At 72.3% G+C, this 55,936-nt stretch carries 50 protein-coding genes (2 of these 50 only partly in view); 24 read left to right on the top strand and 26 right to left on the bottom strand.

Annotated elements, in window-relative coordinates; translation table 11 throughout:
• The 3 genes from ACGFS9_RS16325 to ACGFS9_RS16315 form a co-directional block, all read left to right on the top strand.
• Nucleotides 1-1,313, top strand: partial view of an ATP-binding protein gene (locus tag ACGFS9_RS16325; protein ID WP_393253762.1) — the 3' portion only. The gene continues 439 nt to the left of window position 1, outside the view; the window shows 1,313 of its 1,752 coding nt (coding positions 440-1,752); its start codon lies beyond the left edge, outside the window; its stop codon occupies nt 1,311-1,313.
• The gene (locus tag ACGFS9_RS16320) at nt 1,310-1,987 is read left to right on the top strand and encodes a response regulator (RefSeq protein WP_393253760.1); all 678 of its coding nucleotides are present in this window, start codon (nt 1,310-1,312) and stop codon (nt 1,985-1,987) included. Before ACGFS9_RS16325 ends, ACGFS9_RS16320 begins: the two co-directional genes overlap by 4 nt.
• A gap of 469 nt (nt 1,988-2,456) precedes the next feature.
• Nucleotides 2,457-3,170: a helix-turn-helix domain-containing protein gene (locus tag ACGFS9_RS16315; RefSeq protein WP_393253759.1), complete on the top strand. Its 714-nt coding sequence runs from the start codon at nt 2,457-2,459 to the stop codon at nt 3,168-3,170.
• Between the two features lie 140 nt (nt 3,171-3,310).
• Here ACGFS9_RS16315 and ACGFS9_RS16310 read toward each other — a convergent pair whose 3' ends face one another.
• Nucleotides 3,311-4,336, bottom strand: a complete 1,026-nt coding sequence (locus ACGFS9_RS16310) for an ATP-dependent 6-phosphofructokinase (RefSeq protein WP_393253758.1) — start codon at nt 4,334-4,336, stop codon at nt 3,311-3,313.
• A 250-nt stretch (nt 4,337-4,586) separates the two neighbouring features.
• Here ACGFS9_RS16310 and pta point away from each other — a divergent pair, with 250 nt between their 5' ends.
• The 3 genes from pta to pyk all read left to right on the top strand — a co-directional run bounded on the left by pta (nt 4,587) and on the right by pyk (nt 9,466).
• Complete coding sequence (gene pta / locus ACGFS9_RS16305; RefSeq protein WP_393253757.1) at nt 4,587-6,677, top strand: phosphate acetyltransferase; 2,091 nt, start codon at nt 4,587-4,589, stop codon at nt 6,675-6,677.
• Nucleotides 6,674-7,939 (top strand): acetate kinase, encoded by a 1,266-nt coding sequence (locus ACGFS9_RS16300; protein WP_393253755.1) that lies wholly within the window; start codon nt 6,674-6,676, stop codon nt 7,937-7,939. The genes pta and ACGFS9_RS16300 overlap by 4 nt, the downstream gene beginning before the upstream one ends.
• A 96-nt stretch (nt 7,940-8,035) precedes the next feature.
• Complete coding sequence (gene pyk, locus ACGFS9_RS16295; protein WP_393253753.1) at nt 8,036-9,466, top strand: pyruvate kinase; 1,431 nt, start codon at nt 8,036-8,038, stop codon at nt 9,464-9,466.
• 97 nt (nt 9,467-9,563) lie between these two features.
• Here the strand turns inward: pyk and ACGFS9_RS16290 are convergent, their stop codons facing one another.
• From ACGFS9_RS16290 to ACGFS9_RS16275, 4 genes are all read right to left on the bottom strand, one after another.
• Complete coding sequence (locus ACGFS9_RS16290) at nt 9,564-10,922, bottom strand: hypothetical protein (RefSeq protein ID WP_393253751.1); 1,359 nt, start codon at nt 10,920-10,922, stop codon at nt 9,564-9,566.
• Nucleotides 10,912-11,490, bottom strand: coding sequence for a DUF6114 domain-containing protein (locus ACGFS9_RS16285; RefSeq protein ID WP_393253750.1), 579 nt, complete (start codon nt 11,488-11,490; stop codon nt 10,912-10,914). The genes ACGFS9_RS16290 and ACGFS9_RS16285 overlap by 11 nt, the downstream gene beginning before the upstream one ends.
• A 116-nt stretch (nt 11,491-11,606) precedes the next feature.
• Nucleotides 11,607-12,239: a DUF6230 family protein gene (locus ACGFS9_RS16280; RefSeq protein ID WP_393253749.1), complete on the bottom strand. Its 633-nt coding sequence runs from the start codon at nt 12,237-12,239 to the stop codon at nt 11,607-11,609.
• 618 nt (nt 12,240-12,857) lie between these two features.
• Nucleotides 12,858-13,835 carry a tetratricopeptide repeat protein gene (locus tag ACGFS9_RS16275; protein WP_393253748.1) on the bottom strand — a complete coding sequence of 326 codons (978 nt, stop codon included), beginning with the start codon at nt 13,833-13,835 and terminating at the stop codon, nt 12,858-12,860.
• A 258-nt stretch (nt 13,836-14,093) separates the two neighbouring features.
• On the opposite strand from ACGFS9_RS16275, the gene ACGFS9_RS16270 reads away from it, so the two are divergent.
• Nucleotides 14,094-14,717, top strand: coding sequence for a TetR/AcrR family transcriptional regulator (locus ACGFS9_RS16270; protein WP_393253746.1), 624 nt, complete (start codon nt 14,094-14,096; stop codon nt 14,715-14,717).
• Nucleotides 14,718-14,901: 184 nt separating this feature from the next.
• On the opposite strand, the gene ACGFS9_RS16265 is transcribed toward ACGFS9_RS16270, so the two are convergent.
• The 5 genes from ACGFS9_RS16265 to ACGFS9_RS16245 all read right to left on the bottom strand — a co-directional run bounded on the left by ACGFS9_RS16265 (nt 14,902) and on the right by ACGFS9_RS16245 (nt 18,565).
• Nucleotides 14,902-16,602: a methylmalonyl-CoA mutase gene (locus ACGFS9_RS16265; RefSeq protein WP_393253744.1), complete on the bottom strand. Its 1,701-nt coding sequence runs from the start codon at nt 16,600-16,602 to the stop codon at nt 14,902-14,904.
• Nucleotides 16,603-16,697: 95 nt separating this feature from the next.
• Nucleotides 16,698-17,036 carry a DUF3817 domain-containing protein gene (locus ACGFS9_RS16260; RefSeq protein WP_393253743.1) on the bottom strand — a complete coding sequence of 113 codons (339 nt, stop codon included), beginning with the start codon at nt 17,034-17,036 and terminating at the stop codon, nt 16,698-16,700.
• A gap of 96 nt (nt 17,037-17,132) precedes the next feature.
• Complete coding sequence (locus ACGFS9_RS16255) at nt 17,133-17,642, bottom strand: MarR family winged helix-turn-helix transcriptional regulator (protein WP_393253742.1); 510 nt, start codon at nt 17,640-17,642, stop codon at nt 17,133-17,135.
• A gap of 288 nt (nt 17,643-17,930) precedes the next feature.
• Nucleotides 17,931-18,224, bottom strand: coding sequence for an MTH1187 family thiamine-binding protein (locus ACGFS9_RS16250; RefSeq protein ID WP_393253740.1), 294 nt, complete (start codon nt 18,222-18,224; stop codon nt 17,931-17,933).
• On the bottom strand, nt 18,221-18,565 hold the full coding sequence (locus ACGFS9_RS16245; RefSeq protein ID WP_393253739.1) for a DUF3817 domain-containing protein: 345 nt from the start codon (nt 18,563-18,565) through the stop codon (nt 18,221-18,223). Before ACGFS9_RS16245 ends, ACGFS9_RS16250 begins: the two co-directional genes overlap by 4 nt.
• 223 nt (nt 18,566-18,788) lie before the next feature.
• Between ACGFS9_RS16245 and ACGFS9_RS16240 the strand changes: the two genes are divergently transcribed.
• From ACGFS9_RS16240 to ACGFS9_RS16225, 4 genes are all read left to right on the top strand, one after another.
• The gene (locus ACGFS9_RS16240) at nt 18,789-19,421 is read left to right on the top strand and encodes an AIM24 family protein (RefSeq protein WP_393253794.1); all 633 of its coding nucleotides are present in this window, start codon (nt 18,789-18,791) and stop codon (nt 19,419-19,421) included.
• Entirely contained in the window at nt 19,421-20,071 is a 651-nt protein-coding gene (locus ACGFS9_RS16235; protein WP_393253738.1) for an AIM24 family protein, read from the top strand. Before ACGFS9_RS16240 ends, ACGFS9_RS16235 begins: the two co-directional genes overlap by 1 nt.
• Nucleotides 20,068-20,868, top strand: a complete 801-nt coding sequence (locus ACGFS9_RS16230) for an AIM24 family protein (RefSeq protein WP_393253736.1) — start codon at nt 20,068-20,070, stop codon at nt 20,866-20,868. Before ACGFS9_RS16235 ends, ACGFS9_RS16230 begins: the two co-directional genes overlap by 4 nt.
• A 92-nt stretch (nt 20,869-20,960) precedes the next feature.
• Nucleotides 20,961-21,437, top strand: a complete 477-nt coding sequence (locus ACGFS9_RS16225) for a MarR family winged helix-turn-helix transcriptional regulator (protein WP_393253735.1) — start codon at nt 20,961-20,963, stop codon at nt 21,435-21,437.
• A gap of 102 nt (nt 21,438-21,539) precedes the next feature.
• Here ACGFS9_RS16225 and ACGFS9_RS16220 read toward each other — a convergent pair whose 3' ends face one another.
• The 3 genes from ACGFS9_RS16220 to ACGFS9_RS16210 form a co-directional block, all read right to left on the bottom strand.
• Complete coding sequence (locus tag ACGFS9_RS16220; protein ID WP_393253734.1) at nt 21,540-22,844, bottom strand: MFS transporter; 1,305 nt, start codon at nt 22,842-22,844, stop codon at nt 21,540-21,542.
• 554 nt (nt 22,845-23,398) lie between these two features.
• The gene (gene meaB, locus ACGFS9_RS16215; protein ID WP_393253733.1) at nt 23,399-24,355 is read right to left on the bottom strand and encodes a methylmalonyl Co-A mutase-associated GTPase MeaB; all 957 of its coding nucleotides are present in this window, start codon (nt 24,353-24,355) and stop codon (nt 23,399-23,401) included.
• 37 nt (nt 24,356-24,392) lie between these two features.
• Nucleotides 24,393-25,595 (bottom strand): acetyl-CoA C-acetyltransferase, encoded by a 1,203-nt coding sequence (locus tag ACGFS9_RS16210; protein WP_393253731.1) that lies wholly within the window; start codon nt 25,593-25,595, stop codon nt 24,393-24,395.
• A 148-nt stretch (nt 25,596-25,743) separates the two neighbouring features.
• Between ACGFS9_RS16210 and mce the strand changes: the two genes are divergently transcribed.
• The 5 genes from mce (at nt 25,744) to ACGFS9_RS16185 (ending at nt 33,409) form a co-directional block, all read left to right on the top strand.
• Entirely contained in the window at nt 25,744-26,184 is a 441-nt protein-coding gene (gene mce, locus ACGFS9_RS16205; RefSeq protein ID WP_393253730.1) for a methylmalonyl-CoA epimerase, read from the top strand.
• Between the two features lie 243 nt (nt 26,185-26,427).
• On the top strand, nt 26,428-30,273 hold the full coding sequence (gene scy, locus ACGFS9_RS16200) for a polarized growth protein Scy (protein ID WP_393253729.1): 3,846 nt from the start codon (nt 26,428-26,430) through the stop codon (nt 30,271-30,273).
• Between the two features lie 183 nt (nt 30,274-30,456).
• Nucleotides 30,457-31,392, top strand: a complete 936-nt coding sequence (locus ACGFS9_RS16195; protein ID WP_393253727.1) for a cellulose-binding protein — start codon at nt 30,457-30,459, stop codon at nt 31,390-31,392.
• A gap of 219 nt (nt 31,393-31,611) precedes the next feature.
• On the top strand, nt 31,612-32,640 hold the full coding sequence (locus ACGFS9_RS16190; protein ID WP_393253725.1) for an ABC transporter ATP-binding protein: 1,029 nt from the start codon (nt 31,612-31,614) through the stop codon (nt 32,638-32,640).
• 1 nt (nt 32,641) lies between these two features.
• Nucleotides 32,642-33,409, top strand: a complete 768-nt coding sequence (locus ACGFS9_RS16185) for an ABC transporter permease (RefSeq protein WP_393253723.1) — start codon at nt 32,642-32,644, stop codon at nt 33,407-33,409.
• 64 nt (nt 33,410-33,473) lie between these two features.
• Here ACGFS9_RS16185 and ACGFS9_RS16180 read toward each other — a convergent pair whose 3' ends face one another.
• The gene (locus ACGFS9_RS16180) at nt 33,474-34,529 is read right to left on the bottom strand and encodes a hypothetical protein (RefSeq protein WP_393253722.1); all 1,056 of its coding nucleotides are present in this window, start codon (nt 34,527-34,529) and stop codon (nt 33,474-33,476) included.
• Nucleotides 34,530-34,710: 181 nt separating this feature from the next.
• On the opposite strand from ACGFS9_RS16180, the gene ACGFS9_RS16175 reads away from it, so the two are divergent.
• The 3 genes from ACGFS9_RS16175 to ACGFS9_RS16165 all read left to right on the top strand — a co-directional run bounded on the left by ACGFS9_RS16175 (nt 34,711) and on the right by ACGFS9_RS16165 (nt 37,895).
• The gene (locus tag ACGFS9_RS16175) at nt 34,711-35,601 is read left to right on the top strand and encodes a hypothetical protein (protein WP_393253721.1); all 891 of its coding nucleotides are present in this window, start codon (nt 34,711-34,713) and stop codon (nt 35,599-35,601) included.
• Nucleotides 35,602-35,817: 216 nt separating this feature from the next.
• Entirely contained in the window at nt 35,818-37,053 is a 1,236-nt protein-coding gene (locus ACGFS9_RS16170) for an ABC transporter ATP-binding protein (RefSeq protein WP_393253720.1), read from the top strand.
• Complete coding sequence (locus ACGFS9_RS16165; protein ID WP_393253718.1) at nt 37,050-37,895, top strand: ABC transporter permease; 846 nt, start codon at nt 37,050-37,052, stop codon at nt 37,893-37,895. Before ACGFS9_RS16170 ends, ACGFS9_RS16165 begins: the two co-directional genes overlap by 4 nt.
• A gap of 76 nt (nt 37,896-37,971) precedes the next feature.
• Here the strand turns inward: ACGFS9_RS16165 and ACGFS9_RS16160 are convergent, their stop codons facing one another.
• Nucleotides 37,972-38,304 carry an ATP/GTP-binding protein gene (locus ACGFS9_RS16160; protein ID WP_393253716.1) on the bottom strand — a complete coding sequence of 111 codons (333 nt, stop codon included), beginning with the start codon at nt 38,302-38,304 and terminating at the stop codon, nt 37,972-37,974.
• A gap of 222 nt (nt 38,305-38,526) precedes the next feature.
• On the opposite strand from ACGFS9_RS16160, the gene ACGFS9_RS16155 reads away from it, so the two are divergent.
• Complete coding sequence (locus ACGFS9_RS16155) at nt 38,527-39,555, top strand: LLM class flavin-dependent oxidoreductase (RefSeq protein ID WP_393253714.1); 1,029 nt, start codon at nt 38,527-38,529, stop codon at nt 39,553-39,555.
• Nucleotides 39,556-39,675: 120 nt separating this feature from the next.
• Here the strand turns inward: ACGFS9_RS16155 and ACGFS9_RS16150 are convergent, their stop codons facing one another.
• Complete coding sequence (locus ACGFS9_RS16150) at nt 39,676-40,068, bottom strand: SCO5389 family protein (protein ID WP_081219465.1); 393 nt, start codon at nt 40,066-40,068, stop codon at nt 39,676-39,678.
• A gap of 351 nt (nt 40,069-40,419) precedes the next feature.
• Here ACGFS9_RS16150 and nucS point away from each other — a divergent pair, with 351 nt between their 5' ends.
• On the top strand, nt 40,420-41,091 hold the full coding sequence (gene nucS / locus ACGFS9_RS16145) for an endonuclease NucS (protein WP_393253713.1): 672 nt from the start codon (nt 40,420-40,422) through the stop codon (nt 41,089-41,091).
• A 109-nt stretch (nt 41,092-41,200) separates the two neighbouring features.
• On the opposite strand, the gene ACGFS9_RS16140 is transcribed toward nucS, so the two are convergent.
• The 3 genes from ACGFS9_RS16140 to ACGFS9_RS16130 form a co-directional block, all read right to left on the bottom strand.
• Nucleotides 41,201-43,729 (bottom strand): ATP-binding protein, encoded by a 2,529-nt coding sequence (locus tag ACGFS9_RS16140; protein WP_393253711.1) that lies wholly within the window; start codon nt 43,727-43,729, stop codon nt 41,201-41,203.
• A gap of 270 nt (nt 43,730-43,999) precedes the next feature.
• The gene (locus ACGFS9_RS16135; protein ID WP_393253709.1) at nt 44,000-44,323 is read right to left on the bottom strand and encodes an STAS domain-containing protein; all 324 of its coding nucleotides are present in this window, start codon (nt 44,321-44,323) and stop codon (nt 44,000-44,002) included.
• 217 nt (nt 44,324-44,540) lie between these two features.
• Nucleotides 44,541-45,389 carry a 3-hydroxyacyl-CoA dehydrogenase family protein gene (locus ACGFS9_RS16130; protein ID WP_393253708.1) on the bottom strand — a complete coding sequence of 283 codons (849 nt, stop codon included), beginning with the start codon at nt 45,387-45,389 and terminating at the stop codon, nt 44,541-44,543.
• Between the two features lie 633 nt (nt 45,390-46,022).
• Between ACGFS9_RS16130 and ACGFS9_RS16125 the strand changes: the two genes are divergently transcribed.
• From ACGFS9_RS16125 to ACGFS9_RS16115, 3 genes are all read left to right on the top strand, one after another.
• Entirely contained in the window at nt 46,023-46,595 is a 573-nt protein-coding gene (locus tag ACGFS9_RS16125) for a cob(I)yrinic acid a,c-diamide adenosyltransferase (protein ID WP_393253707.1), read from the top strand.
• Between the two features lie 288 nt (nt 46,596-46,883).
• The gene (locus ACGFS9_RS16120; RefSeq protein ID WP_393253705.1) at nt 46,884-47,033 is read left to right on the top strand and encodes a hypothetical protein; all 150 of its coding nucleotides are present in this window, start codon (nt 46,884-46,886) and stop codon (nt 47,031-47,033) included.
• A gap of 183 nt (nt 47,034-47,216) precedes the next feature.
• Nucleotides 47,217-49,055: a glycosyl hydrolase family 18 protein gene (locus ACGFS9_RS16115; protein WP_393253703.1), complete on the top strand. Its 1,839-nt coding sequence runs from the start codon at nt 47,217-47,219 to the stop codon at nt 49,053-49,055.
• Nucleotides 49,056-49,472: 417 nt separating this feature from the next.
• Here the strand turns inward: ACGFS9_RS16115 and ACGFS9_RS16110 are convergent, their stop codons facing one another.
• The 7 genes from ACGFS9_RS16110 to ACGFS9_RS16080 all read right to left on the bottom strand — a co-directional run.
• The gene (locus tag ACGFS9_RS16110; RefSeq protein ID WP_393253701.1) at nt 49,473-49,919 is read right to left on the bottom strand and encodes a DUF2550 domain-containing protein; all 447 of its coding nucleotides are present in this window, start codon (nt 49,917-49,919) and stop codon (nt 49,473-49,475) included.
• A gap of 159 nt (nt 49,920-50,078) precedes the next feature.
• Nucleotides 50,079-50,453 (bottom strand): F0F1 ATP synthase subunit epsilon, encoded by a 375-nt coding sequence (locus ACGFS9_RS16105; protein ID WP_393253700.1) that lies wholly within the window; start codon nt 50,451-50,453, stop codon nt 50,079-50,081.
• Between the two features lie 128 nt (nt 50,454-50,581).
• The gene (gene atpD / locus ACGFS9_RS16100) at nt 50,582-52,018 is read right to left on the bottom strand and encodes a F0F1 ATP synthase subunit beta (protein WP_393253699.1); all 1,437 of its coding nucleotides are present in this window, start codon (nt 52,016-52,018) and stop codon (nt 50,582-50,584) included.
• Nucleotides 52,018-52,932, bottom strand: a complete 915-nt coding sequence (locus tag ACGFS9_RS16095; protein WP_393253697.1) for a F0F1 ATP synthase subunit gamma — start codon at nt 52,930-52,932, stop codon at nt 52,018-52,020. Before ACGFS9_RS16095 ends, atpD begins: the two co-directional genes overlap by 1 nt.
• A gap of 21 nt (nt 52,933-52,953) precedes the next feature.
• Nucleotides 52,954-54,543 (bottom strand): F0F1 ATP synthase subunit alpha, encoded by a 1,590-nt coding sequence (gene atpA / locus ACGFS9_RS16090; RefSeq protein WP_393253696.1) that lies wholly within the window; start codon nt 54,541-54,543, stop codon nt 52,954-52,956.
• Between the two features lie 126 nt (nt 54,544-54,669).
• On the bottom strand, nt 54,670-55,491 hold the full coding sequence (locus ACGFS9_RS16085) for a F0F1 ATP synthase subunit delta (RefSeq protein WP_393253694.1): 822 nt from the start codon (nt 55,489-55,491) through the stop codon (nt 54,670-54,672).
• Nucleotides 55,488-55,936, bottom strand: the 3' portion of a protein-coding gene (locus tag ACGFS9_RS16080; RefSeq protein ID WP_393253692.1) for a F0F1 ATP synthase subunit B. It continues 97 nt past the right edge of the window; the window shows 449 of its 546 coding nt (coding positions 98-546); its start codon lies off the right edge, out of view; its stop codon occupies nt 55,488-55,490. The genes ACGFS9_RS16085 and ACGFS9_RS16080 overlap by 4 nt, the downstream gene beginning before the upstream one ends.

Raw genomic sequence — 55,936 nt, 5'->3', positions numbered from 1 at the left:
GGGCCGGCGGCGAGACCGTCGGGCTGGTCAGCGCGGGCATCAGGGTCCAGGCGATCACCGAGCGCATCCAGGACCAGGTCACCGCCCTGGTCGGGGTCGCGGGAGGAGCGCTGCTGATCGGCGGCATCGGCACGTACGTCATCAACGCACGGCTCCGCCGCTCCACCCACGGGATGAACGCGGCCGAACTGAGCCGCATGCACGACTACCACCAGGCGGCGCTGCACGCGGTGCGCGAGGGGCTGCTGATGCTGGACGGTCAGTTCCGGGTGGCGCTGATGAACGACGGCGGCCGGGAGCTGCTCGGCGTCCCGGGCGAGGTGGTCGGCCGCTCGGTCGCCGACCTCGGCCTGCCGGCGCCGCTCACCGGCGCGCTGCTGTCGGCGGGGTCGCGGGTGGACGAGGTCCACCTCACGGACACCCGGGTCCTGGTGGTGAACACCTCCCCGGTGTCCGGCGGCGAGCGCCGGGGCACCGTCGTCACCCTCCGCGACGTCACCGAACTCCAGTCGCTGACGGGCGAGCTGGACTCGGAGCGGGGTTTCACCGAGGCGCTGCGCTCGCAGGCCCACGAGGCGGCGAACCGGCTGCACACCGTGGTCTCGCTGATCGAGCTGGGCCGCGCCGAGGAGGCCGTCGACTTCGCCACGGCGGAGCTGGAGCTGGCGCAGGCCCTCACCGACGAGGTGGTCTCCGCGGTCAGCGAGCCGGTGCTCGCCGCGCTGCTGCTGGGCAAGGCGGCCCAGGCGAACGAGCGGGGCGTGGAGCTGGTGGTCTCCGCCGACAGCGGCATCGACGACGGGCTGCTGCCGGCCTCCCTCCCGGCCCGCGACCTGGTCACCGTCCTCGGCAACCTGATCGACAACGCCGTGGACGCCGCGCAGGGGACGCCCCGGGCACGGGTCACGGTGACGGCGTGCACCGGCGACGGGGTGCTGGTGCTGCGGGTGGCCGACACCGGTCCCGGAGTGGACCCCGCCCACGCCGAGCAGGTCTTCGAACGGGGCTGGTCCACGAAACCGGCGGGCCCCGCGGGCCGGGGTCTGGGCCTGGCCCTGGTCCGCCGGACGGTGAACCGCCACGGCGGCACCCTGGCCGTCGCGGAGGCACCCGGCGGCGGAGCGGAGTTCGAGGCGCGCCTGCCGCTCCCGGCGACGGGACCGGCACCGGCCCCGGGGGCGCGCGCGCAGGAGGGCCCGGCCGGCGATCCGGCCGCCGGCGCCGACACCCTCCCGGGCACCGTCCCGGCTCCGCGCCGCGCCGTTCCCGCCGATCGGCCGGTCCGGCCCGTTCCGCACGGAGGCGACGCATGACCGATCCGATCAGAGTGCTGGTGGTCGAGGACGACCCCGTAGCCGCCGACGCGCACGTCATGTACGTGGGGCGGGTCCCCGGGTTCAGCGCCGTCGGCGCGGCCCGCACCGGCGCCGAGGCGCGCCGCGTGCTGGACCGGACACCGGTGGACCTGCTGCTGCTCGATCTGCACCTGCCGGACGTGCACGGACTGCGGCTGGCCCGTTCGCTGCGGGCGGCCGGGTACCACGCGGACGTGATAGCGGTGACCTCCGCGCGGGACCTGGCCGTCGTGCGCGAGGGCGTCTCGCTCGGGGTCGTGCAGTACGTGCTGAAGCCGTTCACCTTCGCGACCCTGCGCGACCGGCTCGTCCGGTACGCCGAGTTCCGCGCGGCGGCCGGTGAGGCCAGCGGCCAGGCCGAGGTGGACCGGGCGCTGGCGGCCCTGCGGGCCCCCGGGCCGGCTGCGCTCCCCAAGGGTCTGAGCGCGCCCACCCTGGAACGGGTGACCGTGACCCTGCGGGACTGCGCCGACGGCCTGACGGCGGCCGGGGTCGCGGAGGCGGTCGGCATCTCCCGGATCACGGCCCGGCGCTACCTGGAGCATCTGGTGGACGCCGGCCGGGCCGCCCGCGCCCCCCAGTACGGGACGGTCGGGCGGCCGGAACTGCAGTACCGGTGGGTGCGGGGCTGACGGGGCCCCGGCGGGCGAGCGGCCTGCCGCAGACGGGGCGCGCCCGGCGGGCGGGCCCCGGCGGCCCCGGGCGACGGGCCCGGCCGGGCGCCGGCGGACCCCGGCGCAGGACGGGGCCGGGGGCGGCCGGCGACCGGTGGGCCGATCCGGGTGCCGCCGCCGGCGCTGGTGCCGTAGCCGGAACGGGTCGCCGGACGGCTCGCGGCGTCCGGTGCGGTGCACCGCACCGCGGAGCATCGCCCGGGTACGGGAAATACCCGGCTGCTACGACAACGCGGCGAGGTGCCGTGCCGGGCGTCGCGAGCCGGTGAACCCTTCCGGTCAGGGCGCTGGAAGGGCGCCCGGCCAGGCGTCGAGCGCGTTCTCGTCGGAGGGCCGTACCGGGCGCCGGGGCCGCAGCCGTAGGTTCCTACGATCCGTGATTGTGGCCGAACAGCCCGTAGTCAGCGCGGCCCGGGGCCCATACCTTGTGCGCGTGCACCGACCGCAAGCCGAACAGCCCACCCCGCCCTTCAACGCCCTCGCCGCCCGCAGGCTGCGGGCGGCGCTCGGCATGGGGCCCGAACACGTCGCCTACGGACTGCGCGCCTCCTACGGCCTGCCGTACGCGACCCCCGATCTGATCACCGCGTGGGAGCGCGGAACGACGGCGCCGAGCAGCCCGGAACTCACCGCCCTCGCCGGGGTGTTGTGGTGTTCACCGGGCGAACTCATCGGCGCCCCGCGCACCCTGCGCGAACACCGTGTGGCCCGCGACCTCGCCCAGGAGGACGTGGCGCGGGCCGTGGGGCTCGAACTCCTCGCCTACCAGCGGATGGAGGAGACCGGGAGCTGGCGCGGCACCGAGCGCCAGTCGGCCGCGCTCGCCGACGTCCTCGACCTGTCACTGCCGGACTTCGTCACCGTGACCGGGCGCGACGGCAGACTCGCCGACCTGCTGCGCAGCGCCGTCACCACCCGCTGGCAGGCGTACGTCCGGCCGGTCGCCAAGACCGTGCCGCTGGACCGGCAGCTTCTGGAGGACGCCCTCCAGGAGATGCACGCGGACTACCAGGGGCAGATGGCCGCCACGCTCAGCTGGGGTCCGGGGCCGGCCGCCGCCGGCTCCGGCGCGTCGGGACGGGAGTACCTGGAACGGGTCGTCGACCACTTCTGGTCGACGATCCGGGCCCACACCCACTGACCCGCGGCCGGGGACCGTCCGCACGCCGGAGGTTCACCCGCCGCCGGACGTCCGGCGGCGGGACCGGGCCGGCGCCGGGTCCCGGCCGGCGCACCGGGTGACGTCCCGGGGCACGGCCGCCCGGGCCCCGGCGGGGGGGGCTAGAACACCGACTCGGCCTCGTCCATGCGGTCCTTGGGGACGGTCTTCAGCTCGGTCGTCGCGTCCGCGAGCGGCACCATCTCGATGTCGGTGCCGCGCAGCGCGGTCATCCGGCCGAACCCGCCGCTGTGCGCGGCCTCCACGGCGTGCCATCCGAAGCGGGTGGCGAGCACCCGGTCGTAGGCGGTCGGGGTACCGCCGCGCTGGACGTGGCCGAGGATGACGGGCTTGGCCTCCTTGCCGAGCCGGCGCTCCAGCTCGTACGCCAGGGCGGTGCCGATGCCCTGGAAACGCTCGTGGCCGAACTGGTCGATCTCGCCGTGGCCGTAGTCCATCGCGCCCTCGACGGGGTGGGCGCCCTCGGCGACGCAGACGACGGCGAACCGCTTGCCGCGCGCGAAGCGCTCCTCGACCATCGCGACCAGGTCGGCGGGGTCGAAGGGGCGTTCGGGCAGGCAGATGCCGTGCGCGCCGGCCGCCATGCCGGACTCCAGGGCGATCCAGCCGGCGTGCCGGCCCATGACCTCCACGACCATCACCCGCTGGTGGGACTCGGCGGTGGTCTTCAGCCGGTCCATGGCCTCGGTGGCGACGCCGACGGCGGTGTCGAAGCCGAAGGTGCGGTCCGTCGCGGAGATGTCGTTGTCGATGGTCTTCGGCACGCCGACCACGGGCAGGCCCGCGTCGGAGAGCATCCGCGCCGCCGTGAGGGTGCCCTCGCCGCCGATCGGGATGAGCACGTCGATGCCGAACTCGCGGGCCATGTCCTGCGCGTTCTCGCAGGCCTCGCGGAGCCGGTCGCGCTGGAGCCGGGAGGAGCCGAGGATGGTGCCGCCCCGGGCGAGGATGCCGCTGACCGCGTTGAGGTCGAGGGTGCGGTAGCGGCCGTCGAGCAGGCCGGCGTAGCCGTCCTCGAAGCCGATGACCTCGTCGCCGAAGTGGGTGACCGCTCGGTGCACGACCGACCGGATCACTGCGTTCAGGCCGGGGCAGTCGCCGCCTGCGGTGAGAACTCCGATGCGCATCGTGCTGTGTCTCCTGCTCGCTGCCGGTACGTGTGAGCCAGCTCGATTGTTCCACGCCCCGCGGAGCACCGCCGCTGCCCCGGGGCTCCCGGCCGTCCTCCGGGCTCCCGGTCCGGTCCGACCTGGGCGTTTGCCCTGGGGGGCGCCTTAGCCAGCCCCGGAGGTATTGTCAAGAGGGTTCTGCTCACGTGGGTGGGCCCCTTTGCGAGCCCAGCGCACCGCCTGGCGCCGAGACGGATGGAGAGCACGCGTGACGCGCAGCGTGTACGTGACCGGGATCGACCGCGGCGACGGCCGCCAGGTCGTCGAGCTGGGGGTCATGGAGCTGCTGACCCGCCAGGTCGACCGGGTGGGCGTGTTCCGCCCGCTCGTGCACGACGGCCCGGACCGCCTCTTCGAACTGCTCCGGGCCCGCTACCGCCTCACCCAGGACCCGGCGACGGTCTACGGCATGGACTACCACGAGGCGTCCGCGCTCCAGGCCGAGCAGGGCACCGACGAGCTGGTGTCCACCCTCGTCGACCGCTTCCACCTGGTCGCCCGCGACTACGACGTCGTCCTCGTCCTCGGCACCGACTTCGCCGCCACTCAGTTCCCCGACGAGCTGGCGCTGAACGCGCGGCTGGCGAACGAGTTCGCCGCCTCGGTGATCCCGGTCGTCGGCGGCCGGGCGCAGAACGCGGAGTCGGTGCGCGCCGAGGCCCGCAACGCCTACCGCGCCTACGACGGGCTGGGCTGCGACGTCCTCGCCATGGTGGTGAACCGGGTGGAGCCCGCGAGCCGGGCGGAGATCGTGGAGCGGCTCGGCTCCCGGCTGCCGGTCCCCTGCTACGTGCTGCCCGACGAGCCCGCGCTGTCCGCGCCGACCGTCGCGCAGATCACCCAGACCCTCGGCGGCGAGGTGCTCCTCGGCGACGACGCCGGCCTGTCCCGCGACGCGCTCGACTTCGTCTTCGGCGGCGCCATGCTGCCGAACCTGCTGCGGGCGCTGACCCCCGGATGCCTGGTGGTCACCCCGGGCGACCGCGCGGACCTGGTGATCGGCACGCTCGCCGCGCACAGTGCCGGCACCCCGCCGATAGCGGGCATCCTGCTCACCCTGAACGAGCGGCCCAGCCCCGAGATCCTCACGCTCGCGGAGCGCCTCGCCCCCGGCACCCCGGTCGTCTCGGTGACGGGCAACTCCTTCCCCACCGCGACGGAACTGTTCTCCCTGGAGGGCAAGCTGAACGCGGGCACCCCCCGCAAGGCGGAGACCGCGCTCGGCCTGTTCGAGCGGTATGTCGACACCTCGGACCTGCTGAAGCGGGTGTCCGCGCCGAGCAGCGACCGGCTCACGCCGATGATGTTCGAGCACAAGCTGCTGGAGCAGGCACGCTCCGACAAGCGCCGTGTCGTCCTGCCCGAGGGGACCGAGGAGCGGGTGCTGCACGCCGCGGAGGTGCTGCTGCGCCGCGGAGTCTGCGACCTGACCCTGCTCGGCCCGCCCGACCGCATCCGCAAGAAGGCCGCCGACCTGGGCATCGACCTGGGCGCCGCCCAGCTGGTCGACCCGCATACCTCGGCGCTGCGGGACACCTTCGCCGAGAAGTACGCGGAGCTGCGCGCGCACAAGGGCGTCACGGTGGAACTGGCCTACGACGTCGTGGCCGACGTCAACTACTTCGGCACGCTGATGGTGCAGGAGGGCCTCGCCGACGGCATGGTGTCCGGGTCCGTGCACTCCACGGCCGCGACCATCCGGCCCGCCTTCGAGATCATCAAGACCCGGCCGGAGGCGAAGATCGTCTCCTCCGTCTTCTTCATGTGCCTGGCCGACAAGGTCCTCGTCTACGGCGACTGCGCGGTGAACCCCGACCCCGACGCCGAGCAGCTGTGCGACATCGCCATCCAGTCGGCGGCCACCGCCGAGCAGTTCGGGGTGGAGCCGCGGATCGCGATGCTGTCGTACTCCACGGGCACCTCGGGCACCGGCGCCGACGTCGACAAGGTGCGCGAGGCGACCGATCTGGTGCGGCTGCGCCGGGGCGACCTGCGGATCGAGGGGCCGATCCAGTACGACGCCGCCGTCGAGCCGTCGGTCGCGGCGACCAAGCTCCCGGAGTCCGAGGTCGCGGGCCAGGCGTCGGTGCTGATCTTCCCCGACCTCAACACCGGCAACAACACGTACAAGGCCGTGCAGCGGTCGGCCGGCGCGATCGCCGTCGGGCCGGTGCTCCAGGGGCTGCGCAAGCCCGTGAACGACCTGTCGCGCGGCGCCCTCGTCCAGGACATCGTCAACACGGTCGCCATCACGGCGATCCAGGCCCAGGCCCCCGACCAGAAGGCTCCCGCGCAGTGACCGCAGACCGCTCCCCCGCCCCCGCTCCGTCCGCTACGGCGCGCCCGGCCTCCGCGGCCACGCGCGTGCTCGTGCTCAACTCCGGGTCCTCGTCGGTGAAGTACCAGCTCCTCGACATGCGGGACAGCTCCCGGCTCGCCGTCGGTCTGGTGGAGCGCATCGGCGAGAACGGCTCGCTGCTGCGGCACACCGTGCCGGCCACCGGTGAGACCCGGGAGTCGGCGGGCGAGTTCGCCGACCACGAGGCCGCCCTGAAGGCGGTCGCCGCGGAGCTGTCGGCGGACGGGCTCGGTCTGGACTCCCCGGAACTGGCGGCGATCGGCCACCGGGTGGTGCACGGCGGCAGGACGTTCACCGAGCCGGTGGTCGTCGACGACGCGGTCCTCGCGGAGATCGAGCGGCTGATCCCGGTGGCGCCGCTGCACAACCCGGCCAACCTCACCGGCATCCGCACCGCGGCGGCACTGCGGCCCGACCTGCCGCAGGTCGCGGTCTTCGACACGGCCTTCCACACGACGATGCCGGAGTCGGCGGCGCGCTACGCGATCGACGTGCGGACGGCCGACGAGCACCGCATCCGCCGCTACGGATTCCACGGCACCTCGCACGCGTTCGTCTCGCGGGCGACGGCCGAACTGCTCGGCAGGCGCCCCGAGGACGTCAACGTCATCGTGCTGCACCTGGGCAACGGCGCGTCCGCGTCGGCGGTGCGGGGCGGGCGCTGCGTGGAGACGTCGATGGGGCTCACCCCGCTGGAGGGGCTGGTGATGGGCACCAGGTCGGGTGACGTCGACCCGGCCGTCATCTTCCATTTGCAGCGTGTCGGGAATCTGTCCACGGACGAGATCGACACTCTTCTCAACAAGAGGAGCGGTCTGGTCGGCCTGTGCGGCGACAACGACATGCGGGAGATCCGCCGTCGGGTCGACGCCGGCGACGAGCAGGCGCGGCTGGCCTTCGACATCTACATCCACCGCCTGAAGAAGTACATCGGCGCCTACTACGCGGTGCTCGGCCGGGTGGACGCCGTGGCCTTCACCGCCGGCGTGGGCGAGAACGCGGCACCGGTCCGGGAGGCGGCGATCGCGGGCCTGGAGGAGCTGGGGCTGGCCGTCGACGGCGAGCTGAACGCCGTGCGCGGGGGCGGGGCCCGCCTTGTTTCGCCGCCCTCCGCGCGGGTGGCGGTCGCCGTGGTGCCGACGGACGAGGAGCTGGAGATCGCCGCACAGACGTTTGCGCTGGTCGGAGGAGGGGCCGCCTGAACGGGCCACGGAGCCACGCCTGAGCGGGCATCCGCCCATTTGTATCTTCCGCCAGACGGAATATTCCGCAGCGAAACAAACCGATAGGATCGCCCCATGCGCCGTTCGAAAATCGTCTGCACCCTCGGCCCCGCGGTCGACTCCCACGAGAAGCTGGTCGCGCTGATCCAGGCCGGCATGAACGTGGCCCGCTTCAACTTCAGCCACGGCAGCCACGCCGAGCACCAGGGCCGGTACGACCGGGTCCGGGCCGCCGCGGCCGAGACCGGCAGCGCCCTCGGCGTGCTCGCCGACCTCCAGGGCCCGAAGATCCGCCTGGAGACCTTCGCCGAAGGCCCCGTCGAGCTGGAGCGCGGCGACGAGTTCGTCATCACGACCGAGGACGTGCCCGGTGACCGGCACATCTGCGGCACGACCTACAAGGGCCTGCCCGGCGACGTCTCGCACGGCGACCAGATCCTCATCAACGACGGCAACGTCGAGCTGCGGGTCGTCGAGATCGACGGCCCCCGGGTCAAGACGGTCGTCATCGAGGGCGGTGTCATCTCCGACCACAAGGGCATCAACCTGCCCGGCGCGGCCGTCAACGTGCCCGCGCTGTCGGAGAAGGACATCGAGGACCTGCGCTTCGCCCTGCGGATGGGCTGCGACATGGTCGCCCTGTCCTTCGTGCGGGACGCGAACGACGTGAACGACGTGCACAAGGTGATGGACGAGGAGGGCCGCCGGGTCCCCGTCATCGCCAAGGTGGAGAAGCCGCAGGCCGTCGAGAACATGGCGGGCGTCGTCGCGGCGTTCGACGCCGTGATGGTGGCCCGCGGCGACCTGGCGGTCGAGTACCCGCTGGAGAAGGTCCCGATGGTGCAAAAGCGCCTGGTGGAGCTGTGCCGGCGCAACGCCAAGCCGGTGATCGTCGCGACCCAGATGATGGAGTCGATGATCACCAACTCCCGCCCCACGCGCGCCGAGGCCTCCGACGTGGCGAACGCGATCCTGGACGGCGCGGACGCGGTCATGCTGTCGGCGGAGTCCAGCGTGGGCGCGTACCCGGTCGAGACCGTGAAGACGATGTCGAAGATCGTCACCGCGGCCGAGCAGGAGCTGCTGTCCAAGGGGCTCCAGCCCCTGGTCCAGGGCAAGAAGCCGCGCACCCAGGGTGGTTCGGTCGCCCGTGCCGCCTGCGAGATCGCCGACTTCCTCGGCGGCAAGGGCCTGGTGGCGTTCACCAAGTCCGGTGACACCGCGCGCCGGCTCTCGCGCTACCGCGCCGAGCAGCCGATCCTGGCGTTCACCACCGACGAGGGCACCCGCAACCAGCTCACGCTGAGCTGGGGCGTCGAGTCGCACGTCGTGCCGTTCGTGAACAGCACCGACGAGATGGTCGAGCTGGTCGACCGCGAGCTGCAGAAGCTCAAGCGGTTCAACAGCGGCGACGTCGTCGTGATGACCGCCGGTTCGCCGCCCGGCGTCCCCGGCACCACCAACATGGTCCGGGTGCACCACCTGGGCGAGGTCGACCAGGCCTGATCCCGGCCCCGCAGCAAACGCCGAGGGCGCTCCCTGTCGGACAGGGGGCGCCCTCGGCGTTTGCTGCGGCTCCCGGAGGGATCGTGGGCGTCCGGCCTCAGCCGGTCGTGTACTGGTGCAGCCCGGGGATGGTGAGGGTCCCGCCGAACTGGCCCGCCTGGACGACCTTGACCTTGGTGAAGTAGATCAGCGGGATGTTCAGCGGCGGAGGGTTGTCCGGGTCGAACGTGACCGGGATGAGGCCCAGCAGGTTCCCGGAGATGCTCTCGGTGTACATGACCGTCTTACCGTCGCGGATGGTCGACGTCGAGCCCTTGGCCGCCTGCACGTGGTAGGTCTTGCCGGCCTGCTTGTCGTCCACCGTCTGGTGCAGGTCGCCGATGTCCGTGCCGTCGGATATGACGTACTTGAGGACCTTCTTGACGCTGCCGTCGGCGGTCTTCACCTTGACGATGCCCTGGTAGTCGGCGCCCTTGAGGAGCAGGGAGCTGGCGTTGAGGTACCAGGGGTCGTCCGGCAGGGTGACCGGGTTGTCGACGCCGCCCTCTTCGTCGGTGGCGGCCGGGCAGTTCTTCGGGTCCGTCGTGGCGCTCGCGGACGGGCTGGGGGTGGCCTCGGCGGCCTCGGCCGCCTTCTCCGCGGCGTCGGTGGTGACCTTCGCCGCCTTCGAGGCCGCGCCGGCGGTGTCCTCGACGGTGTCGGTCGTGTCCTTGACCGTGCCGGCGACCTTGTCGGTCGTGTCCTTGACGGTGCCGGCCGCGCTCTTGTCGCCGGAGGAGGCACTGCCGCCGGACCGGTCGGCGGACGCGCTCTCGGACGCCGAGGGGGAGGGCGTGGGGGTGGCGCTCTCCTTCTCGTCGGGCGTCAGGAGGTCGGCGAGGGCGTCGCCGATGCCCAGCGGGTCGAGCGGGTTCGTCGACTTGGACGCCGTGGGGGCCGGGTCGGCGTCGTCGGCCGATGCGTCCGGGGCGACGGCCGCGGGGGACGAAGCGGAGGGGGCGGGCTCGGCCTTGTCGTCGGAACCTGAATCCGGCGAAGAGGTCGTGCCCTTGTCCGCGGAGTCCTTCGCGCCCCCGGCGTCCTTCGCCTCCTTGGACGCGGAGGGTTCCGGAGTTGCCTCGGCGGGCGACTCGCTCGCGTCGGCCGAGGGGGTGGGCGAGGCGGACTCCGAGGCGTCCTTGCCGTCCGCGGCACCGGTGACGGCCTCGACGCACGCCTGGTACTCGTCGGCCGTGAGGCTCTTGGCCGTGGAGTGGTCGTCCGCCTGGGCGAGCGTCGGGGTGAGCCCCATGCCCATCAGGACCGCCGTCGGCATCGCCGCGATGGCTATCGCCTTGCCCGCGGGCACGTGGAACCTGGTGAACAGCGGCTTCCGCGGGGCCGCGTGGCGCGGTCCGGTTCTCACACGGGACCCGTCCACCACCTCGGTCCCGTGGGTCACCTTGTCAGCCGGCACTGTGCCTCCCGTTCGCCCCGTTGCTCGGGCTCGTTCCTGACAGATCGTTCGGGTCGTCCACGGCGTCCGCTTCCGGGGCGGTCCCCGCCGGTCCGGCCGGCGCCTCCACGGGCGCCTCGTCCTTGGCGAGCGGAACCGGCGCGGCGTGCTCCTCCACGGGTTCGCCCGGAACCCAGGAGACGGCCATGGCGCCGCCGATCATGGCGAACAGGAAGCCGACCAGGAAGCCGCCCAGGTTGGACACCGGGATGGACACGAGCGCGAGGAGGATCGCCGCGACCCCGGCGAACGTCCGCACGTGCTTCTGGAACCAGAGGCTGATGCCGAGCACCACCAGGAGCACGCCGATGATGAGGGATCCGGCGCCCGCGGTGGTGGACATCGCCAGCGTCAGGTGACCGAGCTGAAGCTTCGCGTAGGGGAAGTACGCGATGGGGAATCCGCCGAGCACGATGAACAGGCCGGCCCAGAAGGGGCGGTCGCCCCTCCACGCACGGAAGTTCCGCCGGAACACCTGGAGGTAGTGCTCGTCGTGCTGGCCGGGCGCGGCAGGAGTCTCGGCGCTCATGGATACAGCTCCCTGGAACGGCTTTGCTGTGAGAAGTACGCGATTGCGCTCCGCCTACGCGTGCGGAGCGGGGCGGGTGAAGGGGCGTCGGCCCCTCTCACCCGCCCCAGGGGTGCTTAGTAGCACTCCTTGACGCCCTTGGACACGGACATCTTCAGACCGCTGAGCTTGAACGTGCCGGCGGTGGTCGCCCACGCCGTCTGCTTCACGTCCGTCAGCGTCGCCGAGTCGGCCTGCTGGGCGAACCCGTACGGGTTGGACGCCTCGCCGCTCTTGAGACCCGGGCCCTTGCTGGCGTCCTTGGCGGCAACACCGATGTCGATGTTGCGGAACGTCGCGTTGGCCTGGAGGTCCTCGACGTCGATGTACAGGTTGTCGGCCTCGACCGGCGTACCGCCGCCGCCGGCCTTCAGCACGAGGCTGACGGAACCGAGCAGCGGGATGTCCGGGGTCACCACGGACTGGCACATGTTGGAGATCTTGGCGTTCTTGAACGCCGAGACCGCGACGGGGTGAGCCGTCTTGTTGCCGTCGAGGGTGTAACCCGAGTCGATGGCTCCGTACTGCGCGAAGCCCGTACCGTCGAGCCGGTCGGCCGTCACCTTGAACGACTGGCCGGAGACGCTGAACGATGCGGCCAGAGCGCCCTGCGCGAGGGCGACACCTATCGCTGCCGTGGCGGCCACCGAGGGCACCATCACGACCGCGAACCGCTTCCATCTGGTCCCGCCACGCACCTGGGACTCCATATTTCCTCCTTCTCGGACGTACATCTCCTGGCCCTGACTGCCCCTTTCGGCGGCTCAGCCGGGCAGGGATGGGAGAAGTGCTACGTCCTCGGGAAGGAGAGCGCCCGTTTCCGGCAGTGCGACTGCACCCGAATCACCGGCGATCACCCCCGAGCGACAACCACTGGTCGCGCCTGACACACATCACGCACAACCTGCCGGACAGGCTCCGCCGGACGGCGGAGACCCCCCTGTCCAAGAGCCGGCAGCACCGCCTCCGGCTCTACTCGGTGGGGACCCAGAAAATCCGCTGCCCCGACTGGCGGGCGGGGTACGGGAATGGACCGAGCGTCGCCGATCGTGGTCCATTCTCGCCGCCCGCACAAGGGGGTTCGTTACTCGCTAGTAACGGCGGGATAACCGAACCACGACCGGTCGGCGCCGGACGGCGACGCAGGGTGCCGTCGAGGGGGGTGACAGAGTGGTTGATTGGCGGACGGAACCAGACAGTTCAACGCCCTGGACTTACTCGGAGTAACAGCGGCCGCGTTTGCCAAGTTTTGGCAAAGCGCGGCCACTCACCCCTCCGTCGACCAATGATTCACGCGGGCATCACAAGCCCTGGCGTTTAGGGACTGGTCAGAACAGCGCCCTCGCGAGCGACCTGCGCGCCGCGGTCACCCGCGGGTCGTCGCCGCCGACGACCTCGAAGAGTTCGAGCAGCCGCAGCCGCACGGTGTCCCGGTCGTCGCCCGCGGTGCGGCGCACGGTGTCGATGAGCCGCCCGAAGGCGTCCTCCACGTGACCGCCGACCAGGTCCAGGTCGGCACCCGCGATCTGCGCGGCGACGTCGCCGGGCTTCTCGGCGGCGTCCCGGCGCACCTGCTGCGGATCGAGCCCCTGCACGCGCTGGAGCAACTCGGCCTGGGCGAGCCCGAGTTTGGCCTCGGTGTTGCCCGGGTCGTCGCTCAGCACGTTCCGGTACGCCTGTACCGCGCCGCCGAAGTCGCCCGCGTCGAGCGCCTGCACGGCGGCCTCCAGCAAGGCGTCGTAGGGCCCGGCCGGCACCTGGGGGGCCTCGCCCGCCTCGTCCGGCGCGGCGTCGCCGTCGACCGTCAGACCGGTCAGGCCGAAGCGCTCCTCCGCGACCTGGACGAGCTGGTCCAGGGTCCCGCGGATCTGCGCCTCCGAGGCGGCGCCCTGGAAGAGCGGCAGCGCCTGGCCGGCGACCACCGCGAAGACGGCGGGGATTCCCTGGACCCCGAACTGCTGCATCAGCATCTGATTGGCGTCGACGTCGATCTTGGCGAGCAGGAACCGGCCGTTGTACTCGACGGCCAGCCGCTCCAGGACCGGGCTGAGCTGCTTGCAGGGCTCACACCACTCGGCCCAGAAGTCGATGACGACGGGCACCTCGGTGGAGCGCTGGAGGACCTCGCGCTCGAATCCCGCCTCGTCGACGTCGATGACGAGGCTTGCGGGTGTCACGGCCCCGCCTCCGTCGCCCTGACGGGCCGCGTCGGCGCGCGCCTGCTCCGCCTTCGCCTTGGCCTCCTGGGCCGCCTTCACCGCGGCGAGGTCGACGACTCCGCTCATGGACATGTTCCGTGGCTGCATGAGTACATCCTCCCCCTTCCTCGCGCACGGGTGAAAAGCCGTGGAAAAAGCGTGCCGGAAACCGGTCCCCCTCCGGCGTGGTCGGCGCCCGGTCCCCACCAGGCGCCCGGTGCGGTTGTCGCCGCGTTCGAGCTTTCGCTACGGGTCGTAGCGTAACTGCCCGCGGGCACCGCTGTCCGCCGTCCGCCGGTGATCTCCCTCACGACGTCACAGAACCGCCGGATATCGCCGCCGAGGCGGCCGGATATGGTCACCGGCATGCACTGTCGCTCCTCGGCCGGCCGGACCGGCCGCCCCCGCAGCGCCGCCGCGGACGCCGCGATCCTGGAGGCGACCCGTGCGGCCCTGGTCGAACTGGGCTGGTCGAAACTGACGTTGGGGGACGTGGCGACCCGCGCCGGTGTGGCCAAGACGACCCTCTACCGCCGCTGGGCGGGCAAGAACGAACTGGTCGTCGACGCGGTGGCCGTCCTCTTCGACGAGCTGGAGCTGCCCGACCGGGGCAGTCTGGCCGCCGACATCGAGGGCGTGGTGCTGCAGTTCGCGGCGATCCTGGACCGCCCGGAGGCGAAGACGGCGCTGATGGCGGTGGTGGCGGAGTCCACCCGCGACGAACCGCTGCGCGAGCGCATCAGGACCTCGATCGTGGACCGGCAGAAGCGCCTGGTCATGGAGGGCCGGGCCCGCGCACAGGCCCGTGGTGAGCTGCCCGCCGAGAGCGACCCGGCCGCCGCGGCCCGTACCGCCGACCTGATCTTCGACGTGGTCGCCGGCGCGGTCGTGCACCGCACCCTGGTCAGCGCGGAGCCCGCCGACGAGGAGTGGGTGCGCACCTTCACCCGCGTCCTGCTGCTCGGGCTGAGCGGAATCACCGACGACTGAGCACACCGGCCGCCGCGTGCCCGTCCGGGGACGCGCGGACGCGCGGGCCCGGGCCGGGGAGGCCGGGAGGTCCGGGCGGGGGAGGCCGGGAGGTCCACGCCGGGGCGTCCGGGCCGCGGTCTCGGCCCGGACGCGCCGGACGTCGCAGGACCCCGGGGCCTCGGCGCCCGGGGTCCGGCGCGGGTCAGAAGCCCGCGGGCTCCGTGTAGACCCCCCACTCGTCGCGCAGGACGCCGCAGATCTCGCCCAGGGTGGCCTCGGCGCGGACCGCGTCCAGCATGGGGGCGATCATGTTGGAGCCGTCGCGGGCGGCGGCGAGCATGGCGTCCAGCGCCCCGCGCACCGCGGCCTCGTCCCGCCCTTCCTTGCGGGCGCCCAGCTCGCGCACCTGCTCGCGCTCCACCTCGTGGCTGACCCGGAGGATCTCCAGGTCGCCGGTCACGGAGCCGTGGTGCACGTTCACGCCGACGACGCGCTTGTCGCCCTTCTCGACGGACCGCTGGTACTGGAACGCCGACTCGGCGATCTCGCCGGTGAACCAGCCGTCCTCGATGCCGCGCAGGATGCCCGAGGTGATCGGCCCGATGGGGTGGCGCCCGTCGGGGTGCGCCCGCAGCCCGCGCTCCCTGATCTGCTCGAAGATCTTCTCCGCGTCGGCCTCGATGCGGTCGGTGAGCTGCTCCACGTACCAGGAACCGCCCAGCGGGTCGGCGACGTTGGCGACGCCGGTCTCCTCCATGAGCACCTGCTGCGTGCGCAGCGCGATCTCCGCGGCCTGCTCCGAGGGCAGGGCCAGCGTCTCGTCGAGCGCGTTGGTGTGCAGCGAGTTGGTCCCGCCGAGCACCGCGGCGAGCGCCTCCACGGCGGTGCGCACCACGTTGTTGTAGGGCTGCTGCGCGGTCAGGGACACACCGGCGGTCTGCGTGTGGAAGCGCAGCCACTGCGCCTTCTCGGACCGCGCGCCGTACACGTCGCGCATCCAGCGGGCCCAGATCCGGCGGGCCGCGCGGAACTTGGCGATCTCCTCGAAGAAGTCGACGTGGGCGTCGAAGAAGAAGGAGAGCCCGGGGGCGAAGACGTCCACGTCGAGCCCGCGGGAGAGTCCCAGCTCCACGTACCCGAAGCCGTCGGCGAGCGTGTAGGCGAGCTCCTGCGCGGCCGTCGCGCCCGCCTCCCGGATGTGGTACCCGGACACCGACAGCGGCTTGTAGGCGGGGATCTTCTCGGCGCAGTGCTCCATGAGGTCGCCGATGAGGCGCAGGTGCGGCTCGGGCTGGAAGAGCCACTCCTTCTGGGCGATGTACTCCTTGAAGATGTCCGTCTGGAGGGTGCCGTTGAGCACGGCGGGGTCGATGCCCTGGCGCTCGGCGGCGACCAGGTACATGCAGAAGACCGGCACGGCGGGCCCGCTGATCGTCATCGACGTCGTGACGTCGCCGAGCGGGATGTCCCCGAAGAGGACCTCCATGTCGGCGGCCGAGTCGATGGCGACACCGCAGTGCCCGACCTCGCCGAGCGAGCGGGGGTCGTCGGAGTCGCGGCCCATCAGGGTCGGCATGTCGAACGCCACGGACAGTCCTCCGCCGCCGTTGGCGAGGATCATCTTGTAGCGCTCGTTGGTCTGGAGGGCGTTGCCGAATCCGGCGAACTGCCGGATGGTCCAGGTCCGGCCGCGGTATCCGGTGGCGTACAGCCCGCGCGTGTAGGGGTACTCCCCGGGCCAGCCGATCCGCTCGAAGCCCTCGTAAGTGTCCCCGGGCCGCGGGCCGTACACCGGCTCCACGGGATCGCCGGAGAGCGTGGTGAAGTCGGCCTCGCGCTTGCGGGAGGCGTCGTAACGGGCCTGCCAGCGTCGGCGGCCTTCCTCGATGGCGTCAGCGTCCATACCCCTGAATTTACTAGGACGTCCTAGTAAATGTCGATGGCAAACCGCCGCACGATCCCGTACGGCGGTGCGGACCGGGCGCCGAGGGGCGCCCGTCAGGCCTCGGCGACGGCGGGCGAGCCCTCCGCGACCCGGGGCTCCAGCTCGCGGCTGATCCGGCGCTCCACGAAGAACGCGGCCGTGGGGATCGTGCCCGCCAGGAGCACCCAGAGCTGCTTGCCCACCGGCCACTTCGCCTTGGACCCGAGGTCGAACGCGAAGACCAGGTAGACGACGTACAGCCAGCCGTGCGCGATCGCGACGACGCGGGTGAAGTCGGCGGCGCCGTCGACGCCCAGGCCGTACTTGGCGATCATGCCGAGGCACAGCAGAACCAGCAGCACACCGGTGACGTAGGCCATGACGCGGTAGCGCGTCAGCACGCTCTTCTTCATGGCTACGAGGGTAACCACCGCGGGGGCGCGATCTTCGCGCACCCCCGCACATCGCCCACGGCCGCCCGCCCGCGGAGGCGCGCCGGCGGGATGCGGCTACTCGTCCTCGAAGTCGTGCGCCGCCACCCGCAGCGGCCGGAGCATCGCGAAGATCTCCGCGCACTCCTCGGCGTCGTAGGCCCCCAGCCCGAAGTCCATGCCCATCAGGTCGCGGGTCGCCGCGTCGCACACCTCGCGGCCCTTGTCCGTGATCGAGGCGAGCGTGCCGCGCCCGTCGTTGGGGTTGGGCCGCTTGTCCACCAGACCGGACCGCACCAGGCGGTCCACCGTGTTGGTGACCGACGTCGGGTGCACCATCAGCCGCTCGCCGATCTTCGACATCGGCAGCTCGCCCGCCTTGGAGAACGTGAGCAGCACCAGCGCCTCGTACCGCGCGAACGTCAGCCCGTACGGCTTGACCACGGCGTCCACCTCGGCCAGCAGGATCTGGTGCGCGCGCATGATCGAGGTGATCGCGGCCATGGACGGCACGGACCCCCAGCGCTGCTGCCAGTGCTCGTCGGCACGGGCGATGGGATCGAAAGCGAGACTGAGCGGCTTCGGCACGGCAAAGACCTTACCGGCCGGTCACATCGTGGTCAGCCCTGTCTCGCCTTTCGGTCCGCCCTCCCGCGACGGGCGGACCGGACACCCCGTCCGCCGCCCCGCCGCACCGCCCCGCGCCCCGTTCCCGGACCCCGCCCCGGCCGCCTCCGGACCTCGCCCCGAGGGGCGTCACCCCCCTCGGGCGGACCGCCGGACGGCCACCGCGAGAAGGCGCCGGACCGCGCGCGGGTACGCGGGAACCCCGGCTCGCGGGCCGGGGTCGTCGCCGCGCCGCAGGGCGCGGTCCTCTCAGGCGGAGAGGTGCCGTTCGACGGTGTCCACCTTGGAGGTGAGGCCGTCGGTGACACCGGGACGGATGTCGGCCTTGAGGACGAGGGAGACGCGCGGCGCGCGCTCCTCCACCGCGGCGACGGCGCGCCGCACGACGTCCATGACCTCGTCCCACTCCCCCTCGACGGAGGTGAACATCGCGTCCGTGCGGTGCGGGAGGCCGGACGCGCGGACGACGCGGACGGCGTCGGCGACGTACCCCCCGACGTCCTCGCCGACCCCGAGCGGGGTCACGGAGAAGGCGACGATCATGCGTTGACGATCCCTTCCTGGCGGGCCCGGGAGGCGATGACGGCGTTCTCGGCCTCGCGCTTGAGCTTGCGCTCGGCGAAGAAGCCGCCGGTGGGCAGCACGGAGAGCACGAAGTAGAGGATGCCGGTGCCGGCGCTCCAGCGGGCCCGGTTCCAGGCGTCGGCCCAGAAGAGCACGTAGAGGACGAAGAGGAGGCCGTGGATCGCGCCCATGACGGGCACGGCGTTGAAGTCCGTGGTCCGCTTCAGCACCGAGCAGACGAGCAGCAGCAGGAAGGACACGGCCTCGGGGGCCGATACCAGGCGGAGCCGGCGCAGTGCGCCGGCGGTCTTCAGGTCCACGGATCACCTTCGGTGGGAGTGTGCCGGCAGGGGACGCCGCCTTGTGAACGCAAGCACAAGCGTCCGGACCATTGTGGCATCCGGTGCCGGCGGGCCGGGCCGAGGGTCCGGGTGGGGCGTCCGGCGCCGTTCCCGGCGGCTTGCTCGGGGTCGGTTCGGGGTCGGGATCCTCCCGGAGGACCTGTCCGCGACCGCACGCCGGGGCTACCGTCGGCTCGTGGCGATGTTTCGACTTCAGGGCAGCAAGGTGCTGGCCGTCGACATGACCGGGGACGCCGTGAAGGCGAAGAACGGCTCGATGGTCGCGTACGACGGGCAGATGACCTTCAAGAAGCTGAGCGGGGGCGGTGAGGGGGTCCGGGGGATGGTCACCCGGCGCCTGACCGGTGAGCAGATGACGGTGATGGAGGTGAAGGGGCACGGGACGTGCTGGTTCGCGGACCGGGCCTCGGAGATCAACCTGGTGGGGCTCCGGGGCGACAAGCTCTACGTGGAGTCGAGCAATCTGCTGGTGACGGACGCCGGACTGCGGACCGGGACGACGTTCACCGGGCTGCGGGGCGCCTCGCAGGGCAACGGGCTGTTCACCACGACGGTCGAGGGGCACGGCCAGGCGGCCATCATGTCGGACGGTCCCGCCGTGGTACTGCGGGTGAGCGCCCAGTACCCGCTGACGGTCGATCCGGGGGCCTACATCGCCCATCAGGGGAACGTGCGGCAGTCCCTCCAGTCGGGTGTGACGTTCCGCACGCTGCTCGGCGAGGGCGGCGGAGAGGCGTTCCAGATGCGGTTCGAGGGCGACGGGCTGGTCTACGTCCAGCCCAGCGAGCGGAACACGATCGCGGGGGATGTGTGATGACGTTCCGCGAGGTGAACTCGAAGATGGTCGAGGCCACCGTGGTACCGGGCCGGCGGCTGTTCAGCCAGCGGGGGGCGATGCTGGCGTACAAGGGCGAGGTGTCCTTCACCCCCAGCGTCCAGGGCGGCCAGGGCGGTGTGATGTCGATGATCGGCCGGCGGCTGGCCAACGAGGCCACCCCGCTGATGACGGTCGAGGGGTCGGGGACCGTGCTCTTCGGGCACGGCGGGCACCACGTGCAGGTGATCGGCCTGTCCGGGGACACCCTGTACGTGGAGGCGGACCGGCTGCTGGCGTTCGACGGCACGCTGGAGCAGGGGACCATGTTCCTCGGCTCGCAGGGCGGCGTGATGGGCATGGTCCGGGGCCAGGTGACGGGTCAGGGGCTGTTCACGACGACGCTGAGGGGACACGGCTCGGTGGCGGTGATGGCGCACGGCGGGGTCTTCGAGGTGCCGATCACCCCGCAGCGCCCGGTCCACGTCGATCCGCAGGCGTACGTGGCGCACCACGGCGACGTGCGCAACAAGCTGTCGACGGCGCTGGGCTGGCGGGAGATGGTCGGGCGCGGTTCGGGCGAGGCGTTCCAGCTCGAACTGAGCGGCAGCGGTTCGGTGTTCGTGCAGGCGTCGGAGGAGAAACTGTGAGCGGGTACGGCACTCCGGGCGGTCCGGTGATCCACGATCCGATGTCGCTGCCGGTCGACGACAACGTGAACAGCTACACCTTCTGCGTGGAACTCAAGGGGAGCCGGTGGTTCCTGCAGAAGGGCAAGATGATCGCCTACTACGGGGCGATGGAGTTCAACGGCATCGGGCACGGCCGGCTGGACCGTCTGGTGCGCACCTCGTTCCATTCGCCACTGCACGCGAGCGACTGGGTGGTGGCGGAGGGTTCGGGCAAGATGCTGCTCGCCGACCGGGCCTTCGACGTGAATTCGTACGACCTCGACGACGGCAACCTGACCATTCGCTCCGGCAACTTGCTCGCTTTTCAGCCAAGTCTCGCGCTGAAGCAATCGATCGTGCCCGGCTTCCTGACACTGATCGGCACGGGCACGTTCGTGGCCGCCTCCAACGGCCCGGTGGTGTTCATGGAACCGCCGATCCGGGTGGACCCGCAGGCCCTGGTCGGATGGGCCGACTGCCCCTCCCCGTGCCACCACTACGACCACGGGTACATGACGGGCGTGATGGGCGGTCTACGTGCGATGACAGGGCTCGGCGGGGCCTCCGGCGAGGAGCACCAGTTCGAGTTCGTGGGGGCCGGCACGGTGCTGCTCCAGTCGACCGAGACACTGATGGCGGAGCAGGCGACGGGAGCGGTCCCGCAGCAGGCCGGAGTACCCGGTTCCGGTGGGGTGGCGGGGCAGCACGGGCAGCAGTCCGGGGCACCGCGCCTTCCCGGACAGCTGGGAGACCTCCAGCGTCGCTTCGGGCTGTGAGCGGTAGTCTGCGGAGTGTGACATCGAACGCGTGCGCACCGTCACATCACCCTCACTAGTTCGCCTTTCAACATTTTAGGTAGACTTCATTCATGGAGACCGAGACGGCCACGCGCTGGCTGACCGATGCGGAGCAGTGCGCCTGGCGCACCCACCTGGAGGTCAACAGGCTGTTGACGTATCAGCTCGAAAGAGATCTTCAGCCGTTCGGGCTGACGATGAACGACTACGAGATCCTCGTGAACCTCTCGGAGTCGGAGGGCGACCGCATGCGGATGAGCGACCTGGCGTCCGCCACCCTCCAGTCCAAGAGCCGCCTCTCGCACCAGATCACCCGCATGGAGGGCGCCGACCTGGTCCGCCGCGAGAACTGCGAGTCCGACCGGCGGGGGCTGTACGCGGTCCTCACCGAACACGGCCTGGAGACCATGAAGAAGGTCTCGCCGCATCACGTGGCCTCGGTGCGCAGGCACTTCATCGATCTGCTGTCCCCCGACTCGCTGGAGGACCTGCACAAGTCCCTGCGGCCCATCGCCGAGCACCTGCGCGGCCAGCGCGGCAAGCCCTAGCGGCGGCCGCCGCCGGTCACACCGGGTCCGCAGTGCCCGGCCGGGCGCCTGCGACGCCGCCGCGCGTCGCACGCGCCCGGGCCGGCCGCCGGTACCGGCCCCTCAGACCCGCCCGGGCTCGACCTCCGCGTCCGGCGCACCCCACCCCGGCTCGGCGTCCTCGGCGTCCGGCGCACTCCGCTCGGCCGGGCAGGCCGTGGCCGCGCCGCGTGACGCGGACGCCCCGGGCAGCGCGACCAGGGCCGCCGTCAGCGAGACCGCCGCCGAGACCGCGAAGCACCAGCCCACCGGCAGCCGCCCCACCAGCAGGCCGACGCCGGCCGCGCCGCCCGAACCACCGGCGTTCACCGCCGTGTTGACCCAGGCCCCGGCCTGGGTGCGCAGACCCGGCGGGACCGCGGCGTCCGCGACCAGGTAGGACGTCGTCAGCGCCGGGGCGACGAAGAAGCCCGCACAGGCGACGGCCGCGGTCAGCGTGCCGAGGCCGGGGGCGAAGGCGGCGGCCAGCAGGGCGAGACCCACACCACCGGCCGTCAGGGGCAGTCGCGCGCCCAGCGGCGGGCGCCGGTCGAGAGCGCCGTTGAGCAGGCCGCCGAGCGCGCTGCCCAGCGACAGCGCGGCGAGCACCCAGGCCGCGGTGTCCGCGCGCTGGTGATGCCGTTCGGCGAAGGCCACGATCAGCAGGTCGACGGCGCCGAGCGACAGTCCGACGCCGAGCGCGACCGCGACGGGCCGCACGAGGGCCCGTCCACCCTGCCGGAGGCGACCGGGGCGGGCCGTCCCGGCACCGGCCGGGCGCAGCCCCGCCACGGCCGGGGACAGCACGAACGCCAGGGTCCCGGACCAGACCAGCAGGGCGCTCAGCAGGACCGCCGCGGCGGGCGGCGCCTCGCGCACGAGGGCGCCGACGAGCAGCGGCCCGGAGACGAAGAGGACCTCCTCCAGGACACCGTCGAGGCTGTACGCACGCCGCAGCAGTTCCTCGTCGGGGGCGAGCCTGCTCCACACGGCACGCATCGTGGGGCCGAGCGGCGGGGTGCACGCGCCCGCGGCGACGGCCGACGCCCCGATGGCGACCGCCGGTGCGCCGGGCCGCCAGGCCACCACCGCGAGGAGCACCAGCAGACCCGCGTAGAGCGTGGCCATGGGCAGCAGGGCGCGGCGGGGTCCGTACCGGTCGATCAGGGCGGCACGGGACGGCGAGAGGAACACGCTCGCGGCGCCGAACAGCGCCATGACCGTGCCGGCCGCGGCGAGCGAGCCGGTGGCGCGGGTGGTGGTGAGCATGATGGCCAGCGAGACCAGGCCGTAGGAGAGACGGCCGGTCAGGGCGGCGGCGACGGTGCGGCGGGCGTGGGGAACGCGGAAGAGCGCGGCGTACGAAGGCCGCGGGGACATCCCGGACATGGACGAGTTCCTCGCTGCGAGGCGGAAAAGGGGACGCCGAACGCCGCGACGCCCGGGCCGCGGTCCTGCCGGGGCCGTGGGTGCGTCGCGGACCTGGGCGGCCCTTACGCCTGGAGGAGGAACATGCGCTCAACTTAACAGCCGGCGCCGGGAGTCGGCCGGAGAGCCCGGAACCCGCCGGGCCGGGATGGGGCGGACCGCGGTGCGGCGGCCTCGGCGCGGGAGGCCGGGGCACGGCGGGCCGAGATGGGGCGGGACGGGGGGCCGGGCGGGCCGAGGTACAGCAGGCCGGAGTGCGGCGAAGCACGGTCCAGCAGGCCGGGGTAGAGCGGGCCGAGGTACGGCGCACCGCGGCGCAGGAGGCCGAGGTACAGCAGGCCGAGGTGCAGCGCACCGCGGCGCAGGAGGCCGCGGTGCGGCGGGCCCGGCGCGGGAGGCCGGGGCGCAGCAGGCCAAGGTGCGGCGACCCTCGGCGCGGGAGACCGAGCCACAGCGGGCCGCGGGCCGGGGGTGCGGCGGGCCCGGTGTGTCCGCGCCGCCGCACCCCGGTCCGGTCAGTTCTCGGTGAGGCCCTCGACGAGGGAGTCCGCGGCACGGTAGGGGTCCAGTTCCCCCGCGACGATGCGCTCCGCGAGGGCGCTGAGGCGGCGGTCCCCGTGCAGGTCGCCGATGCGGCGGCGCAGCGTCGTCACGGCGATCGTCTCGACCTCCTGGGCGGCCCGCGCGAGCCGGCGTTCGGCGAGCACGCCGTGCTCCTCCATCCACGCCCGGTGCTTCTCCAGCGCCTCGACCACCTCGTCGATGCCCTCGGAGCGGGCGGCGACCGTCTTGACGATCGGCGGGCGCCAGTCGCCGGGACCGCGGGACTCGCCGAGGCCGAGCATGTGGTTCAGCTCGCGGGCGGTGGCGTCGGCCCCGTCCCGGTCGGCCTTGTTGACGACGTACACGTCGCCGATCTCCAGGATTCCGGCCTTGGCGGCCTGGATGCCGTCGCCCATGCCCGGGGCCAGCAGGACGACGGAGGTGTCGGCCTGGCGGGCGATCTCCACCTCCGACTGGCCGACGCCGACGGTCTCCACGAGGATCACGTCGCAGCCGGCCGCGTCGAGCACGCGGATGGCCTGCGGGGCGGCCCAGGCGAGACCGCCGAGATGGCCGCGGGTGGCCATGGAGCGGATGTAGACGCCCGGATCCGAGGAGTGGTCGGACATCCGCACCCGGTCGCCGAGGAGCGCGCCGCCGGAGAACGGCGACGACGGGTCGACCGCGAGGACGCCGACCCGCCTGCCCTGCCGCCGGTAGGCGGTCACCAGGGCGGACGTCGACGTCGACTTTCCGACGCCGGGCGATCCGGTGAGCCCGACCACGTACGCGTTCCCGGTCAGCGGGGCCAGCGCCGCCATGACCTCACGGAGCTGCGGTGCCGCCCCCTCCACCAGGGAGATCAGCCGGGCCACCGCCCGCGGTCGCCCTTCTCTGGCCTGGGCCACCAGCGAGGAGACGTCCTGCATCACAGCTCCGTTCACGAGAGATCGGGTGGAACGCGGGTCAGGCCTTGGCCACCCGCAGGATCAGCGCGTCGCCCTGACCGCCGCCGCCGCACAGGGCCGCCGCGCCGACACCGCCGCCGCGCCGCTTCAGTTCGAGCGCCAGGTGCAGCACGAGACGGGCACCGGACATGCCGATCGGGTGGCCGAGCGCGATGGCGCCGCCGTTCACGTTCACCTTGTCCGCGCTCACCCCGAGGTCCTTCATGGACTGGAAGGCCACCGCGGCGAACGCCTCGTTGATCTCGATCAGGTCGAGGTCGCCGGTCTCCAGCCCCTCCTTCTTCAGGGCGTGCAGGATCGCGTTCGAGGGCTGCGACTGGAGGGAGTTGTCGGGTCCCGCCACGTTGCCGTGCGCGCCGATCTCCGCGATCCAGTCCAGGCCCAGCTCCAGCGCCTTGGCCTTGCTCATGACGACCACCGCGGCGGCGCCGTCGGAGATCTGGGAGGCGCTGCCGGCGGTGATGGTGCCGTCCTTGGCGAAGGCGGGGCGCAGCTTGCCGAGGGACTCGGCGGTGGTCTCGGCGCGGATGCCCTCGTCCTTGCTGAAGACGACGGGCTCGCCCTTGCGCTGCGGGATCTCGACGGGGGTGATCTCCGCCTCGAAGATCCCGTTCTTCTGCGCGGCGGCGGCGCGCTGGTGCGACTGGGCGGCGATCTCGTCCTGCTCGGGGCGCCGGATGCCGAGGCGGGTGTTGTGCTTCTCGGTGGACTCGCCCATGGCGATGTTCTCGAACGCGTCGGTGAGGCCGTCGTGGGCCATGGCGTCGAGCATCTCGATCGCGCCGTACTTGTAGCCCTCACGGGACTTCGGGAGCAGGTGCGGGGCGTTGGTCATGGATTCCTGGCCGCCGGCGACGACGACGTCGAACTCGCCGGCGCGGATGAGCTGGTCGGCCAGGGCGATGGCGTCGAGGCCCGAGAGGCACACCTTGTTGACGGTGAGGGCCGGGACGCTCATGGGGATGCCCGCCTTGACGGCGGCCTGGCGCGCCGGGATCTGCCCCGCCCCGGCCTGGAGCACCTGGCCCATGATCACGTACTGCACCTGGTCGCCGCCGATGCCCGCGCGGTCGAGGGCGGCCTTGATCGCGAATCCTCCGAGGTCGGCCCCGGAGAAGGACTTCAGCGAGCCCAGCAGCCGTCCCATGGGCGTCCGGGCGCCCGCGACGATCACGGAGGTCGTGCTGTTCGTTCCAGACATGAGGTGCGATCCCCTTACCGGCTTGCACAGCCGAGGAGTGAACGAGGGTTTACTGAGAATGTACTGAGCGGTACGCCACGCGTCATCCGGCCCGCGGTGTGATCGCGCGCACGTTGCGTAACCACGCCGGGAGCGCTGCACTGACTGCATGCTGACGCGAATCGACCACATCGGGATCGCCTGCTTCGACCTCGACACCACCGTCGAGTTCTACCGGGCGACATACGGCTTCGAGGTGTTCCACACCGAGGTCAACGAGGAGCAGGGCGTGCGGGAGGCCATGCTCAAGATCAACGAGACGTCCGACGGGGGTGCCTCCTACCTCCAGCTGCTGGAACCGACCCGGGAGGACTCGGCCGTCGGGAAGTGGCTGGCGAAGAACGGCGAGGGGGTGCACCACATCGCCTTCGGCACCGCGGACGTCGACGGCGACGCCGCGGACATCCGGGACAAGGGCGTCCGCGTGCTGTACGACGAGCCCCGGATCGGTTCCATGGGGTCCCGGATCACCTTCCTGCACCCCAAGGATTGCCACGGAGTCCTGACGGAACTGGTCACTTCGGCGGCGGTTGAGTCACCTGAGCACTGACCACCGTATATCTGGGCCGGTAGGGTTGGGGGCGGCCGTCACCTTCACGGGGGGACGGCCGGGGTCCTGCCGCCTTCGGGCGCGCGGGACCCAGGGCCGGGGTCCAGGTTTCGGGGGGCGAGCGTCGGGGCAACAGCCCATGCTCCGCCGTTGATCTGACACCATTCCCCGGGGGCCCCGTTCGGCGGATGGACGGGGCTCGTTCGGAAAGACTTGCGACCAGGGGACGGATGGGACCGCGCAGTGCGGGGCTACGAACGCCAGGAGCGAGAGCCGGCGGCTGACGTCGACCACCTCTCTCGGTTCGAGGCCGAGATGGAACGGCTGAAGACCGAGCGGGAGAAGGCCGTCCAGCACGCCGAGGACCTCGGCTATCAGGTCGAGGTGCTGCGCGCCAAGCTGCACGAGGCGCGCCGCAGTCTGGCGACCCGTCCTGCCTACGACGGGGCGGACATCGGCTATCAGGCCGAACAGCTGCTCCGCAACGCACAGATGCAGGCCGACCAGCTGCGCGCCGACGCGGAGCGGGAGATCAGCCAGGCCCGCGCCCAGACGCAGCGGATCCTCCAGGAGCACGCCGAGCAGGCCGCCCGGCTCCAGGCGGAGCTGCACCAGGAGGCCGTCACCCGCCGCCAGCAGCTCGACCAGGAGCTCGCCGAGCGCCGGCAGACCGTCGAGTCGCACGTCAACGAGAACGTGGCGTGGGCCGAGCAGCTGCGGGCCCGTTCCGAGTCGCAGGCCCGCCGGCTGCTGGAGGAGTCGCGCGCGGAGGCCGAGCAGGCACTGGCCACCGCACGCGCCGAGGCCGAACGGGTCACCTCGGAGGCCCGCCAGCGGCTCACCAACGACGCGGAGGCGGCGCGCGCCGAGGCCGAGGCGCTGCTGCGCCGGGCCCGCGCGGACGCCGAGCGGCTGCTGAACGCCGCCTCGACGCAGGCGCAGGAGGCCACCGAGCACGCCGAGCAGCTGCGCAGCTCCACGGCCAGCGAGTCGGACAGCGCCCGCCGGCAGGCCACCGAGCTGAGCCGGGCCGCCGAGCAGCGGATGAGCGAGGCCGAGACGCGGCTGCGGGAGGCGCAGGCCGAGGCCGACAAGGTGCTCGCCGAGGCGAAGGAGGCGGCGGCCAAGCAGCTGTCCGCGGCCGAGTCCACGAACGAGCAGCGCACCCGGACGGCCAAGGAGCAGGTCGCCCGGCTGGTCGGCGAGGCGACCAAGGAGGCCGAGGCCACCAAGTCGGAGGCCGAGCAGCTCGTCGAGGACGCGCGGGCCAAGGCCGAGACGATCATCGCGGAGGCCGAGGAGAACGCCCGCAGCCTCACCGCCGAGGAGACCGCCTCACAGCTCGCGAAGGCCGCGCGGACCGCCGAGGACGTGCTGAACAAGGCGTCCGAGGAGGCCAAGCGGACGACGAAGGCGGCGGCGGAGGAGGCCGAGCGGATCCGCACGGAGGCGGAGACCGAGGCCGACCGGCTGCGCGCCGAGGCGCACGACATCGCCGAGGAGCTCAAGGGCACGGCGAAGGACGACACCAAGGAGTACCGCGCCAAGACGGTCGAGCTCCAGGAGGAGGCGCGGCGGCTGCGCGGGGACGCCGAGCAGCTGCGGTCCGACGCGGTCGCCGAGGGCGAGCGCATCCGGGCGGAGGCCCGGCGGGAGGCCGTCCAGCAGATCGAGGAGGCGGCGCGGACCGCCGAGGAGCTGCTCGCGAAGGCGAAGGCCGACGCGGACGAGCTGCGGCAGGCCGCCACGGCGGACAGCGAGAAGGTCCGTACCGAGGCGATCGAGCGGGCGACGGGGCTGCGTCGGCAGGCCGAGGAGACGCTGGAGCGCACCCGTGCGGAGGCCGAGCGGCAGCGCGCGGAGGCGGAGGAGCGGGCCGAGGCGATCACGGCCGACGCGGAGCGGGCCGCCGCGAGCCGGCGCGAGGAGACCGAGCGGACCCTGGAGGCCCGCCGGACCGAGGCCGAGGAGGAGCTGGCGCGGCTGCGCACGGAGGCCGAGGAACGGCTGACGGCGGCCGAGCAGGCGCTGACCGACGCGCGGGCGGAGGCCGAGCGGATCCGCCGCGAGGCGGTGGAGGAGACGGACCGGCTGCGGTCGGAGGCCGCGGAGCGCGTGCGTACCCTCCAGGCGCAGGCCGAGGCCGAGGCGGAGCGGCTGCGCACCGAGGCGGCGGCGGACGCGTCGGCCTCCCGTGCCGAGGGCGAGAGCGTCGCGGTGCGGCTGCGGTCGGAGGCGGCGGCCGAGGCCGAGCGGCTGAAGTCGGAGGCGCAGGAGAGCGCGGACCGGGTCCGGAGCGAGGCGCAGGCCGCGGCCGAGCGGCTGGCGGCCGAGGGCGCCGAGGCGCTGGCCGCCGCGCAGGAGGAGGCCGCGCGGCGGCGCCGCGAGGCCGAGGAGACGCTCGGTTCGGCCCGCCAGGAGGCCGACCAGGAGCGGGAGCGGGCCCGCGAGCAGAGCGAGGAACTGCTCGCCTCCGCCCGCAAGCGGGTGGAGGAGGCGCAGGCCGAGGCCGTCCGGCTGGTCGAGGAGGCCGACCGGCGGGCGAACGAGATGGTCTCCGGTGCCGAGCAGACCGCGCAGCAGGTGCGGGACGCGGTGGCGGGGCTGCACGAGCAGGCGCAGGAGGAGATCGGCGGACTGCGGTCGGCCGCCGAGCACGCCGCGGAGCGGACCCGGACCGAGGCCCAGGAGGAGGCGGACCGGGTCCGGGCGGACGCGTACGCGGAGCGCGAGCGTGCCGCGGAGGACGCGTCGCGGCTGCGGCGGGAGGCGTCCGAGGAGACGGAGGCCGCCTCCGCGCTGGCCGAGCGCACGGTGGCGGAGGCGATCGCCGAGTCGGACCGGGTGCGTTCGGAGGCCGCGGAGCACGCCCAGCGGGTGCGTACGGAGGCGTCGGACGCGATCGCGGGCGCCGAGCAGGACGCCTCACGGACCCGGGCGGACGCCCGGGAGGACGCCAACCGGATGCGTTCGGACGCGGCGACGCAGGCGGACACCCTCGTCAGCGAGGCGGCGGCGGAGGCCGAGCGGCTCACGGCCAAGACCGCGGCGGAGGCCGATCGGATCCGCGCCGAGTCGGTGTCCGCGGCGGAGAAGCTCATCGAGGACGCGACCGGTGACGCGGAGCGGCTGCGGGCCGAGGCGGCCGACACGGTCGGTTCCGCGCAGCAGCACGCCGAGCGGGTGCGCGCCGAGGCCGAGCGGGTCAGGACGCAGGCCGAGCAGGAGGCGGAGCAGGTCACGTCGGCGGCGCGGGAGGAGGCCGACCGGACCCTGGACGAGGCCCGCAAGGAGGCCAACAAGCGGCGCTCCGAGGCGGCCGAGCAGGTCGACACCCTCATCTCCGAGACGGCCTCCGAGGCGGACAAGCTCATCGCGGAGGCCCGGCAGAGCGCCCAGAAGACGACCGCGGACGCCGAGTCGCAGGCCGACACGATGGTCGGGGTGGCGCGCGGCGAGGCGGAGCGGCTGGTCTCCGAGGCGACCGTCGAGGGCAACACCCTGGTCGAGCGGGCCCGCACGGACGCGGACGAACTGCTGGTCGGGGCGCGCCGGGACGCCACCGCGATCCGGGAGCGGGCGGAGGAGCTGCGGGAGCGGATCACCTCGGAGATCGAGGAGTTGCACGAGCGGGCCCGGCGCGAGTCGGCCGAGGCGATGAAGAACGCGGGCGACCGGTGCGACGCGCTCGTCAAGGCGGCCGAGGAACAGCTCGCGGAGGCGAAGGCGAAGGCCAAGGACCTGGTGTCGGAGGCCAACTCCGAGGCCGGCAAGGTGCGGATCGCCGCCGTGCGCAAGGCGGAGGGGCTGCTCAAGGAGGCCGAGCAGAAGAAGACCTCCGTCGTCGCCGAGGCCGAGAAGATCAGGTCCGAGGCCATCCAGGAGGCCAAGGCGGCCGTCGAGGAGGGCAAGCGGGACCTGGAGGTGCTGGTGCGCCGGCGGGAGGACATCAACGTGGAGATCTCCCGCGTCCAGGACGTCCTGGAGGCGCTGGAGTCCTTCGAGGCGCCGGGCGGCAAGGACGGCGGCGTCAAGGCGGGGGCTGCGGTGGGGGCGCCCCGATCGGGTGGCAAGTCGTCGGACGGCTAGCCGGAACCACCCATTTCGTGCTCCGCGGGGCGTCCGGGCGCGGGTTCTGGCAAGCCATCCGGGGGCCGGCCACCCGAAAGGAGTGTCATTCTCCAGATCAAACACGTATCCGCTCGATGACACACCGCTTTGACCCCTAGGATTCCACCTATCACCTCACCGGTCTCATTCGACAGGAACCCCATGAGCGACACTTCCCCCTACGGCTTCGAGCTTGTGCGGCGTGGGTACGACCGCGCTCAGGTGGACGAACGCATTTCGAAGCTCGTCTCCGACCGTGACAGCGCTCTGGCCCGCATCACCGCCCTGGAAAAGCGCATCGAGGAGCTCCACCTCGAGACGCAGAACGCCCAGGCCCAGGTAACCGACGCCGAGCCGTCGTACGCCGGGCTCGGCGCGCGTGTCGAGAAGATCCTCCGCCTCGCCGAGGAGGAGGCCAAGGACCTGCGCGAGGAGGCCCGTCGCGCGTCCGAGCAGCACCGCGAGCTCGCCGAGTCGGCGGCCCAGCAGGTGCGCAACGACGCCGAGTCGTTCGCCGCGGACCGCAAGGCCAAGGCGGAGGACGAGGGCGTCCGGATCGTCGAGAAGGCCAAGAGCGACGCCTCGCAGCTGCGTTCCGAGGCGCAGAAGGACGCGCAGTCCAAGCGCGAGGAGGCGGACGCCCTCTTCGAGGAGACCCGCGCCAAGGCCGCGCAGGCCGCCGCCGACTTCGAGACGAACCTCGCCAAGCGCCGCGAGCAGTCCGAGCGCGACCTGGCCTCGCGTCAGGCCAAGGCCGAGAAGCGCCTCGCGGAGATCGAGCACCGCGCGGAGCAGCTCCGCCTGGAGGCGGAGAAGCTGCGGACGGACGCCGAGCGCCGCGCCCGCCAGACGGTGGAGACGGCCCAGCGCCAGGCCGAGGACATCGTCGCCGACGCGAACGCCAAGGCCGACCGCATCCGTTCGGAGTCCGAGCGCGAGCTGGCCGCCCTCACCAACCGCCGCGACTCGATCAACGCGCAGCTCACGAACGTCCGCGAGATGCTCGCGACGCTCACCGGCGCCGCGGTGGCGGCCGCCGGCTCGCCGGCCGAGGACGAGCCGGTCACCCGCGGGGTTCCGGCGCAGCAGTCCCGGTAACCACGCACCACGACACAGGGCCCGCTCCCTCCGCGAGGGTGCGGGCCTTGTCGTGCGCCCGCCCATGGCCGGCTCCGCACGCCCGCCTCCTGCGGCGCGACGGCCGTCCGCCCGATCGGGCGGACGCCGTGAGACGGCCGGGCGGCCCGCGGCTTCCGCCCCGCCCGGACCCCCGGATCTCCGGTGGCAGGCACCGGGGGGCCGTCTTAGCGTGGCCGCATGATCGAGCTCGAGGGGCTGACCAAGCGGTACGGCGAGAAGGTGGCGGTGAACAACCTGACCTTCGCCGTGAGACCGGGCATCGTGACCGGCTTCCTCGGCCCGAACGGCGCGGGCAAGTCCACCACGATGCGGATGATGCTCGGACTCGACCGGCCCACCTCCGGCGACGTGCGGATCGACGGGCAGCACTACGACCGGCTCAGGGACCCGCTGAAGTACATCGGCGCGCTGCTCGACGCGAAGGCCGTGCACGGCGGGCGCAGCGCCTTCAACCACCTGCTGTGCCTGGCGCAGAGCAACGGCATCCCCGCGCCCCGGGTCCACGAGGTGCTCGACACCGTCGGCCTCACCGGCGTCGCCCGCAAGAAGGCGAAGGGGTTCTCGCTCGGCATGGGCCAGCGGCTGGGCATCGCGGGCGCGCTCCTCGGCGACCCGCGCATCCTGATGTTCGACGAGCCGGTCAACGGCCTCGACCCCGAGGGCATCCACTGGATCCGCAACCTGATGAAGTCCCTCGCCGGCCAGGGCCGTACGGTCTTCGTCTCCTCGCACCTGATGAGCGAGATGGCGCTCACCGCCGACCACCTCGTCGTCATCGGCCAGGGCAGGCTGCTCGCCGACACCTCCATGGCCGACTTCATCCGGCAGAACTCGCGCTCCTACGTCCGGATCCGCACCCCTGAGCGGGAGCGACTGCTCGACGTCCTGCACGGCGCCGGCATGACGGTCGTGGAGACCGGCGGCGGTCCGCTGGAGGTGGACGGGGGCCGGCCGGAGGAGATCGGCGAGCTGGCGGCGCGGCACGGGGTCGTGCTGCACGAACTGAGCCCGCAGCAGGCATCCCTGGAGGAGGCGTTCATGCAGTTGACCGCGGAGTCGGTGGAGTACCACGCGCACTCCGGCCCCGATCCGCGGGGCCCCTTCGGCGCGGGCGCGCCGCAGGTGGGTCCGGCCGCGCCCGGCGGGCCGCCGTCGGCCGGCGCCCCCCGGCCTCCGCAGTGGGGCGCCGACTGGAGGAAGGGCTGAGATGGCGGCCACCCAGGTGCTCCGGTCGGAGTGGACGAAGATCCGCTCCGTGGCGTCCACGGTCTGGACGCTGAGCCTCGCGGCGGTCGTCACGATCGCGCTGGGCATCCTCATCTCGCTGCTGTCGAAGAACGAGTTCGACAACATGAGCGCGCGGGACCGGCTGGAGTTCGACCCGACCTTCATCAGTTTCGCGGGCATGACCCTCGGTCAGCTCGCGATGATCGTCTTCGGTGTGCTGGTGGTCGGCAACGAGTACAGCACCGGCATGATCCGCACCTCGCTCGCGGCGGTGCCGCAGCGCGGCGCGTTCCTGTTCGGCAAGGTCGCGGTGGCGACCGCTCTGGCTCTCGTCGTCGGCATGGTCACCAGCTTCGTCACCTTCTTCCTCGGCCAGGCCGCCCTGGGCTCGCACCGGGTGTCGATCGGCGACCCGGGCGTCCTGCGCGCGGTGATCGGGGGCGGGCTGTACATGACGCTCATCGCCGTGTTCTCGATGGGCGTCGCGGCGATGCTGCGCAGCCCGATGCTCTCGCTCGGCATCCTGATGCCGTTCTTCTTCCTGATCTCCAACATCCTGGGGGCGGTGTCCGCGACGAAGAAGGTGGGCCGCTACCTGCCCGACCAGGCCGGCAGCCGCATCCTGCGGGTGGTCGCCCCGCTCGACGACACCCCCTACGGACCGTGGGGCGGCCTCGGGATCATGGTCCTGTGGGTGGTGGCGGCACTGGTCGGCGGATACGTGCTGCTCAAGCGGAGGGACGCGTGAGCCGTCCGGTGCGGGGGAGGTGTGCGGGCGCCCGGGTCCGCACACCCCGGGCGCGGTGCGGTCGCTAGGGCCCGTCCCCGCCCGTGCCGTCCCCGCCCGTGCCGTCCCCGCCCGTGCCGTGCCCGCCCGTGCCGTGCCCGCCCGTGTCTTCGCCGTCCGGTGCGGGACCCGTCAGGCCGTCGAACTCCGTCCAGCCCTCCCACTGCCAGACGTCGCAGCCGAGGTCCGGCTGGAGCGGCACGAACCGGCCGAGTTCGAAGTCGCCCCCCTCCAGGTCGAACCAGCGCTCGTCGGCGACCTCGGTGCCGAGACCGACGGTCCGCGCGGTGAGCCGGACGAGCAGTTTCACTCCGTGCGATGCCGTGAGGTCCTTGCCCTGGATGCGCCGGAACGGCAGTGCCGGCACGGGTGCCTCCACCGGGATCCACACGGTGAAGGGCGCCCCGCGCTCCACCGCGAGCCAGCTCCGCTCGTCCGCGGGCTCGCCCCGGGCGTCCAGGACCTTCAGCCACTGCTTGTAGATGACGAGGCTGCCGTCGTGCGGGGACCGCTCCAGGTAGCGCAGGTGGGCGCGGGCCCGCAGGTCGACGACCGAGAGGTTGTCGAAGCGGTTGTAGAACCGCACGGCGATGACCGCGTCGTCGCTGCTCGCGTTGCGCCGCGAGTAGCCGGGGAAGTCGGCGGTCCAGGCGTGCGAGATGCTGGCCCGCCGCCGCCAGACGAAGGGCCGCAGGGCGAACATCTTGATGAGGACGATGCCGAGGAGCACGGCGGGGACGAGCGCTCCGGTGACGGAGGCGATCGTCGCGAGCACCTGGTGCGCGGTGCTGTCGGCTTCGGGTTCGAGGTTGTCGGTGCCCACGCAGGCGCGCAGCACGGTCAGGCTCAGGTCGGCCAGCGCCTCCCGGTCGGAGAAGCGGTCGGCCAGGGAGCGCGGGGTGTGCTCGGTGAGCGTCCAGGCCGTCGCGAGGACGACCGACAGCCCGGCGAGGGCGCCGAGTGCCATCAGCAGCAGGGCGTGGACGGTCCGTCCCGCGATCCACCAGCGAACAGATGTGCGGTAGTGCGGATGCACCCGGGTGCCGGCGGACCGCCCGGGCCACCGCACCTCACGCCCCATGAATCTCAACTCGCGTCCCCCGTAACCGACTTGGTGCCCCTCCTACAATGGGGACGGCATCATTCCCGGTGCGGGTTCCGACCAACCCCCGCCCGGCCGGGGAGACCGGGCGCCGTCCCGGGTAGACATCGCGTGAAACGCTGTGCCCGTACGCACGCGACCACCCCCGAAGGGCGTCACCGTGACGACGAAGGACCGAAGCCTCGAGGCGCTGGGCCTGGACGACGTGCCCGCGAAGCAGCCCCTCACCTATCCCGGCCGCCCCACCACCGAGCCGTCGCTGCTGACCGGCGGCGAACTGCTGCACCTCGACGTCCGGCCGCTGCGGCTGGGCGAGTGGTGGGTGGAGGAGCGGCAGGAGCAGCAGCGCCTGGACGAGGCGCTCGCCGACCTCGGCCAGGTCGGGACCGGCCGCCGGCATCCGGTGATCGCGGTGGGGTCGAACGCCTCCCCCGGGCAGGTCGCGCACAAGCTGACCCGGCTGGGCATCCCGGCGACGGTGCCGATGGTCCCCGTGCGGGTGCGCGGCATCGGCGTCGGCTGCTCAGGGCACATCAGCCCGGCGGGCTACGTGGCGGGCACGCCGTACGTGGACCGGGGGGCGGAGACCACGCTCGTCGTGACGTGGCTGGACTCGACGCAGCTCAAGGCCGTCGACGACACCGAGTTCCCGGACTACCGGCGCGCGATACTCCCGGGCGACGCGTTCGCGATGACCATGCCGTCCGGGGAGCGGCTGGGCGGGGCGTACATCTACTTCAGCGCGCACGGGGTGCTCGCGGAGCCGGAGAGCGGGCTGCCCCGGCCGGGCGGCGGCGACCAGTCCGCACTGCTGGCCTCCCTGCTCGCCTCCTCGGCGCGGCTGCGCGAACTGCTCGGCCCCGACCCCGACGCCTGGGTGCGCGCGGCGGGCGCCGACCGGGAACTGCGCGAGCGGGGCACGCTCGTCTTCGGACAGGAGGGCTGGGTACTGCCGCAGACGGACTTCCTCCCGTACGTCGACGAGTCGGCCGAGCTGCGGCTGTACGACGACCTGCCGCCCCTGGGCGACTCGCTGCCGCCGGAGGCGTGAGACGCGCCCCGGCGTCGCTCCCGCGTCCCGCCGGGGCAATTACGACGGGTACCTGACAGGACAGTCGTGCGAAATCGGCTCTCGTACTGGATCTTTACCGCTCCGGCCAGCCCGGCTTTACTCCGTCTTGAGTGGAACCGGCGGCGCCCGGATATCCTCCTAACCCTTACGGGGGCGTGCGCCCCGCCGTCCTGAACCTTTCGATGGGTGCGGAGCATGATCGAGGCAGTCGGCCTGACGAAGCGCTACGGCGCCAAGACGGCCGTGTACAACCTTTCCTTCCAGGTGCGGCCGGGTGCCGTCACCGGCTTCCTCGGGCCCAACGGCTCCGGCAAGTCGACGACGATGCGGATGATCCTCGGGCTGGACAACCCCAGCTCCGGGCAGGTGACGATCGGCGGCTTCCCGTACCGCAAGCTGCCCAACGCCCCCCGGCACGTCGGCGCGCTGCTCGACGCCAAGGCGGTGCACGGCGGCCGGCACGCCCGCAACCACCTGCTCTGCCTGGCCCAGCTGTCGGGCATCCCGGCCCGCCGGGTCGACGAGGTGCTCGGCGTCGTCGGCCTCCAGGACGTCGCCAAGAAGCGCTCCAAGGGGTTCTCCCTCGGCATGGGCCAGCGCCTCGGGATCGCCGCCGCGCTGCTCGGCGACCCCCAGGTGCTGCTCTTCGACGAGCCGGTCAACGGCCTCGACCCCGAGGGCATCCTCTGGGTGCGCAACCTGATGAAGTCGCTCGCCGCGGAAGGCCGCACGGTCTTCGTCTCCTCGCACCTGATGAGCGAGATGGCGCTGACCGCCGACCACCTGATCGTGATCGGCCGCGGCCAGCTGCTGGCCGACTCGAACATCAAGGACTTCATCTCCCACAACTCGGCCGACTTCGCCCGGGTGCGCACACCGGACTCCGAGCCGCAGCAGCGCGAGAAGCTGACCGCGGCCCTCACCGAGGCCGGCGGCCAGGTGCTGCCCGAGCAGGACGGCGCGCTGCGCGTGACCGGCCTGCCCCTCCCCCGCATCAGCGACCTCGCGCACTCCGCGGACGTCCGCCTGTGGGAGCTGTCGCCGCATCAGGCCTCACTGGAGGAGGCGTACATGCGGATGACGCAGGGCGCCGTCGACTACCGCTCGACCATCGACCAGAAGGCCGGCCTCCAGCAGCAGCTCCCGCCGGGCGCGATGCCGCAGCCGCCACTTCCGGTGGCCGGCCAGGGCCAGCCGGGCTGGTACGCGCCGCCGCCGCCCCAGCACGGGGGCCGGCCGCCCTTCGCGATGCCGCAGGCGCCCGAGCCGGGCCCGTACGGCGCGCCCGCGGGCCACCCCGGCCCCTACGGCCCTCCGGCCGCCCCCGCCGCCGCGGACGCCAACCCCTACGCCCAGGCCGCTCCCCAGGCCCCCGCGGCCCCGGCCCCCGCGCCCGCCGCCGATTCGACCAAGCCCGAGGACGCCCGATGAGCACGCCCCAGCCACCGATGCCGCAGCACACGACCGCCGCCCCCGACCGGCACGCGGCGCCCGGCGTCTCGTACACGTCGCCGATCCCCGTCACCCGCACCCACCTGGGGCACGCGCTCGGCTCGGAGTGGACGAAGATCAGGTCGGTGCGCTCCACGCTGTGGACGCTCGGCGTCTTCCTGCTGCTGGTGATCGGCATCGGCCTCCTGGTCGCCGCGCAGACCACCGACGAGGACTTCGGCGATGTCCCCTACACGATCCCGGCGTTCTTCGGCCTGATGCTCGGGCAGATCTGCCTGATCACCCTGGGCGTGCTGGTGGTGTCCTCCGAGTACGGCACGGGCATGATCCGCACGACCTTCACCGCCTCGCCGCAGCGGCACCGGGTGCTCGCCGCGAAGCTGATCATCTTCTTCGCGGTGGCCTTCGCCGTCTCGGCCTTCGCGATCGGGCTGGTCGGCCTGATCACGGAGGGGATGCACAGCGAGCCCGCCGGCGTCCCGTGGGGCGGCACGGTCCTGCTGGGCGCCCTGTACGTGTCGCTGCTCGGCGTCCTCGCGCTCGCGGTGGGCTCGATGCTGCGCCACTCCGCGGGCGCGATCACCACGATGCTCGGTGTCGTGCTGGTGCCCGCGATCATGCCGGCGTTCCTGCTGATGTCCGAGAGCCTGCGCACGGTGGGCGAGAAGATGCAGGAGTACAACGCCCCGAACGCCCTCGCCCGGATCTTCCGGCTCGACTCCGAGGGCGGCAACGGCGCCGCCCAGCTCGGCCTGCTCGCCGGGGTGACGGCGGCGGCCGTCGTCGGCGCCTTCGTCCTGCTGGAGCGCCGGGACGTCTGACGCCCGCCGGGCGCCGCGCACCCGCCCTGGTGCCCTGACCGGAAAGGTTCACCGGCTCACCCTTCCGGTCAGGGCACTAGAATCTCGGCGCGTTACGGGACCGCTGCACCCGCGAGGTGCGGCGGTCCTTCGCGTTCCAGCACGCCTTGTGCCAGTGCCGGCGCTCGTCGACCCCCGAGTGGTCCGGCCAGGCCACCACGTGCGGCATCCCCGAAGGGATCAACTGGTCGCAGCCGGGGCAGCGGTAGGTCTTGCCCTGCGCGCTCGCGCCCGCCACGTGGCGCACGCTCCACTCCTCGCCCTGCCAGCTCTCCGCCGCCTGCCAGCCGCCGTAGCGGTCCGACGGGTCCGCCTCGGCGCTCCGGCCGGACGAGCCGGCGTCCTTCGGACGGTTGCGACGCGGGGACAAGGGACACCTCACGGAGCTATACAGGGAGCAGCGGCCACGTCCAGCCTACGCGGCGGGTGCAGGGGTACGCGTACACCGCCAACCCGCACAGATCCCCCATCGGACGGCCTATTTCCCAGACAATCCGCAAATCTCCCCGCCAAGCCGTGTCCTCGGCACGTGTCAGGAGGTTATGCCGGGTGGGGGAGCTCCCTGTCGGAGCCGAGGAAGCAGGAAAGTTCGATGCACGTAGGAAGTTTTGTACTCGCCGCCCAGTTCCCGGGACAGGGCCAGGGAGAGGCCCTGCACCGCGCGGTGCGGTCGGCCGAGGTGTCCGAGGAGGCCGGGCTCGACGCGGTGTGGCTGGCCGAGCACCACTTCGTGCCGTACGGGACCTGCCCGTCGGCCGTCACGCTCGCCGCGTACCTGCTGGGCCGCACCCGCCGCATCCGGGTCGGCACGGCCGTCAGCGTACTGCCCACCGCGCACCCGGTGGCCCTCGGCGAGCAGGCCGCGCTGCTGCACCTGACGTCCGGCGGGCGGTTCTCGCTGGGGGTCGGGCGCGGCGGCCCCTGGGTCGACCTGGAGGTGTTCGGAGCGGGCCTGGAGGCGTACGAACACGGGTTCCCGGATTCACTCGATCTGCTGATGCGCTGGTTGCGTGAGCCGTCCGTCGCGAGCACGTCCGCGCGGTTCCCCTTCCGCGAAGTCCCCGTCGTGCCGCGTCCGTCGGAGGCGCTGTGCGAGACGGCGGGACCGGAGGTCGTCGTCGCCTGCACCTCGCCGTCGAGCGTGCGGCTCGCCGCCGAGCGCGGGCTGCCGATGCTTCTCGGCATGCACGTCGGGGACGAGGAGAAGGCCGAAATGGTCGGGCTGTGGCGCCGGCACGCGCGCGCCGCGGGCCGCGACGGCGACGAGATCGCCGGCGCCGCCCATGTGTCCGCCGGCGTCTGCCAGATCGCCGACCGGCGCACGGACGCGGTGGAGACACTGGTGAAGGCGATGCCGGGCTGGCTGCGGCAGGGGCTGGACGCCCATGTGACGGTCGACGGCCGCGCCCGTTCGATGCGGGACCCGGTGGCGTACACCGAACTCCTCTGCGGGCTGCACCCCGTGGGCACACCGCGGCTGTGCGCGGACCGGCTCGCGGCCACCTCGGAACGGACCGGGATCACGCGCTTCGCCCTCCTCGTCGAGGGCTCGGGCGACCTGGCGGCCACCGAGGAGAACGTACGCCGGCTCGGCGCCGAGGTCCTCCCCGGCCTCGGCTGAGGCGCCGGGCCGCGGACGGGGCACGGTCCGGCCCGTCGGGCCGGCCCCGCGGTGAGCTTGCCGCCCCGGTACCAGAGCACCTCCCGCGGACGGAGCGGCAAGCCAAGCGGTGTCAGCGCGTCAGCAGTCCCTGAATTCCGGTGACTGGTTCAGCAGTTGACTGCGGACCGAGGTGAAGCGTGCCAGCGTGTCGTCCACCGCGTCGTCCAGTGGGAACACCGCCACCCGGTGGCAGTTCTGGAAGGCCAGCCGCACACCGAAGTGCCGCTGCAGCGCGCCGCGTATCGCGTCACTCGCGAGCGCACGCAGCAGCTGGCCACGTGCCTGCTCGTCCGGCGGGGGCGTCTGGTTGTCGGCGAAGTTGCCGCCGTCCACCTTCAGCTGGGCCACCAGGGAGCTGATCATCTCCCACGCATAGGGCAGGGAGGTCCGGACGCAGTCGACGAAGTCAGCTTCGTCGACCTCGCCTCGCTCGGCCTGTTGGAGTAGGGCCGGTGAGACGTCGAGCGACATGGGTTCTCCTCTCGCACCCCCGGGACTCAGGGGTTGCCGGACAGGGATGGGGAGTTCGCGGTGTCAGACACGCTGAGTACACGCGTCACGACCTCCCGCTTATACGGTAAGCAACGCCAGGTCACGGCACCAGGAGAATGGGCACATGGCGAACCGGCGGTAGGCCCACAATCAGCCACGCCCGAACAGGGAAGCTTCAGGATCAATGGGATGGCCCACCCGGGCCCGGCAGGCCGGAACCCGGCGACCGCGTGGACATACGTCGCGAACGTCGTTTTCCGGGCCGTTCGCCGGGACGGGAGGGGCAGGAGAATCGCGAGCACCGCCGCCGGTCGAGTAGCGTTGCCGACCATGCGTCTCGTCATTGCCCGCTGTTCCGTGGACTACGCGGGCCGGCTCACGGCCCACCTCCCGTCGGCCCCCCGCCTCATCCTGGTGAAGGCGGACGGAAGCGTCTCGATCCACGCGGACGACCGGGCCTACAAGCCCCTCAACTGGATGTCTCCGCCCTGCACGCTGAAGGAGGGCTCCGGGGACCAGGAGGGCACCTGGACCGTCGTCAACAAGGCGGGCGAGAAGCTCATCATCACGATGGAGGAGGTCCTGCACGACTCCTCGCACGAACTCGGCGTGGACCCCGGCCTGATCAAGGACGGCGTGGAAGCGCACCTCCAGGAGCTGCTCGCCGACCGCATCGAGACGCTCGGTGAGGGGTACTCGCTGATCCGCCGCGAGTACATGACGGCGATCGGCCCGGTCGACATCCTGTGCCGGGACGCCGACGGCGCGACCGTCGCCGTGGAGATCAAGCGGCGCGGGGAGATCGACGGCGTGGAGCAGCTCACGCGCTACCTGGAGCTGCTGAACCGGGACCCGCACCTGGCGCCGGTCCGCGGCATCTTCGCCGCCCAGGAGATCAAGCCGCAGGCCCGGGTGCTCGCCACCGACCGCGGCATCGGCTGCGCCGTCCTCGACTACGACGCCCTGCGGGGCATCGAGGACGACAAACTGCGCCTGTTCTGACCCGCACGCCGCATCCCCGGGCACCCGGTGCGCCCGTCCGCGCACGGCACGGGTGAGGGCCGGGTTCCGTCACGGAACCCGGCCCTCACCCGTCTCGCGTGGTCCTCGCTCAGATCACCAGACCGTCGGAGGGTTCCGGGCCGCCGCTCTCCGGCGCCCCGGCCGACATGCTCGCGGACGGGCCGCTCGCCGAGTCGGAGGTGGAGGGCTCGGTCGAGTCCGCGTCCGACGCCGACGCCGTCGGGGAGGCATCGTCCGTCGGCGTCGGGGACGAGGTGTCCGACGGCTTCGGTGAGGACGAGGAGGGCTTGCCCGTCGGGGACTTGGACGGCGTCTTGGACGGCGAACGCGACGGCTTGGCCGAGGTGCGCGTGCCGCTCGGCTCGTCGGAGGGCCCCCGCGTGGCCGTGGCGCTCGGCGTCGGGTCGTCGGTGGTGCCGTAACTGCCGTCGGGTCCCGGGTCGGTGGGGGCGGCGGGGGCGTCGTCGGTGGGCTTCGCGTCCGCGGCCTTGGTCGCCTTGTCCGCGCCGAGGCTGTCGTCGTCGCCCTGGCTGACGGAGGGGTTGACGCCGACCCTCTCGGACGGGGTGTCGCTGTCGCGGTTCGAGGTCGCGCCGAGCGTGACGACGGTGCCGAGGACGGCGACCAGGAGCGCCCCGGCGCCCGCGGCGACCAGGTTGCGCCGGGTGCCGGAGACCAGGCGCCCGGCGACCCCCGGGCGCTTGTCCGCGGCGAGGCCCGTGTCGGCCGGGTGGGCGAGCATCGTCGGGGCGTCGCCGGAGGTGTCCACGACCGTCGGGAAGGGGGCCGGGACACCGCGCGGCGGCGACGACGCCTCCTCGTGCCGCGCGTCCGGCACCTCCTCCCCCGCGGTGCGCCCGCCGACGGCGAACGGCGTGCCGGACCGGTCGGCCACCAGGGCGAGCGCGCGGCGGCCCGCGGTGGTGCCGCGCTTGTCGGCCAGGGCGCCGCGCAGGCCGATGGACGCCTCCAGTTCGGCGCGGGCCCGGTCGAGTTGGCCGCCGCAGAGTGCGAGGACGCCCAACTCATGGTGGAAGTAAGCCTGTTCGCCGACCTCACCGGTCAGCCGGGCCGCCTCGGCGCCGGAGCGCAGGGCACGTTCCCAGGCGCTCCAGTGCAGTCCGGCGGCGAAGGCGGGCGCGGCGGTGCGGGCGAGCCGGACGGCGGTGTTCTCGTCCTCCCGGGCGTCCTCCCCGGCGTCCTGCTCGGTGCCGGCGGCAGCGGTGCCCGTGGGCACGAGGAAGGTGAGCGCGGCGAGCACCGCGTCCGCCTCGGCGCACACCCGCTCCGGGGTGACCGAGGGGTGTCCGGCCCACCAGGTGTAGTGCCGGGCGGCGGTCCGGGCCCGCTCCTCCAGGGTGTCGGCGTAGCCGGATGCCTCCAGTTGGGCCTGCACCCCCGCCGCGAGCCGGTACCGGGAGCCGACCGGCGAGATCAGCGCGCAGCCGGCGAGTTCGGCGAGGGCGGCGTCGGCGTGGGTGTCGCCCACGAGGGCCGGCAGGTGGGCCTGGTGGGGCACCTCGCCGCCCAGCGCGACCGCGAAGCGCAGGGTGGCGCGGGCGGACTCGCTGAGCCGGGAGGCGAGCAGGGCGGCGGGGGCGGCGCCCTCGGCGAGGGAGGGCAGCGGTACGTCGTGCGCCTCGGCGGCCTCCAGGGGGGCGTCGTCCGGCACCTCCTGGAAGACGCCGTACTCGTCGAGGGCGTCCTCGCCGGCCTGGAGCCGGTCGCGCTGCCGCAGCAGGGCACCGGCCTGCATGAAGCGCAGGGGCAGCCCCTCGGACTCGAACCAGAGGTCGCCCGCCCAGTTCGACTCCTCCTCGGTGAGGACGCGGCCGACGGAGCGCTCCAGGAGCGCGAGGCCGCCACTGCGGTCGAGGCCGCCGAGGGCGACCTCTTCGAGGAGGGACTCGGAGGAGGGGGCCGGGACGTCGGGGGTCGCGGCGATCACGAAGGCGCACTCGGGGGTGGCGTCGAGGAGCTCGTCGAGCGCGGCGCCGCCGATCTCCACGTCGTCGACGACGACGACGGCACCGATCTCGCGGACGAGGCGGAGCAGCTCGTCGCGGTCCGGGCGGTGCCGGGGAGCGTCGTAGACGGCCGTGAAGAGGTCGTGCAGCAGGTCGGTCGCGGTGCGCCGGTGACCGCAGAGGCGGACGACGCCGTCCGGGGCGAGGTCCGCGCAGTCGTCGGCGACGGCGTCGAGCAGGACCGTGCGCCCGGAGCCGGAGGGCCCGGTGAGCCGTATGGAACGGCCCCGGGCGAGGAGGCGTACGAGCCGCTCGCGTTCGTCGTGGCGCTCCAGCAGGGGCACCCGGGGCTGCGCGGGGCCCGGCGGCACCGGGGGTTTGGCGGCCCGGGCCAGTTCGGCGCGTGCGGCGGGGCCGCGCTTGACCGGCGGTCGCGGCTGCTCGTGCGGCGGGCAGTTCTCGATCTCGCTGCCGTCGACGGGGTTGACCGTGAGCAGGAAGTCGCCGGCCACCAGCGGGACCGTGCGGACGACCGCCGGTGCGTGCTGGCCCAGGTCGGTGGCGAGCGGGTCGCGCGGCGGGCGCGGGCGAGGCGCCTGGCCGTCGTCGTCATGGCCGTACTCTTCGGTTCCCCGGTTGTTCGGGTCCATGTTCCAAGCCCCCCAAAAGCGTCGTGTGCCTTGCCCTCCCGGCCGTGCTGCACACCGCGCTGTCGCTTCTGGTCCGGTGCCCGCTCGTATGGGTTTCGGGCGGCGGGCAGCCGAAACCCTAAACCTTTGCACAGTATCCGGGAACCGGCGGGGTACCGTGCCGCCCGAACAGTCACAGCTTCGTGAGGATTGTGCGCGTGGTGCGCTTCGCCGACCGGTGCCGCGGTGCGGACGCGGTCGCGCGCGGGTGCGCGGAGCGCTGCGCCGGGGTCAGACGCGGGGCAGCGACTCGACTCCGATGCCGCCCTCGATCGCCAGGATGCGGTGCAGCCGGGTGGCCACCAGCAGGCGCTGCATCTGCGGGGGGACCCGGCGCAGCACGAGCCGCCTGCCGCACCGCCCGGCGCGCCGGTGGGCCCCCATGATGACACCGAGTCCGGTGGCGTCCCAGGAGTCCAGCTCGGACAGGTCCAGCACGAGGTCGCCGGCTCCGTCGTCGACGGCCGAGTGCAGGACCGTGCGGGCGTCCGCCGCGCTGCGTACGTCGAGGCGGCCCCCGACGACCAGCTCGGCGTGGTCGCCCCTGATGTACATATGCGCTCCCCGGGAAGGCGTCTGGTAACTCCGCGTGTGTCTGATGCCGCGTCTTGTCGTCCGTGTGGTGTGCACCGTCTGACTGCCCGAGGGCCGCAGAGGTTGCCGTCTGTAAGCGAACCGATACCGAATTCACCTCATGGGGTGATACCCGAGAGGTGCGTGCGGTTTCCGTGCCGAATGCGGCGACGGGGTCGTCCGTCGCCGCGGCGATCGTTCAGTGCTTGTAGAAGCCCTGCCCGCTCTTGCGCCCGATGTCACCGGCGTCAACCATCCGGCGCATCAGCTCGGGCGGCGCGAACTTCTCGTCCTGGGTCTCGGTGTAGATGTTGCCGGTGGCGTGGAGCAGGATGTCGACGCCCGTGAGGTCGGCGGTGGCGAGCGGGCCCATCGCGTGGCCGAAGCCCAGCCGGCAGGCGAGGTCGATGTCCTCGGCGGTGGCCACGCCCGACTCGTACAGCTTCGTCGCCTCGACGACGAGGGCCGAGATGAGGCGGGTGGTCACGAACCCGGCGACGTCGCGGTTGACGACGATGCAGGTCTTGCCGACGGACTCGCTGAACTCCCGTGCGGTGGCGAGGGCTTCGTCGCTCGTCTTGTAGCCGCGGACCAGCTCGACGAGCTGCATCATCGGCACGGGCGAGAAGAAGTGCACGCCGACGACCCGCTCGGGGCGCTCGGTGGCCGCCGCGATCTTGGTGATCGGGATGGCCGAGGTGTTCGAGGCGAGCACGGTGTCGGGGCGCACGATCTTGTCGAGGGCCCGGAAGATCTCGTGCTTGACCTCCAGCTTCTCGAAGACCGCCTCGACGACGATGTCCGCGTCGGCCGCCGCCTCCAGGTCGGTGGTCGCGGTGATGCGGGCGAGCGCGGCCTCCGCGTCGGCGGCCTCCATCCGGCCCTTGCCCACGAACTTGTCGTAGGAGGCCCTGATGCCGTCGAGGCCGCGGCCGAGCGCCTCGTCGGTGACATCGCGCAGGACGACGTCCCAGCCCGCCTGGGCGGATACCTGGGCAATACCGGACCCCATGAGTCCGGCTCCGATGACGGCGAGCTTCCGTGCCACTCCGACTCCCTTGACGCGCTGATCGAGTTGCTCTCCGGCGGACCCTAGCGTCCGTGTGCGCCTGTGTGACCGGTAAGTAACGCGCGTCACGTCTCATCTGACGGACATCACACCGACACGGGTCATAGGACCGCCCGTACGGCCTAGTTGAGGCCACCGTGACCCCGCGCTCGCGGGTAGCGGAGCGCCTCTCGTGACACTTCGTCCGGTTTGCGGCCCGCCCGGTCGCCCCGGCCGCCGTCCCGGGCGACGGGACGGCGCACCCACTCCCCCGCCCACCGCCGCGGGCCCTCCCCGCAGCCTCCGCACTCCCACACCCGCACCCACCCCCACACCGACTCCCACTCCCCCTGCCCCGCAGCCTTCGCGCTCCGCCGGGTCGGCAGCGGAGCCCGCCTCCCGCGCGCCCTTCGGTCCGCCGCCCGGCAGGGAACGGCCCGGCGGGGAGCGGCCGGGCGGGGAGCGGCCCGGCGGCCGACCGTCCGCGGCGGGCGCACCAATACCGGTGACCGGCCGCCGGGGCCGGGTCCCTTCGCGTGCCGCAAGGCACGGACGCCCCGGCCGAGGTCACGGCCGCCGTGACGGTGCGCACACGGGTCTCCCCCGGGGCGGCGGCGTAACTAGGCTGGACCCATGGTCAATCTGACGCGCATCTACACCCGGACCGGCGACCAGGGCACGACGGCCCTCGGCGACATGAGCAGGGTCGCCAAGACCGACCTGCGGATCTCGGCGTACGCCGACGCCAACGAGGCGAACGCGGTGATCGGTACGGCCGTCGCCCTCGGCGGCCTGGAGACGGAGGTCGTCGAGGTCCTGACCCGCGTGCAGAACGACCTCTTCGACGTGGGCGCCGACCTGTCGACGCCGGTGGTGGAGGAACCGAAGTTCCCGCCGCTGCGCGTGGAGCAGTTCTACGTCGACCGACTGGAGGCGGACTGCGACCGCTTCAACGAGCGGCTGGAGAAGCTGCGTTCGTTCATCCTGCCCGGCGGCACCGCGGGCGCTGCCCTCCTGCACCAGGCGTGCACGGTCGTCCGCCGCGCCGAGCGCTCGACCTGGGCGGCCCTGGAGGTCCACGGCGAGACGATGAACCCGCTCACCGCGACGTATCTCAACCGCCTCTCCGACCTGCTGTTCATCCTGGCGCGCACCGCCAACAAGGACACCGGCGACGTGCTGTGGGTCCCGGGCGGCGAGCGGTAGCGGCACGGCGCCGGAGGCCGGGGCGGGCCAGGGCACGCGGGCGGGCCCGCGCGCCCCTTCTCCCGCCATGCCGCGGCCGGGCGTGTCGCCGCCACCCGGCAGAGGTGCCGGCCGGGGGTGGGGCGAGGAGAGCGGCACCCCGGCGGTCGCGCGGCGGCTGCTCGCCGCCCTCGCGACCCCGCCCGCGCACGGCACCGGGGCAGGGCCCGACGCGCCGGGCGCCTCGCCCCCGCGGGTGCGCGAGGATTTTTCCGCCTCGTCGAGAGCCTGTCGAACGCGGAGATCGCGGTGCGATCCGACAGAGCCGAGGTGACGGCGAAGACGCACGTCAGCCGCCTGCCCTCACGCCGGAACGCGGCAGCCGAGTCCAAGCAGCCGGACACGTCCGGGAGTTGGGCGCATGATCCGCTACTGAAGCCACTGGTCCAGACCTATTGACCCGTGGTCCAGACCTTTCTATTCTCGCGGCACTGCGCTTAGCCATGCCCACGACACCCCCGGCCCAGGGGGCGCAAGGGTGGCGGGAGCGCGAGCGCGCGCACGCCCGCCGGGCTGAGCACGGTCGCGGTTCCTCCGCTCGTCCCGGCGCCCCACGGCACCAGACGAAAGAGGAGAGGCATCATGCGCTTCCGGCAGAGATCCCGACACAGGACCGTGGCGGGGCTGACCACCCTGCTCCTCCCGCTCGCCGCGCTCGTCGGCCTCGCGGGGCCCGCCCAGGCGGCCTCCAGCGCGACCGCGACCTACACCAAGACCCAGGACTGGGGCACGGGGTTCGGCGGCCAGTGGACCGTCAAGAACACCGGCAGCTCGGCCATCAGCTCCTGGACCGTCGAGTGGGACTTCCCGAGCGGAACGTCCGTCACCTCCGCGTGGGACGCGGACGTCACCCACTCCGGCAACCACTGGACCGCCAAGAACAAGTCCTACAACGGCACCCTGGCGGCCGGCGCCTCCATCTCCTTCGGCTTCAACGGTGCCGGATCGGGTTCGCCCTCCAACTGCACGCTGAACGGCGGCAGCTGTGACGGCGGCACCACCGTCCCGGGCGACGACGCACCCTCCGCCCCCGGCACCCCCACCGCCTCGGGCATCACCGACACCTCGGTCAAGCTCTCCTGGAGCGCGGCCACCGACGACAAGGGCGTCAAGAACTACGACGTCCTGCGCGGCGGCACCAAGGTCGCGACCGTGACGACGACCTCGTACACGGACAGCGGCCTCACCGCCGGCACCGACTACTCGTACACGGTCCAGGCCCGCGACACCGCCGACCAGACCGGTCCGGTCAGCGGCGCGGTCTCCGTGCACACCACCGGTGGCGGCACCAACCCGCCGCCCACCGGCAACGCCGTCAAGCTCGGCTACTTCACCGAGTGGGGCATCTACGGCCGGAACTACAACGTCAAGAACCTCGTGACGTCCGGCTCCGCCGCCAAGATCACGCACATCAACTACGCCTTCGGCAACGTGACCGGCGGCAAGTGCGCGATCGGCGACTCCTACGCCGACTACGACAAGGCCTTCACCGCCGACCAGTCGGTCAGCGGCGTCGCCGACACCTGGGACCAGCCGCTGCGCGGCAACTTCAACCAGCTGCGCGAGCTGAAGGCCAAGTACCCGAACATCAAGGTGCTGTGGTCCTTCGGCGGCTGGACCTGGTCCGGCGGCTTCGGTGAGGCGGCCAAGAACCCGGCGGCCTTCGCGCAGTCCTGCTACGACCTGGTGGAGGACCCGCGCTGGGCCGACGTCTTCGACGGCATCGACATCGACTGGGAGTACCCCAACGCCTGCGGTCTGACCTGCGACACCTCCGGCGCGGCGGCCTACAAGAACCTCATGCAGGCCCTGCGTGCCAAGTTCGGCACGAAGAACCTGGTCACCGCGGCCACCACGGCCGACGGCACCTCCGGCGGCAAGATCGACGCCGCCGACTACGCGGGCGCCGCGCAGTACGTCGACTGGTACAACGTGATGACGTACGACTTCTTCGGCGCCTTCGACGCGGACGGCCCGACCGCGCCCCACTCTCCTCTCACCTCGTACAGCGGTATCCCGCAGGCCGGCTTCACCACGGCCGACGCGATCGCCAAGTTCAAGGCGAAGGGTGTCCCGGCGAGCAAGCTGCTCATCGGCATCGGCTTCTACGGCCGCGGCTGGACCGGTGTCACCCAGGACGCTCCGGGCGGCACCGCCACCGGACCCGCACCGGGCACGTACGAGCCGGGCAACGAGGACTACAAGGTCCTCAAGACGTCGTGCCCCGTCACCGGCACCATCGCCGGCACGGCGTACGCCCACTGCGGCAGCAACTGGTGGTCCTACGACACCCCGTCCACCATCGCCGGCAAGATGTCCTGGGCCAAGACGCAGGGCCTCGGCGGCGCGTTCTTCTGGGAGTTCAGCGGTGACACCAGCAACGGCGAGCTGGTCAGCGCGATCAGCAACGGCCTGAGCTGACCTCCGCACCACCCCGCACGGGAGCCGCGGGCAGACCTCCGGGTCTGCCCGCGGCTCTATCCGTAGGGCGCCCTGTCACCGGCGCCGGACATCGGCCCCGGCGGCCGGCGGCCGGCGGCCGGCGGCCGGCGGCCGGACGGACGGGACGGCAGAAGGGGCGGGTGGGGCGAGGTCCGCGGGCACACCCGCCCGCGGACTGCGGCTGCGGCGGTGGACGCGGGTGCGTCCGCGGACTGCGACCGCTGTGCGGGACGGGAGCGTCGGCGAACCGCTGCTGCGGGCGGTTGCGGGTGTAGGTGCGTCCGCGGACTGCGGACGTCACAGCGGGGCGACTGCGGGTGCGTCCGCGGAGTGCGGATGTGGGTGCGCGTTCGCGGACTGCGGCTGCGGAGCGCGGACTGCCGGTGCCGGTGCGGGTCAGGCGACGTTCACGCGCTGGCCGGGCGGGGCCGCCTCCAGCCAGGCGAGGAAACCGGTGAGCGCGTCCTCGCTCATCGCCAGTTCCAGCCGCGTGCCGCGGTGCAGGCACGTCAGGATGATCGCGTCGGAGAGCAGCGCGAGTTCCTCCTCGCCCTCCGCGGCCCGGCGGCCCTCCACCTCGATCGCCGCGCGTTCGAGGACCCGGCGCGGACGGGGCGCGTAGGAGAAGACGCGGTACCACTCGACACGGTCGCCGTTGTAGCGGGCGACGCCGTAGCTCCACCCCTTGCCGCTCGGGTCGCCCTTCTCCCGGACGTCCCAGCGCAGGCTGCAGTCGAACGTTCCGCCGGAGCGCTGGATCAGCCGGCGTCGGAGGCCGAAGACGAACAGCCCCACCACGACCAGGGCCACGACCAATCCGCACACAGTCAGAGCGAGGACCATCGACACCGACCTCCTCGTCTCCTAGGTAACGGAATAGGAAAAACTCCCGGATTTGCCTCAGCCGCGGCCGGGGCCGGAGTGATCCGGTCCCAGCCGCGGCTGAGTCAAAGCTTCACACAGTGCGGCCCCGGTACCCAAAGGGCCGGGGTCGCACCGCCGTCAGCGCGTCGACACCGCGCGCAGTCGGACGTCCGCGCGGCGCTCGGCGGACGCGTCCGCGTCCGACTTCGCGCGCTCGAGCGCCCGCTCCGCGCGCTGGACGTCGATCTCGTCCGACAACTCGGCGATCTCGGCGAGCAGCGACAGCTTGTTGTCGGCGAACGAGATGAATCCGCCGTGCACCGCGGCGATGACCGTTCCGCCGTCGGTCGTACGGATGGTCACCGGGCCCGACTCCAGCACACCGAGAAGCGGCTGGTGACCGGGCATGACGCCGATGTCGCCGGACGCGGTACGCGCGACGACCAGGGTGGCCTCGCCGGACCAGACACTGCGGTCCGCGGCGACGAGCTCGACGTGCAGCTCAGCAGCCAAGGTGGGCTCCTCGGGTCACCACCCGGCGTTGCTGCCGGGTGTTGGGTCAAAGTCTAATAGGCGTACGGAGGGGGACGGACCGCACCCCGCGAGGCACGGCCCCGCCCCCCTCACTCAGAACACGGGGTTCAGGAGACGCCGAGCTCCTTGGCGTTGGCCTTGAGGTCCTCGATGCCACCGCACAGGAAGAACGCCTGCTCCGGGAAGTGGTCGTACTCGCCGTCGATGATCGCGTTGAAGGCCGCGATCGACTCGTCCAGCGGGACGTCCGATCCGTCGACGCCGGTGAACTGCTTGGCGACGTGGGTGTTCTGCGACAGGAAGCGCTCGACGCGACGGGCACGGTGGACGGTGAGCTTGTCCTCCTCGCCCAGCTCGTCGATACCGAGGATCGCGATGATGTCCTGGAGGTCCTTGTACTTCTGGAGGACCGACTTCACCCGCATGGCGGCGGCGTAGTGGTCCGCCGCGATGTAGCGCGGGTCCAGGATGCGGGACGTGGAGTCCAGCGGGTCCACGGCCGGGTAGATGCCCTTCTCGGAGATCGGACGGGAGAGAACCGTCGTCGCGTCGAGGTGGGCGAACGTGGTGGCCGGGGCCGGGTCGGTGAGGTCGTCCGCGGGGACGTAGATCGCCTGCATCGAGGTGATCGAGTGACCGCGGGTCGAGGTGATGCGCTCCTGGAGGAGGCCCATCTCGTCGGCCAGGTTCGGCTGGTAGCCCACCGCGGAGGGCATGCGGCCGAGCAGGGTCGAGACCTCGGAACCGGCCTGCGTGAAGCGGAAGATGTTGTCGATGAAGAACAGCACGTCCTGCTTCTGCACATCGCGGAAGTACTCCGCCATGGTCAGACCCGCGAGGGCCACGCGCAGACGGGTGCCCGGGGGCTCGTCCATCTGGCCGAAGACGAGGGCGGTCTTGTCGATGACGCCCGACTCCGTCATCTCCTCGATGAGGTCGTTGCCCTCACGGGTGCGCTCGCCGACACCGGCGAACACGGAGACACCGTCGTGGTTGTTGGCGACGCGGTAGATCATCTCCTGGATGAGCACCGTCTTGCCGACACCGGCACCACCGAACAGACCGATCTTTCCACCCTTGACGTACGGGGTGAGAAGGTCGATGACCTTGACGCCGGTCTCGAACATCTCGGTCTTCGACTCGAGCTCGTCGAAGTTCGGGGCCTTGCGGTGGATGGACCAGCGCTCGCCGTCGTACTTCTCGTCGACGTTGAGCACCTCGCCGAGGGTGTTGAAGACCTTGCCCTTGGTGAAGTCGCCGACGGGGACCGTGATGCCGGTGCCGCTGTCGGTCACCGGGGCCTGGCGGACCAGGCCGTCGGTGGGCTGCATGGAGATCGTGCGGACCAGGCCGTCACCCAGGTGCTGGGCGACCTCCAGGGTCAGCGTCTTCTTCGCGCCGGCGTTGGCCGGGTCGGCCACCTCGACGTGAAGGGCGTTGTAGATGTCCGGCATCGCGTCGACGGGGAACTCCACGTCGACGACCGGACCGATGACCCGGGCGACGCGGCCCGTGGCAACGGCCGTCTCAGAAGTCGTCGTCATTACTTGTCACTCCCCGCGGTCGCGTCGGCAAGGGCTGCGGAGCCACCGACGATCTCGCTGATTTCCTGGGTGATTTCGGCCTGGCGGGCCGCATTGGCAAGTCGGGAGAGCGTAGTGATCAGGTCTCCCGCGTTGTCGGTCGCCGACTTCATCGCGCGGCGCGTGGCGGCGTGCTTGGAGGCAGCCGACTGGAGCAGCGCGTTGTAGATACGGCTCTCGACGTAGCGCGGCAGCAGGGCGTCGAGGACGTCCTCCGCCGACGGCTCGAACTCGAACAGCGGCAGGATCTCGCCCTTGGGCGCTTCCTCCGCGACCTCTTCGAGGCGAAGGGGCAGCAGACGGCCGTCGACGGCGTTCTGCGTCATCATCGAGACGAACTCGGTGTAGACGATGTGGAGCTCGTCCACGCCGCCGTCCGCCGTCTCCTTCTCGATGGCCTCGATCAGCGGACCCGCGACCTTCTTCGCGTCCGCGTAGGTGGGCTCGTCGGTGAAGCCCGACCACGACTCCGCGACCTTGCGCTCACGGAAGTTGTAGTGGGCCAGACCGCGGCGGCCGACGATGTACGTGTCGACCTGCTTGCCCTCGGCCTCCAGGCGTGCCGTCAACTGCTCGGCCGCCTTGATGGCGTTGGCGTTGAAGGCGCCGGCCAGTCCGCGGTCGCTCGTGAGGAGCAGCACCGCGGAGCGGGTCGCCGTCTCCGCCTCCGTGGTCAGCGGGTGCTTGGTGTTCGAACCGGTGCCGACCGCCGTGACCGCGCGCGTGAGCTCGGTCGCGTAGGGCGTGGAGGCCGCCACCTTGCGCTGCGCCTTGACGACGCGCGAGGCGGCGATCATCTCCATCGCCTTGGTGATCTTCTTGGTCGCGGTGACGGATCGGATGCGACGCTTGTAGACCCGGAGCTGGGCTCCCATGAGTCAGGTCCCTTCCTTACGTCACTTGGCCGTGGCCGGAGCGTCCTCGCCGAGAAGCTTCCCGTCCGAGGTCTCGAACTGCTTCTTGAAGTCCGCGATGCCGTCCGCGATGGCGGTGAGCGTGTCGTCCGACATCTTGCCGCCCTCCTTGATGGAGGTCATGAGGCCCTGCTCCTTGCGGTGCAGGTACTCCAGCAGCTCCTTCTCGAAGCGGCGGATGTCGGCGACCGGCACGTCGTCCATCTTGCCGGTGGTACCGGCCCAGACGGAGACGACCTGGTCCTCGGTCGGCATCGGCTGGTACTGCGCCTGCTTGAGCAGCTCGACCAGGCGCTGACCGCGCTCCAGCTGCGACTTCGACGCGGCGTCCAGGTCGGAACCGAAGGCGGCGAACGCCTCCAGCTCGCGGTACTGGGCCAGGTCGAGGCGGAGCCGGCCGGAGACCTGCTTCATCGCCTTGTGCTGGGCGGAGCCACCGACGCGGGAGACCGAGATACCGACGTTCAGGGCCGGACGCTGGCCGGCGTTGAACAGGTCGGACTCCAGGAAGCACTGGCCGTCGGTGATGGAGATGACGTTGGTCGGGATGAACGCCGACACGTCGTTCGCCTTGGTCTCGACGATCGGCAGACCCGTCATCGAACCGGCGCCCAGGTCGTCGGAGAGCTTCGCGCAGCGCTCCAGCAGACGGGAGTGCAGGTAGAAGACGTCACCGGGGTAGGCCTCACGGCCCGGCGGGCGGCGCAGCAGCAGGGACACGGCGCGGTAGGCGTCGGCCTGCTTCGAGAGGTCGTCGAAGATGATGAGGACGTGCTTGCCCTCGTACATCCACTGCTGGCCGATGGCCGAACCGGTGTACGGCGCCAGGTACTTGAAGCCGGCCGGGTCGGACGCCGGGGCGGCGACGATGGTCGTGTACTCCAGGGCGCCGGCCTCTTCGAGCGCACCACGCACGGAGGCGATGGTGGAACCCTTCTGGCCGATGGCGACGTAGATGCAGCGGACCTGCTTCTTCGGGTCGCCCGAGCGCCAGTTGTCGCGCTGGTTGATGATCGTGTCGACGGCCAGCGCGGTCTTGCCGGTCTGACGGTCGCCGATGATCAGCTGACGCTGGCCGCGGCCGATCGGCGTCATCGCGTCGACGGCCTTGTAGCCCGTCTCCATCGGCTCGTGCACCGACTTGCGAATCATGACGCCCGGGGCCTGCAGCTCGAGGGCGCGGCGGCCGGTGGTCTCGATCTCGCCGAGGCCGTCGATCGGGTTGCCGAGCGGGTCGACGACGCGGCCGAGGTAGCCCTCGCCCACGGCGACGGACAGCACCTCACCGGTGCGCTGCACCGGCTGGCCCTCCTCGACACCGCTGAACTCGCCGAGGACGACCGCACCGATCTCGCGCTCTTCCAGGTTCAGCGCGAGGCCGAGGGTTCCGTCCTCGAACTTCAGCAGCTCGTTCGCCATGGCCGAGGGAAGGCCCTCGACCTTGGCGATACCGTCGCCGGCGACGGTGACCGTACCGACCTCCTCGCGCGAGGCCGCGTCCGGCTTGTACGACTGGACAAAGTTCTCCAGCGCGTCCCGGATCTCCTCCGGCCGGATCGTGAGCTCCGCCATCTGGGTTCCCTGCTCTCCTTGTTGGGCCCGAAGTTTCACTTGGGGGGATGGGGACTCCCCCCGATGAGAGGTGAATCCTCTGCACGGCCCAACATGGGCCGTCCTTGCGTTCTGCTGTTGGGCTTGCTAGCTCGCCATACGGCGAGTGGCGTCCTCGAGACGGTCCGCGATCGAACCGTTGATGACCTCGTCACCGACCTGCACCCGGATTCCGCCGAGGACCTCGGGGTCCACGTCGAGGTTCAGGTGCATCGTCCGGCCGTAGAGCTTGGCCAGAGCGGCGCCGAGGCGCTGCTTCTGCCCGTCGCTCAGCGGCACCGCCGAGGTGACCACGGCGACCATCCGGTTGCGGCGGTCGGCGGCGAGCTTGGACAGGGACTCGAGTCCCGCTTCCAGGCTACGTCCGCGCGGCGCGGTCACCAGGCGGGTCACCAGACGCTCGGTCGTGACGTCGGCGCGGCCGCCGAGCAGGCTGCGCAGCAGCTCGCTCTTGGCCGCCGTGCCGGCGGTGCGGTCGGTCAGCGCGGCGCGCAGCTCGGTGCTCGATCCGACGATCCGGCCGAAGCGGAACAGCTCGTCCTCGACGTCGTCGAGCGCGCCCCGGCGCTGGGCGGCCGTGAGGTCCGCGGTGGCGGCCAGTTCCTCCAGCGCGTCCACCAGGTCGCGCGAGCGCGACCAGCGGGAGCGCACCAGACCGGCCACCAGGTCGGCGGTGGTGCCGCTGACCTGGGCACCGAGCAGGCGCTGGGCCAGCTCGGCCTTGGCCTCGGCGGGCTGCGCCGGGTCGGTGAGGACCCGACGCAGCGACACCTCGCGGTCGAGGAGCGCGGTGACCGCCGCCAGCTCGTCCGCGAGTCGCGCCGCGTCCACGGACGTGGAGTCCGTCAGCGCGTCGAGACGCTCACGTGCGGCTGCGGTTGCCTCGCGGCTCGCTCCGTGCGCAGTCATCGAGCCGCCTCGGCCTTCTCCTCAAGCTCGGAGAGGAAACGGTCGATGACACGGCTCTGGCGGGCGTGGTCCTCCAGGGACTCGCCGACCAGCTTGCCGGCCAGGTCGGTGGCCAGGTGGCCGACGTCCTGGCGCAGCGCCTGAGACGCGGCCTTGCGGTCCGCCTCGATCTGCGTGTGACCGGCGGCGACGATCTCCTCGCGCTGCCGCTGGCCTTCCGCGCGCATCTCCGCGATGAGCGTGGCGCCCTGCTCCTGTGCCTCCTGGCGCAGACGCGCGGCCTCGTGACGGGCCTCGGCGAGCTGAGCCTTGTACTGCTCAAGAACGCTCTGGGCCTCGGTCTGAGCGGCCTCGGCCTTTTCGATACCGCCCTCGATGGCCTCGCGACGCTGCTCCAGAACCTTGTTGATGTTCGGGAGGAGCTTCCAGGCCAGGAAGCCGAAGA

The sequence above is a fragment of the Streptomyces sp. NPDC048566 genome (assembly GCF_043199735.1).
Taxonomy (GTDB): domain Bacteria; phylum Actinomycetota; class Actinomycetes; order Streptomycetales; family Streptomycetaceae; genus Streptomyces.
This window is presented reverse-complemented; position numbering and strand designations above follow the sequence as displayed.

Excerpts from the sequence above, each read along its gene's own strand:
- ACGFS9_RS16320 (WP_393253760.1), top strand. The coding sequence starts at position 1,310 with ATGACCGATCCGATCAGAGTGCTGGTGGTCGAGGACGACCCCGTAGCC.
- ACGFS9_RS16310 (WP_393253758.1), bottom strand. The coding sequence starts at position 4,336 with ATGCGCATCGGAGTTCTCACCGCAGGCGGCGACTGCCCCGGCCTGAAC.
- pyk (WP_393253753.1), top strand. The coding sequence starts at position 8,036 with ATGCGCCGTTCGAAAATCGTCTGCACCCTCGGCCCCGCGGTCGACTCC.
- ACGFS9_RS16285 (WP_393253750.1), bottom strand. The coding sequence starts at position 11,490 with ATGAGCGCCGAGACTCCTGCCGCGCCCGGCCAGCACGACGAGCACTAC.
- ACGFS9_RS16280 (WP_393253749.1), bottom strand. The coding sequence starts at position 12,239 with ATGGAGTCCCAGGTGCGTGGCGGGACCAGATGGAAGCGGTTCGCGGTC.
- ACGFS9_RS16275 (WP_393253748.1), bottom strand. The coding sequence starts at position 13,835 with ATGCAGCCACGGAACATGTCCATGAGCGGAGTCGTCGACCTCGCCGCG.
- ACGFS9_RS16270 (WP_393253746.1), top strand. The coding sequence starts at position 14,094 with ATGCACTGTCGCTCCTCGGCCGGCCGGACCGGCCGCCCCCGCAGCGCC.
- ACGFS9_RS16265 (WP_393253744.1), bottom strand. The coding sequence starts at position 16,602 with ATGGACGCTGACGCCATCGAGGAAGGCCGCCGACGCTGGCAGGCCCGT.
- ACGFS9_RS16260 (WP_393253743.1), bottom strand. The coding sequence starts at position 17,036 with ATGAAGAAGAGCGTGCTGACGCGCTACCGCGTCATGGCCTACGTCACC.
- ACGFS9_RS16250 (WP_393253740.1), bottom strand. The coding sequence starts at position 18,224 with ATGATCGTCGCCTTCTCCGTGACCCCGCTCGGGGTCGGCGAGGACGTC.
- ACGFS9_RS16240 (WP_393253794.1), top strand. The coding sequence starts at position 18,789 with ATGTTTCGACTTCAGGGCAGCAAGGTGCTGGCCGTCGACATGACCGGG.
- ACGFS9_RS16235 (WP_393253738.1), top strand. The coding sequence starts at position 19,421 with ATGACGTTCCGCGAGGTGAACTCGAAGATGGTCGAGGCCACCGTGGTA.
- ACGFS9_RS16225 (WP_393253735.1), top strand. The coding sequence starts at position 20,961 with ATGGAGACCGAGACGGCCACGCGCTGGCTGACCGATGCGGAGCAGTGC.
- ACGFS9_RS16220 (WP_393253734.1), bottom strand. The coding sequence starts at position 22,844 with ATGTCCGGGATGTCCCCGCGGCCTTCGTACGCCGCGCTCTTCCGCGTT.
- meaB (WP_393253733.1), bottom strand. The coding sequence starts at position 24,355 with ATGCAGGACGTCTCCTCGCTGGTGGCCCAGGCCAGAGAAGGGCGACCG.
- ACGFS9_RS16210 (WP_393253731.1), bottom strand. The coding sequence starts at position 25,595 with ATGTCTGGAACGAACAGCACGACCTCCGTGATCGTCGCGGGCGCCCGG.
- mce (WP_393253730.1), top strand. The coding sequence starts at position 25,744 with ATGCTGACGCGAATCGACCACATCGGGATCGCCTGCTTCGACCTCGAC.
- ACGFS9_RS16195 (WP_393253727.1), top strand. The coding sequence starts at position 30,457 with ATGAGCGACACTTCCCCCTACGGCTTCGAGCTTGTGCGGCGTGGGTAC.
- ACGFS9_RS16190 (WP_393253725.1), top strand. The coding sequence starts at position 31,612 with ATGATCGAGCTCGAGGGGCTGACCAAGCGGTACGGCGAGAAGGTGGCG.
- ACGFS9_RS16185 (WP_393253723.1), top strand. The coding sequence starts at position 32,642 with ATGGCGGCCACCCAGGTGCTCCGGTCGGAGTGGACGAAGATCCGCTCC.
- ACGFS9_RS16180 (WP_393253722.1), bottom strand. The coding sequence starts at position 34,529 with ATGGGGCGTGAGGTGCGGTGGCCCGGGCGGTCCGCCGGCACCCGGGTG.
- ACGFS9_RS16170 (WP_393253720.1), top strand. The coding sequence starts at position 35,818 with ATGATCGAGGCAGTCGGCCTGACGAAGCGCTACGGCGCCAAGACGGCC.
- ACGFS9_RS16165 (WP_393253718.1), top strand. The coding sequence starts at position 37,050 with ATGAGCACGCCCCAGCCACCGATGCCGCAGCACACGACCGCCGCCCCC.
- ACGFS9_RS16155 (WP_393253714.1), top strand. The coding sequence starts at position 38,527 with ATGCACGTAGGAAGTTTTGTACTCGCCGCCCAGTTCCCGGGACAGGGC.
- ACGFS9_RS16150 (WP_081219465.1), bottom strand. The coding sequence starts at position 40,068 with ATGTCGCTCGACGTCTCACCGGCCCTACTCCAACAGGCCGAGCGAGGC.
- nucS (WP_393253713.1), top strand. The coding sequence starts at position 40,420 with ATGCGTCTCGTCATTGCCCGCTGTTCCGTGGACTACGCGGGCCGGCTC.
- ACGFS9_RS16140 (WP_393253711.1), bottom strand. The coding sequence starts at position 43,729 with ATGGACCCGAACAACCGGGGAACCGAAGAGTACGGCCATGACGACGAC.
- ACGFS9_RS16135 (WP_393253709.1), bottom strand. The coding sequence starts at position 44,323 with ATGTACATCAGGGGCGACCACGCCGAGCTGGTCGTCGGGGGCCGCCTC.
- ACGFS9_RS16125 (WP_393253707.1), top strand. The coding sequence starts at position 46,023 with ATGGTCAATCTGACGCGCATCTACACCCGGACCGGCGACCAGGGCACG.
- ACGFS9_RS16115 (WP_393253703.1), top strand. The coding sequence starts at position 47,217 with ATGCGCTTCCGGCAGAGATCCCGACACAGGACCGTGGCGGGGCTGACC.
- ACGFS9_RS16110 (WP_393253701.1), bottom strand. The coding sequence starts at position 49,919 with ATGGTCCTCGCTCTGACTGTGTGCGGATTGGTCGTGGCCCTGGTCGTG.
- atpD (WP_393253699.1), bottom strand. The coding sequence starts at position 52,018 with ATGACGACGACTTCTGAGACGGCCGTTGCCACGGGCCGCGTCGCCCGG.
- ACGFS9_RS16095 (WP_393253697.1), bottom strand. The coding sequence starts at position 52,932 with ATGGGAGCCCAGCTCCGGGTCTACAAGCGTCGCATCCGATCCGTCACC.
- atpA (WP_393253696.1), bottom strand. The coding sequence starts at position 54,543 with ATGGCGGAGCTCACGATCCGGCCGGAGGAGATCCGGGACGCGCTGGAG.
- ACGFS9_RS16085 (WP_393253694.1), bottom strand. The coding sequence starts at position 55,491 with ATGACTGCGCACGGAGCGAGCCGCGAGGCAACCGCAGCCGCACGTGAG.